Consider the following 43,179-nt stretch of genomic DNA (forward strand, 5'->3'; position numbering starts at 1 on the left):
CCCCCGCCTCCGCCGCCCCCGCCGCCTCCTCCGCCGCCGCCTCCGCCGGTTTGCGAAAAGGGTCCGTACATCGTGTTCTTCGACTTCGACAAGTCGAACATCACGCCGGAAGCAGCGACCATTCTGGACAACGCCGTGGCAGCCTATGGCAGCTGTGGTTCGGTCCCGGTCATGCTCGCAGGTCACGCCGACCGTTCGGGTGCAGCAACCTACAACGTCGGTCTGTCCCAGCGCCGCGCCGAATCCGTCAAGGCCTATCTGGTCTCGCGGAACATCCCGGCAAGCGCGATCAGCACCCAGGCTTTTGGCGAAACCAAGAACCGCGTGCAGACCGCCGATGGCGTTCGCGAACTGCAGAACCGTCGCGTGGAAATCACCTACGGTCCGGGTTCGGGCATGTAAGCCACTCGCCCGATCGCAAGATCAGGCAGCAAAAAATCGGGGTCGGTCTTCGGACCGGCCCCTTTTTTGTGCGCGCAGGCCGTGCGTTCCTGGTGTCTGCGTGCTGACCGCTTGTGGCGCCCGACCGAAAGGCTTATATCGAGCCCATGGACACCACAGCCACCGCCGACATCATCCTCACCCCCAGTGCGGCAAGCCGCGTTGCCGCGATCGCGGCCAAGCAAGGCAAGCCTGCGGTGCTGCGGCTTTCGGTTGAAGGCGGCGGCTGCTCAGGTTTCCAGTACCGCTTCGGGCTCGCCGATGCTCCCGAGGACGGCGATACGGTTGCACTGCGTGACGGCGTCGCATTGGTCGTTGACGAGATGAGCCTCGACCTGGTGCGCGGCAGTGCGGTCGATTTCGTTGAATCGCTCGGTGGATCGGCCTTCCAGGTCACCAATCCCAACGCGGCCTCCGGCTGCGGCTGCGGCTCCAGCTTCTCGATCTGACCCTCTAGCCTGACGGTACGGTCTGCTCGGACTGCCGCTGTTGCGGAACCTTTTGGCGCGCCTTCGCGTAACGTCATGACAAGCGTTACTGCCAGACCCGCGACAAGGACCACGCCATGCTGAGAGCCGCCCTGATTTTTGCCATCATCGCCCTTGTGCTGGGCGTCCTTGGGTTCGGCGGGCTTGCCGGCTTTGCCTGGGACCTTGCCAAAATCCTGTTCTGGATCGCTGTCGTGATCGCGGTCGCGCTGTTCGTCCTGGGTACCTTCGTCTACAAGAAGGTTACCTGAGCAGTCGCACGGCGGGCTGTCGTCAACGCGGCTGCAGCCCACAGCGCGTCTTCGCTTTTCCAAGTTCAACACCGGTGATATCCATGTCGCCACCCACCAAATGCGCCACTGGCCTCCGGCCGGTGGCGTTCCTCTGTTGTGAAAGACTGATTTAATGGAGCCTGCAGATCGTGACGGCCGGGATGGCGTGTGGGGAGCGGGCCGGGTCGCTGCCATAACGATGGTCGTCGTGGCCATTCTCGGGGTCGCCTGGCTGATCATCGAACTCGCCGGCTTCCTCATGATGGTGTTTGCGGCATTGGTGCTGGCCGCGGTGTTCTCGTCGATGGCGAGCCGGGTGTGCCGATATACCAAGATGAGCCGCGGGCCCGCGCTTGCCATTTCGGTGCTGCTGACGATCGGCGTGTTTGCCGGGGTCTTCACACTGTTCGGATCGCAGCTGACCAACGAGTTTGACACCATCCAGCAGAGCATTCCCCCTGCCATCGATCGCGTCGAGGCGCAGCTCGACCAGTTCGGCCTGGGCAATTCGACCCGCGACATGATCCGCCAGGGAACCGGAGACATCTCCAGCATGGCCGCGCGTCTGGGCGGATTTGCCATGACCGCGACCAATGGGATCGCGAACTTCGTACTCGTGCTCGTAGGCGCGATCTTCATCGCCAGCGATCCGATGGTGTACCGGCGTGGCCTGTTGCTGCTGATGCCCGCAAGGGCGGAAGGGCCGGTCGCCGACGCTCTGGATGATGCATCGCGCGGCCTGCGCGGCTGGATGGTCGGACAGGCGGTGTCGTCGCTGGTCGTGGCTGTCCTGACTGGCGTGGGGCTGTGGGTGCTGGGCGTTCCGGCTTCGGGCGGTCTCGGCGTGATCGCGGGCCTGCTCGACATCATTCCGATGGTCGGACCGATCATCGCCGGCGTGCCCGCCGTGCTGCTGGCGTTCACCGTCTCGCCGACGGCGGCGCTCTGGACGATCGGCCTGTTCCTGGTGGTCCAGCAGCTGCAGGGCAACTTCCTCCAGCCGATGATCCAGAAGCATGCAGTAGACGTTCCGCCCGCCGTACTGCTGTTTGCAGTGGTTGCCGCAGGGCTTATCTTCGGCTTTCTGGGCGTTCTGCTGTCCGCGCCGCTGACCGTTGTCGTCTATGTGATGGTCCAGCGCATCTATGTGAAGACGCTGCTCGGCAAGCCGATCAAGGTCGCCGGACACGACTGATCGCGGTCAACCCGCTCTGCGCGATCAGAGCGGGTTGCCGTCCTTGTCGCGGAAAACTTCGCGGCGCCCAACGTGGTTGGGCGCGCTAATAAAACCGTCCTCTTCCATCCGCTCGACCAGCCGCGCGGCGCTGTTGTAGCCGATACGCAACTGGCGCTGCAGCCAGCTGGTCGATGCCTTCTGGCTTTCGAACACGATCTGGCAAGCGCTGCGGTACATCTGTTCTTCGGGGGTGTCGTCGAGGCTCGCGCCATCGAGCGCGAAGCCGCCATCCTCGGGCTCTTCGGTCACCGCCTGGATGTAATCCGGCGCACCCTGCGAGCGCCAGTGATCGGCGACGCGGCGGACCTCTTCATCCGATACGAACGGACCATGGACGCGTTCGACCTGTTTGCCGCCCGACATGTACAGCATGTCGCCCTTGCCCAGCAGCTGTTCGGCCCCCTGTTCGCCCAGGATGGTGCGCGAATCGATCTTGCTGGTGACGTGGAAGCTGATCCGGGTGGGCAGGTTGGCCTTGATGACGCCGGTGATCACGTCGACCGAGGGTCGCTGGGTCGCCATGATCAGATGGATGCCCGCCGCACGCGCCTTCTGCGCCAGCCGCTGGATCAGGAACTCGACTTCCTTGCCCGCGGTCATCATCAGGTCGGCAAGCTCGTCGACGATCACCACGATCTGCGGCATCGGCTCGTAGTCGAGCTGCTTCTTCTCGTATTGCGGCTGGCCGCTGACGGGGTCCCAGCCGGTCTGAACTTCCTCGCCCAGCGGGATGCCCTTGGCCTTGGCGACGCGGATCTTGTCGTTGAAATTGACCAGGCTGCGGACCTTGAGCTCGCTCATCATCCGGTAGCGCTCTTCCATCTGCTCGACCGCCCATTTGAGCGCGCGGATCGCCTTTTGCGGTTCGGTCACCACCGGCGAAAGCAGATGCGGGATGCCGTCATAGATCGACAGCTCGAGCATCTTGGGATCGATCATGATCAGCCGCAGCGTCTCGGGGGTCATCCGGTAGAGCAGCGACAGGATCATCGCATTGAGCCCGACCGACTTGCCCGATCCGGTGGTGCCGGCGATCAGCAGATGCGGCATCGGTGCCAGATCGGCGATGACGGGATCGCCCGAGATGTTCTTGCCCAGGATCACCGGCAGCTGGCCTGTGTTCTCGGCAAAATGGCTGGAGCCGATCATCTCGTGCAGCACCACGGCATCGCGGTGCTGGTTGGGAAGCTCGATGCCCAGCTCCTTGCGGCACGGGATCGCCGCGACGCGCGCCGAGCGCGCGGACATGTTGCGCGCGATATCGTCGGCAAGCTGGATGACGCGGTTGGCCTTGATGCCCGGCGCAGGGAGCAGTTCGTAGCGGGTGACGACCGGGCCGGGGCGCACCGCAGTGATCTCGCCCTTGACGTTGAAGTCGCTGAGCACCGTCTCGAGCAGGCGGGCATTGCGTTCGAGCGCGATCTTGTCGAGTGCGGGGCCGGTGCTGGTCGGTGGCGGGTCGAGCAGGTCGACAGAGGGCAGGTCATAAGGTCCGAAAAAGTCGCCCTGCTTGCTCTTGGGGCCAAGCTGCGCCTTGGCGGGGCGCAGCGATGGCTCGGTGATCTCCGGCGGCGGGCGGTTGTCGGGCACGGCCTCCTTGCGCGGGGCGGCGAGCGCCGGACGCGGGGTTTCCGCGGCATCTTCGGCTGCGTCCTCGTCGCCTTCCTCGATCACCGGGCCGATCGGCTTGCGGAACAGCGCTTCGGGAACGCTCACCTTGATCGGCGGCATGCGCAGCAGCCCGCGCTCGAGACCCAGCGCCTTCCAGCCCAGCAAGGTGCCGGCAAGCGCCAGCAAGCCCGCGGTGCCATAGACCGCCCAGGCGACGCCTGCAGGCGGCAGCAATCCACCCAGAGCCTGAATCCCGCGCGCGCCGACCAGACCGGTCAGGCCGCCAGGCCCGGCGGGGAAATGCTGCGCGGCCTCTCCGAAGAACACCGCCGATGCGACCGCAAGCATCACGATGCTGACCAGCGTGGCCAGCACCGCGCGCCGCCAGTGGCCCAGCGGGCGGTTGATCCACATCCGATGCGCCTGGATGGCGGTGATTGGCAGGGCGAGCGCGCTGGCAGGGCCGGCGAGAAACAGCATGAAATCGGCGATCCAGGCGCCTGTCATCCCCATCCAGTTGTCCACCGGACCCCCGGCGGCGGTATTGAACGACGGATCGGTCTGGTGATAGGTGATCAGCGAGACCGCGACGAATGCGGTGAGCGCGAACAAGGTCAGCGACAGGATCAGACTGCCGCTGCGCAACAGGCTCTGACGCATCAGGTCGCGCCAATCGGGCGCGTTTCTGGTGGCGGCGCGGCTGGCCATATCCTGTTCAACTCCGGCAATATGGTAAATGTCGTGCATTTTGCGCAGAGGACGGACTCCGCGTCAAGCAAGGACTTGAGCCGGACTCCGGACGGCAAAGCCCCTGTTCAGAGCGGATGTTGCGCCCTACATTGGAGGCATGACCGATACCCACATTTCAGCGCAGCATAGCGACATCCTGATCATGGGCGCGGGGCCTGCTGGCCTTGCGCTTGCCCTGGCGCTGGTGCGCAGCGGCCTTTCCGTCAGGGTGATCGACCGGATCAGCCCGCAGACGCTGGCCGATCCGGGCTTTGACGGCCGGGCCTCGGCGCTCGCCAGCACCAGCTGGCAGATGCTGCAGAATCTCGGACTGGCCGATGGCCTGTGGCGCGATGCCTGCCCGATCGATCGCATCGCGGTGAGCGACGGTCTTCGCAAGGGCGGGCTCGATTTCGATGCGGGCGCAGAGGGCATGGGGGTGATGCTTCCCAACAGCCTGTTGCGCGGAGCGCTGTTCGAGGCCGCGAGCGCCGATGGCGATATCGATCTGGTGATGGGCGCAGACGTTGCGACCCGCGCGGTCGATGCGCATCGTGCGACGATCACGCTCGCCGATGGCCGGGCGTTTTCGGCATCGCTGCTGGTGGGGGCAGAGGGCCGGATGTCGCCGACGCGCGACATTGCCGGGATCACGCTGGGCCAGTGGTCCTATCGCCAGCGCGGCATCGTGACCGCGGTGACGCTGGAGAAATCGCACCAGAACACTGCGTTCGAGATCTTCTATCCCGATGGTCCGGTCGCGATCCTGCCGCTCAACGACGACGACGACGACGGCCGCGCGATGGCTTCGATCGTCTGGACGGTGCCCGAGGGCAAGGCTGATGCGTGGGTATCGCTGTCCGACCGCGCGTTCGGTGCAGCACTCACCAAGATGAGCGGTGGTTTTTTGGGCGAAATCACCCCCGTGACGCCGCGCAGCAGTTGGCCGCTGACCTTGTGCCAGGCCAGCGCCATGGTCGCGCCGCGCATCGCGCTGGTCGGCGACAGCGCGCACATCATCCATCCGATCGCGGGGCAGGGTCTGAACCTTGGGCTTCGGGACGTCGCGGCGCTGGCGCAGGTGCTGGGGGAGGGCGCGCGGCTGGGGCTCGATCCGGGCGATCTGGCGCAGCTCAAGCGCTACCAGGACTGGCGGATGCTCGACAACGCGATGATGGCGGGCGCCACCGATGTGCTCAACCGGCTCTATGGCCTGCCGGGCAGCGCGCCTTCGCTGGTGCGGCGTCTGGGCATGCAGATTGTCGGGCGCACCGGCCTGATCCGCCGGTTCATTATCGACGAAGCGCGGGGATCGAGCGGCGATCTGCCCGAACTGCTGATGGCGAGTGACTGAGGCGAGCGCAGGCACCGTCATTGTCGCTTTCGCGGGAATGCCGGGTCAGGACGCAACCACTTTGATGACCTTCAAGGCTTCAGCCCGCGCGCTATGAAGTCGTTCGCCGCGCTGGCGATCGCGTCGGGGGCGAGGTCCTCGCTCCAGATGCCGTAGCGCAGGCCGAGGAACACGTTCATCCCCATCACCGCCCAGGCGTGGAGCTCGCTAACATCGTCGCGCAGTTCGCCGGTCTCGGCGCCAGCCTTCAGCCTTGCCAGAATGCGCGACGCGGTGACCTGATAGTGCGCGCGGTAGCTGTCTGAATCGACGAATTCGGCCTCGTCGATGATCCGGTAGATTTCCTTGTGTTCGCGCGCGAATTCCAGAAAGCCCTTGAGCGCGGCGCGTTCGCGATCCAGCGCGCTCTTGGCCTCCTGCATCGCGGCGGCAGCGTGCACGCCGACCTGCGCCGACATGTCCTGCACCAGCGCGCGGAAGATTTCGTCCTTGGAATCGAAATAGGTGTAGAAACTGCCCAGTGCCGTGCCCGCGCGGCGGGTGATGCCGCTGATCGAGGCCTCGTGGAAACCGCGCTCGCCAAATTCGATCGCGGCTGCGTCGAGCAGCTTGCGCAGGGTCGCCCGGCCACGCGCAGTGCGGGGTGTCTTGCCCGGCCTTTCGGACGGGTCGCCCGCCTCATCCCCGATTGGGTCAGGTGCCTGTGCCGCCATAATCCACTCCCACCGCCGCACATGATGCACTGATGCAACACGTCTGGCCGATCTCTCCGGCTTTGTCTCCCCCAAACGGATAAGAGTTGAAAGCTGGTTCAACTTTCACTAATGAACATTCACGCCTTGCGCAAGGCCGGTCAACAGATGAACCGGCGCACCGCGGGACTTCAGGTTTGGATGATGGAGGGAATATTATGTCATCGTTTCGGTTCACCCGCTTTGCCGCCGCGCGCGCCTCGCTGACGCTGGGGGTTGCAGCAGCTGCGCTGACCGCGCTTCCCGCCATCGCCCAGGCGCAGGACACGCAGGAAGAGGCCGCCACGACCTCGGCCGATGGCTCCGTGATCGTCGTGACCGCGCGGCGCCGTGCGGAAAACCTGCAGGATGTGCCGATCGCGATCAGCGCCTTTTCCGCCGAGCGGCTGGAAAACCAGGGCGCGCTCGACATCACCGACATTTCGCAGATCACCCCCAACACCACGCTAGAAAACTCGCGCGGCACCAACTCGACCCTCACCGCGTTCATCCGCGGCGTGGGCCAGCAGGATCCGGTGCCCGGTTTCGAGGCGGGCGTCGGCATCTATCTCGATGATGTCTATCTCAACCGCCCGCAGGCTGCGGTGCTCGATATCTACGAGGTCGAGCGGATCGAGGTCCTGCGCGGACCGCAGGGCACGCTTTATGGTCGCAACACCATCGGCGGCGCGGTCAAGTACGTCACCAAGATGCTGCCGCAGGAGTTCAGCCTTAAGGTGCGCGGCACCTATGGCACCTATGACCAGGCCGATGGCGTGGTCACCGTGTCGGCTCCGATCGGCGATATCGTCCGCGTCGGCGGCACCTTCGCGCGGCTGTCGCGCGGCGGCTTTGGCGACAACCTCAACATCCGCGGGCTCGAGAACTACAACCGCGATGTCTATGCAGGCCGCGGCACGCTCGAAATCGGCGGCTACGGCGCGCCGATCATGATCCGCATTTCGGGCGACTATACCCGCGACAAGTCCGATCCGCGCAACGGCCACCGCCTTATCCCCGGCATCCGCAGCGGAACTCCGGTGCTGCGCGATGTCTACGACACCCGCGCCGGCCTCAACGCGCCCAAGCAGGACATCGAGGCTTACGGCCTGGCGATGAACATCTCCGCAGAACTGACCAACACGCTGACCTTCCGGTCGATCAGCGCCTGGCGCAAGGATGACAGCTTCACCCCGATCGATTTCGACGCGCTGCCCGCGATCGATGTTGATGTGCCTGCGCTGTATCGCAACGAGCAGATCAGCCAGGAATTCCAGCTGCTGTATGAAGGCAGCCGCCTCAAGGGCCTGGTCGGCTTCTATTATCTGGACGCCAAGGCTTCGACCGCGTTCGATGTGTTGCTGTTCACCACGGTCGCCAACCTCAACGCCTTCACCGCCGGCGACGTGCGCACCGATACCTGGTCGGTATTCGGCGATTTCACCTATGATTTCACCGATCAATTGTCGCTGTCCCTGGGCGGTCGCTACACCGTCGACAAGCGCAACTCGACCATCCTGCGCCAGACCAAGTTGGGCCGCTCTGCCGAGTTCGGCGGCACCCCGCTGGTGCTCGCCACCACCTCGAACTTCAACGGCCAGGCGCGCTTTACCGATTTCAACCCGCGCGCGTCGTTGAGCTTCAAGCCCAACAGCGATCATCTGCTGTTCGCCAGTTACTCGCAGGGCTTCAAGGGCGGCGGCTTCGATCCGCGCGGCCTTTCGACCGCCGCGCCCGACACCAACCGCGACGGTGTGCGCAGCCAGCAGGAAATCTTCGACTTCCTGAGCTTCGAGCCTGAGACGGTGGACAGCTATGAACTGGGCTGGAAGGGTAGCTTTGCCGACAATGCGATCAACATCGCGCTGACCGGCTTCTACGCCGACTATACCAATGTGCAGGTGCCCGGGTCCGCAGGCTTCGATTCGAACGGCGACGGCACCAACGACACCTTCATCGGTGTCACCACCAACGCCGGCAAGGCCGAGTTCAAGGGCCTGGAATTCGAGAGCAACGCCGTGTTCGCCCGCGACTTTGCCGGCGACGGTTCGTTCCTGAGCTTCAATGGCACGCTGGGTTACATCGATGGCGAATACAAGCGCTTCATTGATGCGCGCAACATCGACGTCGCCAATTTGCGCCGCATCCAGAACACCCCCAAATGGACCGCATCGGGCACCTTCACCGGCGCCTTTCCGGCCTTCTCGGGGATGATCACCGCGTCGACCACGGTCAGCTATCGCAGCAAGACCTTCCAGTTCGAAACGCCCAGCCCGTTCCTCGACCAGAAGGGCTATGCGCTTTGGGATGCCGCGCTGATCTGGCGCGATGATGCTGACCGGTTCAGCTTCGGCCTCAACGCCAAGAACATCCTGAACAAGCAGTACATCACCTCGGGCTACCAGTTCCTCGCGACCGCGCCCGACGGAACGCCGACGCGCAATGCGGCGGGCAATTTCATCCCGACGCTGGGCACCGAAGGCGTGGCGACGGCCTTCTACGGCAACCCGCGCCAGGTATTCGTCACCGGCACGGTCAAGTTCTGACCCGCTGACCCTTTGCAAGGGGGGTGGTGGTCGCAGGCGTCAGCTTGCGGCCACCAGCCTTTGGGTCATCGCCGCCTGCGGGGCGGCGATCAGCTCCACAATCGGCCCCGCCTCCACGATCCGCCCGGCATCGAGCACCAGCGCACGGTGGCAGAACTGCGCCGCCAGCGCGAGATCATGGGTGATCACCAGCATCGCGATGTGCTGCTCGCGCTGCAGCCGCTTGAGCAGCTTGACGATCTGCGCGCCCACCAGCGGGTCGAGCGCGCTCGTCGCCTCGTCCAGCACCAGCATCTGCGGCTCTGACACCAGCGCGCGGGCGATCGCGACCCGCTGCGCCTGCCCGCCCGAAAGCGCGGACGGCAGCCGATCGGCCAGCGCCGCCGCGAGGCCTGCACGCGCCAGCTTGGCGATCGCTCCTGCGACCGGCAGCGCCAGCGCGATCACCGGCATCATCCAGAATTGCGGCGCGCTAGTGAGGCTATCGCCCAGCCCGCCGACCGGCAGCCACCCCAGCCACAGCCCGAAGATCAGCGCGAGCAACGGCCCTGTCACAAAGCTGGGTAGCGCCGTGACGATGGTCGCCAACAGCATCAGTGCCTCATCCGCCCAGCCACCCGGCCGCAGCGCGGCGACCGTCCCGGCGGCCAACCCAAGCGCCAGCGCCAGCAGTATCGCCAGCCCGCCCAAGGTCAGCGACACCGGTAGGCTGTCGGCGATCAACTGGGTGACGGTGAAATCGCGATAGACCAGGCTCGGCCCGAAATCGCCGGCGAGCGTGCGGCGCAAGAACAGCGCGAACTGCTCGCCCATCGGCAGGTTCAGCCCATAAGCGGCCTCCAGCGCCGCGCGCGTCTCGGGCGCCAGCGGCCGCTCGCCATCGAACGGCCCCCCCGGCGCAAACCGCATCAGCGCGAACGACGCGATGAGGACCAGCAGCAAAGTGGGGATTGCGGTCAACAGCCGGCGAAGGATCAAGGCACGCATCGGGTGCGACAATGGCGGATCGGCTGCGTGGCGTCATGCGGAAAATGGGACAAACCGGGTGCGTGGAAGCGGCGTCAGCCTAACCGCAGCGTGTAGACAAGGTGCTGCAATCCGGTGGGGGTCGTCTGCGCAGAAATCAGGTCGAGCTGGATCGCCTCGGCAGCCGTGGACACCAGTCGCCGTCCGCAACCTGCCATCGCAGGAACGAGCACGAAATGCAGTTCGTCCATCAGTCGTGCATGGATCAGCGACTCGATCAGCGCGATGCCATGTACCCCGATGGTACCGCCATCGGTGGCCTTGAGGGAGGCGACCTCGGTTGCCACGTCGCCTGCCAGCAGCGACGAGCCCTGCCATTCGGTCGATGTCAGTGTGCCGGACACCACCAGCTTGGGCACCGTGTTGATGAAGCCCGAAAACGGCTGGATGTCGGAGGTCGGCCAGAACGCGAACCATTCCTCGTACATCTTTCGGCCCATCAGCACCAGGTCCTGCCCGGCGATCGACTGCGCGATCAGCGGCGAAAAGTCCTGATACAGCTCGGGCCGGACAAAAGTGTCGGGCGCCTCGACCACGCCGTCGAGCGAGATGAACAGAAAACAGGCCAGCTTCCGCATGGTGCACCTCGCTATTCCGGGCGCGATCATGACTCATGGGGCGGGGCACGTCATGCGGAAAGTCGGGAGGAGGTGCGCAGTGCCTATCCGCTCCCGCAAGCGGGAGGCGATAGGGCTGAAAAATTCCCCTTGAAGCTGACGCAGCGTCAAGTGGCATAAGCAGCTCATGGCTGATTCGCTCGACATTGCCGCCGTTACCCGGCTCACCGGTCTCACCGCCCGCGCGCTGCGTTTTTACGAGGCGCGGGGGTTGGTGGAGCCGTTGCGGACCGCGTCGGGGCGGCGGCATTATGATGCGGCGGCGCTGGAGCGGCTGAACCTGATCCTGTCGCTCAAGAAGGCGGGGCTGACGCTGGCGCAGATCCAGCGGCTGACCGCCAACCGGCGGATCGATCTTCACGGGCTGATCACCGCACAGCTCGACCATCTCGAGGCGCAGGCGCGGCGCATATCCGATGCGCAGGCACTTCTCGTTTCCGTCAAGTCACGCATCGATCGCGGCGAGCCCATCGATGCAGAGACCTTCTGCTCGCTGATCCGACACGAACAACAGGACACGACAACCATGTCACAAGACCAATGGAAGGCGGTGACCGACCGCTATTTCACCCCCGAAGAGCAGGCCGAATGGGCCGAGAAGATGGACGCAATGACGCCCGGTTTCGATAACGAGGCCTATGCCGCGCAATGGAAGGATCTGGGCGACGCAATCAAGGCCGCGCTGCCGATGGACCCTGCCAGCGAGGCCGCAGCGGGCTTTGTCGCGCGCTGGTTCGAATTGCTCAAGCCCTTCACCCAGGTCGCTAGCCCGGCGATGATGCAGGGCACGATGAAGATGTACGACGACATGCCCAACTGGCCGGTTCAGGCCGATCCCGGCTTCGATAGCGAGGTGTGGGCATTCATCAAGCTGGCGTCTGCGGCGCGGCTGGCGAAGGGGTAACAGAGGCCTCTCCCCTCCCGCGGGCGGGAGGGGAGAGGGTCACCCCCGCCGCCATCTCTTGTCCGCCAGCACCACCTTTGCCGCATTGTGCCCCGGCGCGCCGGTGACGCCGCCGCCGGGGTGCGTGCCCGATCCGCACATGTACAGCCCCTTCAATGGCCCGCGATAATCGGCATGGCCCAGCACCGGGCGCGCGGCCCAGAGCTGGTCGAGGCTCATCCGGCCATGGAAGATGTCGCCGCCGATCAGGCCGAAGGTGCGCTCCAGACCTTTGGGGCTGAGCACCTGCTTGCCCAGGATCGAAGCGCGAAAGCCAGGCGCGTGCGCCTCGACCGTATCGATGATCGTGTCCGCAGCCGCCGCTTCCTGCTCGGGCGTCCAGTCGAGCTTGGGGTCGAATTGCTGGCAGAACAGGCTCGCGACATGATGCCCCGCGGGCGCCAGACTGTCGTCGACGAGCGAGGGGATCAGCATCTCGACGATCGGTTCGCGCGACCAGCCGTGCACCTTGGCATCGCTGAACGCGCGGTCCATGTAATCGAGGCTGGGCGCGATGACGATGCCTGCGCGCAGATGCTCGCCCCAAGGGTTTTCGGCCCCGGGCAGACATGTGAAATCGGGCAGCCGGTCGAGCGCGACGTTCATCCGGAAGCTGCCCGATCCGCAAACGTAGCCATCGATCCGCCGCGCGAAGTCTTGCGGAAGTGCGGCGCGCGGCACCATCTTCCCATAGAGCAATTTTGGCCCGACATTGGCGATGATGCGTTGGCTCCGCAGTTCCTCGCCGCTTGCCAGCCGCACTCCGGTGGCGCGCCCGCCCTCGACCAGCACCTGATCGACCGGGCTGTTCAGGCTGATCTCGACGCCTTGCTCGGCGCAGGCCTCGGCCATCATCCGGGTAATGCTGCCCATCCCGCCGATGACATGCCCCCAGCTGCCCTTGTGGCCGTTGACCTCGCCGAACACGTGGTGGAGCAATACATAGGCAGAGCCCGGCGTGTCGGGGCTGGCATAGTTGCCGACAACCGCGTCGAAGCCGAACGCCGCCTGTACAGCCGCGCTCTCGAACCAGGGGGTGAGGAACTCGCGCGCGGACTTGGTGAACAGGTCGAGCACGTCACGCTGGACCTCGCGCGGCAGCCGGGAAAGCAGCCGCCCGGTGGTCAGCGCATCGACCAGCCAGGCGACGCCGCTGCCGACATTGGGCGGCGGACGCAGCGCAAGCTCGCGCAGCACATCGGCGACCCGCTCGAGCATCGCGTAATAGCCCGGTAGCGCCTCGGCGTCCTTGCGCGAGAAGCGCGCGAACGCGGCTTGCGTGCGCTCCAGCCCGCCGCCGAGGATCAGATGATCGCCCTGCGCAAGTGGCAGGAAGTTCGACACCGGGCGCTCGATGACGCGATACCCGCGTCCGACCAGACCCATGTCGGCGATGACCTTGGGCTGGAGCAGGCTCACCGTGTAGCTGGCCACCGAATTGCGGAATCCGGGGTGAAATTCCTCGGTCACCGCCGCGCCGCCGATCACATTGCGCGCTTCGACGATCCGCACGGACAGGCCTGCGCGCGCCAGATAGAAGGCGCAGGTCAGGCCGTTATGGCCACCGCCGATGATGATCGCGTCCGGTGATGCGTGCGCCCTGCCCATGCTGCTGGACTAGCCCAGCACCCCCGCCGCGCCAAGCCCGCACGGGTGCACCGGGGCGGGTGACGCTGTCACAAGAAATCGCTGGCGCGCACGCGCGGATATTGATAGCGGTTCGCAACACCAGACCATGCTTCTTGACCAGCTCCCCACCGGCCAGCGTGCGGAAATCTCCGCGATCGACTGGAGCGTCCTGCCTGCAGACGAAGGCAAGCGGCTGCGCGCGCTGGGCGTCGACGAAGGCGCGAGCGTCACCATCCGCCATCGCGGCATCTTCTTCGGGCGCGATCCGATCGCGCTCAGCATCGGCCGGATGACGGTGGCGATCCGCCGCGTCCATGCCCGCGCCATCACGCTGCGCGCGCCCGACGCCGCGCCAGAGACCATCGCATGACCGTGCATCAGCCGCTGATCGCGCTGGTCGGCAATCCCAATGCAGGCAAGAGCGCGCTGTTCAATGCGCTCACCGGCGCGCGGCAGAAGATCGCGAACTATCCCGGCGTCACCGTCGAGCGCAAATCGGGCCGCTTCACCTTTGCCGATGGCCGTCCGGGTGAGCTCATCGATCTTCCCGGCAGCTACAGCCTCGATCCGACCAGCCCCGACGAGGCGGTGACCCGCGATGTGGTGATGGGCCGCCAGACGGGCGAGCGCCGTCCCGAGGCGCTGATCATCGTGCTCGATTCGGCCAATCTCGACCAGCACTTGGTGTTCGCGCTGGAGCTGCTGGCTTTGGGCCTGCCCACGGTGGTGGCGCTGAACATGGTGGACCTTGCCGAACGCGACGGGCTGACGCTCGATGCCGCGCGGCTGGCTGCGGACCTCGGCGTGCCGGTGATCCCCACGGTCGCGGTGCGGCGCAGGGGGCTGGCAGAACTCGCCGCCGCGCTCGATGCCGTGATCCTCGCCAAGCAGGCGCCGCACGCGCCGCTGGGCGAGCCGGACATGCGCGCGCGGCGCAGGCGAGCCGAGCACATCGCCAACAGCGCCATCGTTTCGCAGACCGACAGCCGCCGCTGGACCGACCGCGCCGATGGCGTGCTGCTCCACCCCTTTGCGGGGCCGATCATCCTGTTTGCGCTGCTGTTCATCATCTTCCAGGCGGTGTTCAGCTGGGCAACGCCGTTCGCCGATGCGCTGGAGGCGGGTGCTGCGGCGCTGGGCGAACTCGCGACCGCGACAATCCCGGAAGGGTTCTTCCGCTCGATGGTGGTCGATGGTGTCATCGCGGGCGTCGGCTCGGTGGTCGTCTTCCTGCCGCAGATCATCATCCTGTTCTTCTTCATCCTGCTGATGGAGGCGACCGGATACATGGCGCGCGCCGCGTTCATCATGGACCGGATGATGGCGGGGGTCGGCCTGTCGGGACGCTCGTTCATTCCGCTGCTATCATCGTTCGCCTGCGCGATTCCGGGCATCATGGCGACGCGCAGCATCTCGGACGAGAAGGACCGGCTGACCACCATCCTGATCGCGCCGCTGATGACCTGCTCGGCGCGGCTGCCGGTCTATACCGTGATCATTGCCGCGTTCATCCCCTCCACCGCGATCGGACCGGGGATCGGGATGCAGGGGCTGGTGCTGTTCGGGCTCTATGTCTTCGGCATCATCGGCGCGATGGTGGTCGCTCTGGTGCTGCGCTCGACCGTCGCCAAGGGCGGGGCGAGCGGCTTCCTGATGGAAATGCCCAAATATCAGATGCCGCGGCTGCGCGATCTGGCATTGGGGCTGTGGCAGCGCGCGGCGCTGTTCCTGCGGCGGGCAGGCACGATCATCTTTGCGGTGACCATCGGCCTGTGGCTGCTGCTCACCTATCCGCAGGTGCCCGCAGGCAGCAGCATGAGCCAGTCCGAATATTCGGCTGCGGGACGGATTGCAGGCGTGCTCGAGCCGGTGGTCGCGCCGATCGGGTTCAGCCGCGACATCGCGCTGGCGCTGATCCCGGCGATGGCGGCGCGCGAGGTTGCGGTCTCGGCGCTGGCGACGACCTATGCGATCGACGCGCCCGACGAGGAAACCGCAGCGCTCGCGCTGGGCGAGCGGCTCGCGGGACGCTGGTCGTTGCCCACCGCGCTCGCGTTCCTCGCCTGGTTCGTGTTCGCGCCGCAGTGCATATCAACGATCGCGGTGACCAAGCGCGAGACCAATGGCTGGAAATGGCCGATGTTCATGCTGGCGTATCTGTTCGGCCTGGCATGGGTCGCGGCAGGGATTACCTTCTGGACCGCGACGGCTTTAGGGCTATAAACGCGACAACAGACCGGAGCGAATTTCTGCCCGGTCATCCACCACAGCACACAATATCCGGGGAAAGCATATGTCGGGCAGCGTCAACAAGGTCATTCTGATCGGCAATCTGGGTGCCGATCCGGAAGTCCGCAGCTTCCAGAACGGCGGCAAGGTCGCCAATCTGCGGCTGGCCACCACCGAAAACTGGAAGGACCGCAACACCGGCGAAAAGCAGGAGCGGACCGACTGGCACACCGTCGCGATCTTCGGCGAAGGCCTGGTCGGCGTCGCCGAACGCTTCCTGCGCAAGGGAAGCAAGATCTATGTCGAAGGCCAGCTGCGCACCCGCAAATGGGCCGACAAGGACGGCAACGACCGCTACACCACCGAAGTCGTGCTGCAGGGCCCTGGCGCTGTGATGACCATGCTCGACGGCAAGCCCGGCGGCGGCGGCGGCGGTGGCGGCATGGGTGGCGGCGGTGGTGATTACGGCGGCGGTGGCGGCGCTCGCAGCAGCGGCGGCGGCTCGTCGGGCGGTGGCTCGGGTGGGGCGCGCGGCTTCAACGATGGCGGTTCGTCGAGCGGCTGGGGCGGCGGCGGCTTTGACGACGATCTCAACGACGACGTGCCGTTCTGATCCTGCGGAAACAGGCGATGCAGTTCACCGTCTATCACAACCCGAAATGCGGCACCTCGCGCAACGTTCTGGCGGCCATCCATGAGGCGGGGCACGAGCCCGAGGTCATCGAATATCTCAAGACCCCGCCTTCGCGCGACACGCTGGAAAGCCTGATCGCGCGGGCGGGTGAGGGCGCGCGTGGCTTGCTGCGCGCCAAGGAGCCACTGGCCAAGGACCTGGGACTCGATGATGCCGGCGTTACCGACGCGCAGATTGTCGATGCGATGATGGCGCACCCGATCCTGATCAACCGCCCGATCGTGGTGACACCCGATGCGGTCAAGCTCTGCCGGCCCAGCGAGACGGTGGCCGAGCTGCTTTGAGCGCGAAAACCCCGGCGGGCTCAAGCCGCGCCGGGGTCAGGAGTGTTCGTTTGGGCGCCCGTCAGGTCAAATAATCGTGCAGCACGCGACCATAAGGCAGCGTCATGTCGGTCACCAGATGCAGGCCGCCGGTGTGTTCGAGCACCGGCAGGTCGGCGAGCGGGCAGTTGACCGAATCGATCAGCTCGACCCGCGCCCGCCCGGTCCACGCGCCTTTCACCACCACATCGGCAAAGGTGATGCCGACAAGCTGCGCGATTGCGGGCGATCCGTCGATGTCGGGGATCAGCTTGAGCGTCACCTGCGTGCGCTTGAGCAGCGCCTCGATTGCTGCCGGATCGGTCGGGCTGCCGTGCTTGTACACCATCGTCCCGCTGGCGACGGTCTGCCCGGCATAGGTCAGCACTCCGGTCAGCGTGTCGCCCACGGTATCCAGCTTGGCGATGCCGTACTTCATCGGATAGCCCCAGATCTCGCGACCGCCCGCGAGCGGCGGGCAGTTGTCGACGTACATCTGGGTGAGGAAGGTGCACCTCTCGCCGCCCAGCGCGCAGGGGATCGCCTGCGCCACCGCCGAATAGGCGCCGAAGCCCTCGCCATCGGGCAGGTCGAGCCATTGCACCGAGACGACATCGCCATCGGGTTCGAGTGGCTCGGGCAGCATCTGGCGGATCATCGCCGGATCGGTCCGGTAGTTGATGATCATGTACTGGCGTTCGAAGAACTTGTACGGGCCCACCGGATAGGTCGGGCTCTGCAGCGGCATGGAGCTGAGCTTCAGCACATCCTGCTTGTTCATGTCCTGTCCCCCCTCAGCCTGCGGCGTCTTTGATGTAATCGAACAGCACCCGGCCATGCGGCAGGGTGAGATCGCTGATGAAGTGCTTTCCGCCGACGATGCGCAGGATCGGCAGGTCCGCCACCGGCGCGTTGACATGCGGGATCAGCTGCAGCCGCGCTGGGCTGACCCAGCTGCCCTTCACCGTGACGTCCTCCAGATTATAGGCGACCAGCTGGCAGATCTTGGGGCTGCCATCGACATCGGGGATGATCTTGAGGTTGCACGATGTCTTGGTCATCGATTTGGCCTGCGCTTCGCAGCCGCCGGGGCTCTCCTGCCACTTGTACGCCATGGTCCCCATCGCGACGGTCTGCCCCGCATAGGATAATGTGCCGGTCAGCGTGTCCGACGCGACGATCAGCTTTGGGAGAGCGTATTTCTTGGGAAAGCCCCATATCTCGCGACCCGCGCTGATCGGCGGCTCGTCGTCGAGATACATCTGCGCAGTGTAGTTGATCGGCTCGCCCTGATAGGTGCAGGGGATGACGATCCCGCTTTCGGTATAATCGCCGAACCCCGAGCTGTCGGGCATGCGGATCCATTCGTAGAGCACCAGATTGTCGGCATTGGGCTCGAGCGGCTCGGGCACCGCGGCGCGCAGCAGCGCTGGATCGGTCTCGTAGGTGACGATCATGAATTCGCGGTTGATGAAGCGGTACGGGCCGAGCGGATAGCTGGGCGCTGCGGCGGGCATGGAAGGCAGTTTCAGGATGTCTTCAGGCGTCATGGTCAGGAACCCCCGTTTTTGACCAAAGGATCAGAGAAAAAAGGATTTGATGTCCGTCGACGATGTCACCCCGACATCGTCGAAATGATTGTCCAGCCACTGGGTGGCGCATTCGCGGCCGACATCGCGCAGCTTTTTCATGAAACCCCAGTCGGGGTTGAGCTTGCTGGTGACGCCCAGGCTTTCCATGAACACCTCGTCCTGGATCGAGTGGATCAGCATCCGGCGGTGCTTGTCGTCGTTGAGCTGGCCATCGTCGATCAGATGCGTGACGAAGGCGATCGCGCGCATCTCGCGCATCAGGCTGGAATTGAAGCTGATCTCGTTGATCCGGTTGAGGATGTCCTTGGCGGTCTTGGGGATTTCCTCGCGGTTGAGCGGGTTGATGTGGACGATCACGACATCGTTGGTCTCGCTGCCATAGATCAGCGGGAAGATTGCCGGATTGCCCATGTATCCGCCGTCCCAATAGGCCTCGCCATCGATCTCGATGGTCTGGAACATGAACGGGAGGCAGCCCGATGCCAGCACCTGATCGGGGCCGATCTCGTGGTTCTCGAACATGCGGACCTTGCCGGTGCGCACATTGGTGGCCGACAGGAAAAGCTTGATCGGGCAACCCTCGCGCAGCACGCCAAAATCGATGCTGGACTCCAGCACCTGGCGCAGCGGATTGAAGTTGAACGGGTTGAGCTCATAAGGCGACATCACCCGCGAGAGGATGTCCATCATCAGGAAGGCGGGGCTGAAATCGAGGCTGTGGTTGCCCATCGCCTTGTCGATCCACGAAGGCTGCAGCGGCCCCTTGGCGCCTTCGTCGCTGATTTTCTTCCAGAATTTCTCGAGCTCTTCGCGCGCCCCGTCGGCCCCGCCGATGGTAAGGCCATAGCCCAGCACCGTGGCGTTCATCGCGCCCGCGCTGGTCGCGCTCACCGCATCGAATTTCAGCCGGCCATCCTCGAGCAGCCGGTCGAGCACGCCCCAGGCAAAGGCCCCGTGCGCACCGCCGCCCTGCAACGCCAGATTGACCGGCTTGCTGTTAGCGGCTGCAACATATTTGACATTTTCGGATTTCGCATCCGCAGCATTGGCCGCAGACGACGGGCTAGCCTTGGCCATCGCATTTCCCCCAGAAACTGATGCGAAACCCGTCTTTTTCCGTTGGAACGTAGGGGTAACTCACGTTAGACGAGTCGGCAAGAGTGATTCGCTGCACCTGCGAACAAAGCTCCGGGCCGCGTTGTGCAACTGCTCTGAAGGGGATTTGAAATGCTTAAGGGACTGAATGCCATCGTCACCGGCTCGACCAGCGGAATCGGGCTGGGCATTGCCAATGTTCTGGCGTCCAAGGGCGCCAATCTGGTCATCACCGGCTTTGGCGATGCAGATGCGATCGAAAAGGAACGCGCAGGTCTGGCCGCCAAATACGGCGTCGAGGTCGTCTACAGCAATGCCGACATGTCCAAGCCCGATGATGTCAAGGCGATGGTCGACTTGTGCGTCGAAAAGCTCGGCTCGGTCGACATCCTCGTCAACAACGCCGGCATCCAGCACACCGACGCGGTCGAGGACTTCCCGGCGGACAAGTGGCATCAAGTGATCGCGATCAACCTGTCGGGTATCTTCTTCGCCATCCAGGCAGCGTTGCCGCACATGAAGGCAAAGGGCTTCGGCAGGATCATCAACATCGGATCGGTCCACGGCCTGATCGCCAGCAAGCACAAGGCGGCGTACGTCGCCGCCAAGCACGGCGTGGTCGGCCTGAGCAAGGTCGTTGCGCTCGAGAACGCCGGCACCGGTATCACGTCGAACACCATCTGTCCCGGCTGGGTCCACACGCCTTTGGTGCAGAAGCAGATCGAGGCGATGGCCGCCGATCAGGGCATCAGCGTGGAAGCCGCAACCGAAAAGCTGCTGATCGAAAAGCAGCCCAGCAAGCAGTTCGCCACCCCCGAACAGATGGGCGAACTCGCCGCGTTCCTCTCGAGCGAGGCAGCAGCGCAAATCACCGGCACCGCGATCCCCGTGGATGGCGGCTGGACCGCGCAGTAACATGCGATGACGGCGGCGGGGCCCGGGGGCTCCGCTGCTGTTACCCCACCGGTGCCCGTCTGCGGTAGCTCAGTGCCTCTGCGACATGCACCCGGCCCACTGTCTGTGCGCCGCTCAGATCCGCGATCGTGCGGGCGACCCTCAAAACTCGTGTATAGCCGCGCGCAGATAGACGCATCGCCTCTGCCGCTCTTGCCAGCAGCTGCCTTGCCGGCTCATCCGGCGTGGCGAAGCGTTCCAGCGCTTCTCCGTCGATCTCGGCGTTGGTGCGGGCCTTGATGTCGGCGTAGCGCGCGGTCTGGAGGGCGCGGGCGGCGGCGACTCTGGCGGCGACCTCGGCCGAGCCTTCGGCGGGCGGGGGCAGGGTCAGGTCGGCGGCGGTGACGGCCTCGACCTCGACATGCAGGTCGATACGGTCGAGCAGCGGGCCGGATACCTTGGCCTGATAGTCCGCCGCGCATCTGGGCGCGCGCGAGCAGCCGAGCGCGGGGTCGCCCAGATGCCCGCAGCGGCACGGGTTCATCGCCGCGATCATCTGCACCCGCGCCGGAAAGGTCACATGCGCATTGGCGCGCGCAACGCTGACCTCGCCGGTCTCGAGCGGCTGGCGCAAGGAATCGAGCACGGTCCGCTGGAATTCGGGCAGCTCGTCGAGGAACAATACGCCCAGATGCGCCATGCTCACCTCGCCCGGACGCACTTTCAATCCGCCGCCGACGAGCGCGGCCATCGAGGCGCTGTGATGGGGGCTGCGGAACGGGCGCGCGCGGCTGATCCGGCCGTCGGTGAGCGTGCCCGCGACGCTCGCCACCATCGAAACCTCGAGCGCCTCCTCCGGCGTCAGCGGCGGCAATATGCCGGGCAGGCACGATGCCATCAGCGACTTGCCCGCGCCCGGCGGCCCGGTCATCACCATGTTGTGCCCCCCGGCGGCCGCGATCTCGAGCGCACGCTTGGCGGTCTCCTGCCCCTTGACCTGTTTGAGGTCCGGCCCCGCCGCGGGCTCTTCGGCGATTCCGGGCCGGGGCGGGCTCAATCGTCCATTGCCCTTCAGATGGTTGAGCAAAGTGAGCAGATCGGGTGCGGCAATGACATCGATGCCGCCGGCCCAGGCAGCCTCCGCGCCCTGCGCAGCCGGGCAGATCAGCCCTCTTCCGGTCGCTGACGCATGCAAGGCTGCGAGCAGCACGCCGGGCGAGGCGGCGATCCGCCCGTCGAGCGCGAGTTCGCCCACCGCGACATATTCGCTCGCCAGTTCGGCATCGATGATCCCCATCGCCGCGAGCAGCGCCAGCGCGATCGGCAGGTCGTAATGCGAACCTTCCTTGGGAAGATCAGCCGGCGAGAGGTTGACGGTGATGCGCTTGGGCGGAAGCGACAGACCCAGCGAGGCGATCGCGGCGCGCACCCGTTCGCGGCTTTCGCCTACCGCCTTGTCGGGCAGGCCGACCACAGCGATGCCCTTTTGCACGCCGGGCGAAATCTGCACCTGCGCCTCGACGCTGCGCGCCTCGAGCCCCAGATACGCAACGGTCTGGACGATGGCGACCATCCCTGCCCCCTGTTTGTTCCGCGCAGAGACTGACGCGTCCGCCGCGATGAGTCGAGGGCAATTCGCGAGTTTGCGTCATTCTGGAGGCAATTGCACCCGCTCGGGCAGAGGAAACAGCGTGCAGAAGCGCGCGATCAATGCGGGGTCGCCCTGCGCGGTCAGCAGCCCCTGCTCAGCCAGCGCCTCCAGCGGCACCCCGCCATAGACCGCGCCGGCCAGCGCATGGGGTGTTCCGGCAAAGACGATGTCGCACCCCTCGGGCTCGCCGCGCGCAATCGCGATGCCGCGCGCGGTCAGGTGCCCGACATAGGCCATGTCGCCGAAGACGAAGCCGATGCGCAGGTCGAGATCGCCGACGCGGGCACTGTCCAGCATCGTGCGGAACGAGAGCATGATCGACACCCCGCTGATCGGCAGCGTCGGATCGTGCCAGGGCGATCGCGCCGCCCAGCGGCCCAGCATCTGGACCAGCGGCTCGGCCTCATAGCCCCAGGGGGTCAGTTCATAGACCTGTGCGGAGGCCGGCGGCGGCAGGCGGCGGCGGGCGACCAGCAATTTGGCTTCAAGCCCCTCGAGCCGCTGGGTCAGCACATTGGCGCTGATCCCGGGCAGGTCTGCGCGCAGTTCGCTGAACCGCCGCGGGCCGAGCATCAGTTCGCGCATCACCAGCAGAGCCCAGCGTTCTCCAATCAATTCAAGCCCATGCGCGGTCCCACAGGCATCGTCGTACAGCCGTTTGGCCAAAAAATGCTCCTTCGAAGTTATAAATAATAACTAAACAGTTGCTTTTGATAACATGGCTGGCGACACTCGGCAACAACAGGTCCGAGTCGCACAGCAAGCGGCGGGCTGCGAGAGGATGAACCGATGAGCAAGATTGCACCGTGTCTGTGGTTCGATGGAGTGTCTGAGCTTGCGGCGCGGCACTATGTGGCGGTGGTGCCGGACAGCCGCATCGACCGGATCGTGCATGCACCGGCGGACAATCCCTCGACCGCCGAGGGAGCGGTGCTGCTGGTCGAGTTCACCTTGGCGGGGCAGGGCTTTGTCGCGCTCAACGGTGGCCCCGGCAACCCGCACACCGACGCAATTTCGTTCCAGATCTATACCGACGACCAGACTGAAACAGACCGCATCTGGGCAGCCATGATCGCAGACGGCGGGGCGGAGATCGCCTGCAGTTGGTGCCGCGACCGCTGGGGCGTGCGCTGGCAGATCGTGCCCAGGCGGATGATGCAGCTGCTGGCCGATCCTGACCCCGGCCGGGCCGCACGCGCGTTCGCAGCGATGTCGGCGATGGTCAAGATCGACATCGCTGCGATCGAAGCGGCGGCCGAAGGACGGGAGGCCTGATCGTGGCTGTCGATCCGCAAGCCAGCCTGGTGATCACCGCGTTCGACTGGGTGCCCGATTTCGCGCGCGGTTTCGTCCGCGATCTGCGCCCCCGCTGGGCGTGCGAGGAGATCGGCCTCGCTTATGCCGAACGGCTGATCAGCGCGGTCAAACGGCCCGCCGAGCATTTTCGTGACCAGCCATGGGGGCAGGTGCCGGTGATCGACGACGCAGGCATCCGGCTGTTCGAATCGGGTGCGATCCTGCTGCATCTGGGAGAGAGACACCCCGATCTGCTGCCGGTCGATCCGCAGCTGCGCGCCGATACCCTGTCCTGGCTGTTTGCGGCGTTCAACAGCGTAGAGCCGATGATGTTCGAGCTCGGCACCGTCACCCTGTTCGCCGCAGGCGAGCCATGGGCCGAGCTGCGCCGACCATCGCTGATGGCGTTTATCGGCGGTCGGCTCGACAGGCTGGCCACCGCTCTGGGGGACCGAGAATGGCTGACGGGCCAGTTCAGTATCGCCGATATCGCGATGGTGACGGTGCTGCGCGAGGCGCAGGATACCGACCTGCTGACCGAACGTCAGGTGCTCGCCGCCTATCTGGCGCGCGCCACAGCGCGCCCAGCCTTTGGCCGCGCGCTCGCGGCGCAATTGGCCGCCTTCGGCGACGGACCCACATCGCCAACACAGCACGGAGAGACCCCATGACCTATATCGATGGCTTTGTGATCGCTTGCCCCACCGCTAACCGCGATGCGTTCATCGCGCACGCGCGCATGGGCGATGCGGTGTTTATCGAGCTGGGCGCACTGCGCGTGGTCGAATGCTGGGGCGACGATGTTCCAGACGGTCACACCACCGACTTCCGCCGTGCGGTAAAGGCCGAGAGCGACGAGAGCGTGCTGTTCAGCTGGATCGAATGGCCCGACAAGGCGACGCGCGACGCTGCCATGGCGCGGATGACCGAGATGATGACCGATCCCGCCAAGGCCGACCCGCGCATGGATCCGGCCAAGAACCCGATGCCGTTCGATGGGAAGCGCCTGATCTTCGGCGGTTTCGTCCCCGTCGTCGACATGACCGCCTGAAGGAGCCCAGCCATGACCAATCCGCATGGAGAGTTCGTCTGGTACGAGCTGATGACCCCCGACATCGAGGGGGCGAGCGCCTTTTACGGCGCGCTTCTGGGGTGGACCTTCGCACCATCGAGCCAGCCCGATATGGACTACCGCGTCTTTTCCGCCGGCAGCGAGCAGATTGGCGGCTTTCTGGCGCTGACGCCCGCAATGCAGCAGGGCGGAGCGCAGCCCGGCTGGCTCGGTTACATCGCGGTCGACGACATCGATGCGGCGATCGGCGCGATCACGGCAACGGGCGGCGCGTTGCACATGGGCCCGCAGGACATTCCCGGCACCGGGCGCTTCGCGCTGGTCGCCGATCCTCAGGGCGTCGTGTTCTACATCATGCAGGACACATCGGGCCAAACCAGCCAGGCCTTCGCCGCTGACATGCCGCGCATCGGCCATTGCGCGTGGAACGAGCTCGCCACCACCGATCAGGCGGGCGCGATGGCGTTCTACACGCAGACCTTTGGCTGGGTGAAGGACGGCGAGATCGATATGGGCCCAATGGGGTCGTATGAATTCATCCGCCACGGCAGCGTCATCGGCGCGATGATGACCAAGCCGCCCGAAATGCCTGTCGCCTGCTGGTCCTGTTACTTCCGCGTCGCCGATATCGACGCTGCTGCGGCGACCGCCAGCGCGAAAGGAGGGCAGGTGCTTTTCGGCCCATCGGAAGTGCCCGGCGGCGATTTCATCATCACCGGGATCGATCCGCAAGGTGCGCCCTTCTCGCTCGTGGGGCAGCGCAACCAGGCACCCGAAGCGTGACCATCGAGCTTTTTGCGCACCCGTTCTCGTCCTACTGCCAGAAAGTGCTGGTGGCCCTTTACGAGAACGCGACGCCATTCACCTTGCGGATGCTCGGCCCGGTCCATCCCGACAATAGTGCTGCGCTGGCTGCGCTCTGGCCGCTGGGCAAGTTCCCGTTGCTGCGCGAGGGCGATCGCGTCGTGATGGAAGCGAGCACGATCATCGAATATCTCGGCATCGCCCACCCCGGCACCACCCCGCTGATCCCCGCCGATCCGGCTGCGGCGCTGCAGGTGCGGATGATGGACCGCATCTTCGACAATTATGTCATGACCCCGCAGCAGAAGGTTGTCTCCGATGCGATGCGCGCTGCCGATGCCCGCGATCCTGCCGGGCTGGCCGATGCCAGGGCGATGCTCGATGAAATATATCGCTGGCTCGACGCCAGAATGCAGGACCGGGTCTGGGCTGCCGGTGATGCCTTTACCCTTGCCGATTGCGGCGCGGCGCCGGCCCTGTCCTATGCTTACTGGTCGCACCCGATCCCCGCCGGGCTGCAGGCGCTGCATGCCTATCGGGCGCGGCTGCTGGCGCGGCCCTCGTTTGCCCGCGCGGTGGACGAAGCGCGGCCATATCGACCGCTGTTTCCGCTCGGTGCGCCCGAGCGCGACTGAGCCTTTCTGCTGGAGAAACCCGTTCATGACCGATGCTCACGCCCTCAGCGTTACCCGTTTCATCGCCGTGCCGCCCGCAACAGTGTGGGACATCATCACGCAGAGGCTGGAAGAGTGGTGGTGCCCGGTTCCCTGGCGAACCGAGGTCGTCGAATATGACTGGCGATCGGGCGGCCGCATGGCGACGATCATGCACGGCCCGGATGGCGAGCGGCATGAAAGCGAAGGGGTGTTTCTGGAGGTTGTTCCGCAGGTGCGATTCGTTTTCACCGATGCCTTCCGCGCAGGATGGGTGCCGCAGGAGGCCTTCATGGTCGGCACCATCGCGATTGCCCCCGAAGGCGAGGGCACCCGCTATACCGCCAGCGCGCAGCACTGGACGCGGGAAGCAATGGAGCGTCACCGCGACATGGGGTTCGAGCCAGGCTGGTCGGCGGTCGCGGACCAGCTTGCGGCGCTTGCGGAAGCATCGGTCTAGACCTCGCGGTGAGAGGAGGCCATGATGCCCGTCAACCGGGTCACTTCCGGTCCACTTGCGCGATACGGGTGATTCGCGCTGCGCGAATCGCACGTAGCGCTTGCCCTGTGGCGATTGATGCCGTGATATGGGCCCTGCAATACGGTTACAAATGCCGTTAATTGCGGAATTCCGCGCCCCGGGCTTGCGGGGAAGCGCCTGAAAAGAGCGATGAAATTGGTCCAAATTGCGCTCAACGCATGTTGCATTTGCTAACATCCTGTGGAATACGGCGATTGCTAGCAGCACGTCTGAAGGGACTATTTATGAAACTTGCAAAGACCGCACTGGCTGCGCTTGCTCTGACCACGATGGTCGGCGCTCCGGTTCTGGCACAGGCTGCGACTTCCGCAGCCCGCGTCAGCGCTTCGAGCGAAGAGAGCGACGCAGAGGGCAGCACCGGCATCATCATTGGTGTCGTGGCCGCTGCCGCCGTGATCGGCGGCATCATCATCATCGCTGATGATGATGAGCCCAACAGCCCCTGAGCCCTTCTTCGGAAGAGATCAGGTACTGATTCGGAAAAGGGCGACCAGCAATGGTCGCCCTTTTTTGTTGCGCTCCGGTTGATTGCGGGCCGATCCGGGCTGATATGGGTCGGGACTCACTTCCTCGCTCACTCTCAGCTGCGGAGCCCAGCCCATGACCAATTTCCCTGCCGACTATACCCCGCCTGCCGTGTGGACCTGGGACAAGGACAATGGCGGCGCCTTTGCCAACATCAACCGGCCGATCGCGGGCGCGACTCACGACAAGAAGCTGCCGGTCGGCAAGCATCCGCTGCAGCTCTATTCGATGGCGACGCCCAACGGCGTCAAGGTCACGGTGATGCTCGAGGAGCTGCTCGCAGCGGGCCATTCGGGCGCGGAATATGATGCGTGGATGATCGATATCCGCAGCGGCGACCAGTTCGGCAGCGATTTCGTCGCGATCAACCCCAACAGCAAGATCCCCGCGCTGATGGACCACAGCGCGCCCGAACCCGTCCGGCTGTTCGAATCGGGATCGATCCTGCTGTATCTTGCGGAAAAGTTCGGTGCGTTGCTGCCCACCGACCCGGCCAGGCGGACCGAGGCGCTGAACTGGCTGTTCTGGCAGATGGGCAGCGCGCCGTATCTCGGCGGCGGCTTCGGCCATTTCTATGCCTATGCGCCGATCAAGATCGAATATTGCATCGATCGCTTCACCATGGAGACCAAGCGCCAGCTCGACGTGCTCAACCGGCATCTGGCGGATAACGAGTATCTGGCGGGCAGCGAGTATTCGATCGCGGATATCGCCATCTGGCCCTGGTATGGCGGCGTGGCGAGCGGCGCGGTGTACAACGCGGCCGAGTTCCTGCAGGCGCAGGACTATCCGCATCTGCTGCGCTGGGCCGACCGGATCGGCGAGCGGCCCGCGGTGAAGCGCGGCAAGATCGTCAACCGGACATGGGGCGATGATCTGAGCGAGCAGCTGCGTGAACGGCACGATGCCAGCGACTTCGAACTGCGGACGCAGGACAAGCTTGCTCCCGCCGAAACTGACTGAATTCGCTTACAGGAGATCCGCCGCCAGCAGAAACGCGCCTGCCAGCCCCGATGTCGGGGCCAGGGCAGGGCGGCGGATCACCTCGGCTGCCGGCAGCGCAAAATAGCCGCCGTCGCTGGCATGCGCAGCGGCCACCACGCGCTCGAACAGCCCGGGCGTTGCCATCACTCCGCCGCCCAGCACGATAGCATCGGGCGCGAGCGCGGCGCGCAGCGTGTTGCACATCTCGGCGAGGTAGCCCGCGATGATGCCGTGCGCGGCATGATCGGGTGGAAGGTGCGACAGGGTCTCGCCCCAGCGCGCCAGAATCGCAGGGCCGCTCGCCAGCCCTTCCAGGCAGTCGCCGTGGAACGGGCATATCCCGTCAAACCCATGGTCGTTAGCATTGCGCCGCGGGCGCATATGGCCAAGCTCGGGATGGCCCGCTCCGCCGACGATCCGCCCATCGGCGATCACACCGCCGCCGATTCCGGTGCCGATGGTGACATAGACGCTGACCCCGGTATCGCGCGCTGCGCCCAGTCGTGCTTCGGCCAGCGCGGCGGCGTTGACATCGGTATCGAATGCGATCGGAACGTCAGTGGCGCGCGCTACGGTTCCGGCAAGGTCGAACCCGCTCCAGCCCGGCTTGGGCGTGGCGAGGATATGGCCCCATTGCGGCGAGCGGCAATCGCGCTCCAGCGGCCCGAACGAGCCGATGCCGATCGCGGCCAGGCCTGCATGCCGTTCGAAAAAGGCGTTGGTTTCGGCAAGCGTGGTCTCAGGATCGCGTGTCGCGATCTGCAGTTGGTCGATCACAGCATCGGGCCCATGGCCTACGCCGAGCACGAACTTGGTGCCGCCGGCCTCGATCGCGCCCAGCAGCGGCCGGTCAGCGGGCATGCAACTGGTCCATGGCGAAGCTTTCGACGATCCGGCTGGTGTCGCCGCCGAGCGCGATGCGCACCATAGGCGCAGGCGTCGCGCCAAAGGTCTCGGCGGCGACAAAGGCGTTTTCTGCCGGGTTGCGGCCCTTCAGGCCCCAGTGATCGACAAAGCTGCACACCAGCAGTTCGGCGCTGGCGAACCAGCTGAACGCCTGCATGGGCTCGGCATCGGGGTTCGCGATCACCAGCCCGGTGCCGTTGAGCGGGCGCCAGGGGCCGCAAAGCTGCTCTGCCACCATGCCGTAAAAGCCGGTGGGGCCGCTGGGGCCATCGGGAGCGAACACGCTGCGCTGGGTGGACCAGAAGACATAATACAGCCCCTGATGCGCGACGATCTGGGCGCGTTCAAGCTCGTTGTTCAGCGTGTCGGCGTGCATGATCGGGGGCAGAAGCTGCCAGCCGCCCTCGGCATCCTGCCGTGCCAGCCCGATCGCACCGTTATATGCGGCGCTCGATGTCGCAAGCGTCGCGGTGAAAACGATGTAGCGCGCACCATCGGCCGGATCGATGAAGAAGGCAGGGTCACGGAAGGCCTTGACCGTGCCGGGGGCGCCGTCGTGCCGGTCGGCGACCAGATACATCGCGCCATCGGCGGCGAAGATCTCGCGTACCGGGGTCCATCCGGTGATGCGGCCATCGCTTTGCAGCGTGCCGGTCGTTTCGACCAGCCGCTGCTGATAGCCGCCGGGGCGTTTCGCCAGGCCTGCCGCGGTGAAGTACAGCGTGACCCGGTCGCCCTCGAGCACGGCAGAGCCCGACCATTCGCGCTCGTGATCGCCAAGCCCCGGCGGTAGCAGGTCGCCCAGATCATGCCAGCCCGCTGAGTCCAGGTGGAGCAGCCGGATTTTCGCCTCGAAATGGCGCAGCGCTGGATCGCTCCGGTCGGGTGCAGCCAGCACCATCCACACAGTGCCGCCGTTGACCTGCGCCATCGACCCGTCTGCCTGCTGCAGCGGCCACATGTCCCACAGCAGCAGGTCGGGCAGGATCCGCGCCGCCTCGGCCTCGCCGATCAACCCTAGCGCGGGCAGGGGCTGATCGGCGATGGCGGTGACATGCGCGGCGGTCCAGGCGGTCGTCATCCGTTGAGTCAGAAGTCGTAACGCAGCGTGGCGGAGATGGTGCGGCCGTTGATCGAACGCGCGCGGACGAAGCCGTTGGCCGGGATCGCACCTTCCTCGGCCTCGGTGAAGCCGCGCGTGTCGAACAGGTTGTTGGCGTTGATCGACAGCTGCACCCGCTCGATCGGGCGCACCGCGACGAACGCGTTCACCTGGGTGAAGCCCGGCAGCACCAGCAGGTTGTTGTCCTGTGCGAAGCTGTCGGTGGTGCCCACCAGATTGGCGCCGAGCGAGAACATATCCTGTTCGTACTGGCCGCTCAGCTGATAGATGAAATCGGCCTGGCGACGCGGGGTGTTGCCTTCGTTGGCGGGGTTGATGCGGTCGCGGTTGATCTCGGCATCGGTATAGGTGCCGCTGGCGCTCATCGTGAAGCCACCGGTGCGGTACGATGCCTCGACCTCAAGACCCTTGGCCTTGAACACGCGGTCGAAGGTCTGGCGGGTGGTTGCCTCGAAGTTGGTTTCCTCGGTTTCGGCGTAGAAAGCCGTGGCATAGACCGCGAGCCCGCCCGCACGGTACTTGATCCCGGCTTCGGCCTGCTTGACGAAGTCGACCGCGATCCCTTCGTTGCGGATATCGCCGGTGACGAAGTTGACGTTGTCGTTGTTGAACAGCAGACGGTCGGCGTTGGCACGGCCGCCCTTGCTGTAGCGCGCGAACGCCGCCAGATCGTCGGAGAAGCGATAGTTCGCGCCGAACGAATAGCTGAAATAGTCATAGCTGTAATCGACCAGCGCGGGCGCGCCGAGCGGGATGGTCGATGTCTGCGCCTCGGCAGCGCTGATCACGCCGTTGCGGTTGAAATCGAACGCGGTCGTGCCGACGCGGCCACCGCCCAGGTCCGCGCCGAAGGTGCGGCCCGAAGCATCGCCGAAGTCATAGCGGATGCTGCCATCGAGGGTCAGCCGGTCGAATTCGAGCGAGAGCGAGGCGAACGGCGCGTTGGTATCATATTGCAGATCATAGCTGCGCCGGCAGCATCCGCCGAAGAAGCTCGCGCCATAGGCCACCGTGCCGCGGTCGGACAGCCGGGTGCCAGCGGCGTTGACCACATCGATCAGCGCCGCATCGCCGCCACCGCGCACCTCGAGCAGATGCGAGGTCCACAGCCAGTCGGTGTTGATGTCCTGGCGCGACTTGTAGAAGCCTGCGGTCAGCGTGGCGGTGCCGCCGCCCAGATCGAAATCGCCGGTCACGCGCAGATCGTTGGTGATGTTGTCGAGGCTGTTGAGCCGGGTGTTGAACAGCACCACGCTGGCGACCAGCGAGCCGCCGGGCACGTTCTGCCCTGCCTGCGTTCCGTTGGCGAACACCAGCCGCGCGCCCGCGCCGCCAAGGGCAGCCGCGGTGTTGGCGGCGGTATCGAACGATCCGGGGAAGGGCGAGGTGAAGCCGCCCGAGACATCGGAGAAGCGGAAGCGGTTGGTGACCTTCCAGCCATAGGCAATCTCGAACTCGCCTTCAAAGCCGAATGCCTTGACCAGGGGGCGCTGGCCGTTGGTGATGTCGTACCGGCGCGGCTGGTTGTTGCCGTCGAGCGTCAGCGCCGACTGGAAGAAGCGCGAGTGCAGGCTGTCCGAGCTGATGTCGAAGCCGGGGACGTTGGAATAATTGGGGTTGCCGTTGGTTCCGGTCACCCGCACCGGATTGGGCAGATAGCCGACGGCGCGGTCGTCCAGATACTTGGCGTAGACGCGGATATAGCCGCCGGTGAACTCCTTGGTGATGTTGGCCTTGATCTGGCCGCCGCGGTTGCCGTCATAGCCGATGTCGCGCGGGCCTTCGCCCTGGCGCACAAAGCCGCCCATGTGGAAATACAGGTCTTGGCCGAGGCTGCCGCCATAATCGAAATCGAAGCGCTTCTCGTCATAGTCGAGGCCCAGCGTCGCCTGGATGGTGCCGCCATTCTGGTCCTTGCCGGTTTTGGAGATCATGTTGATCACGCCGCCGGGCGAGTTGGAGGCGAAGGTCGAGGCGCTGCCGCCGCGGATCGCCTCGACGCGGGCGATGTTGAGATCGGCGCGCAGGAAGATGTCCGAGTTGCCGAAGGTGATGTCGCCAAATTCGAGGATCGGCAGGCCGTCCTCCTGCAGCTGCAGGAACTTGGCGCCGCCCGATGCGATCGGCAGGCCGCGCACCGCGATGTTGGCATTGCCTTCGCCGCCCGATGCTTCCGAGCGGATGCCCGGGATGTTGCGGAAGATTTCCGCCGCGCTGCGCGGTGCAGTCGTGGCGATCTGTTCAGCGCTGAGCGAGCTCACCGAGATCGAGCTGTCGAGCACATTGGCGCCGCGCGCCACCGCAGTGACGACGATCACGTCACCCGAATCGGCATCATCGGCTGACGAAGCGTCCTGGGCAAAGGCTGTGGGGGTGATTGCAGTGGCGGTGGCAACGGCCAGTGCCGCATAGGCGCTGCGAACGCGCAGGGCTTTCAAAATCGACATGATACCTCTCCTGAACTGGCCGGTACTCCGGCTGCAGCTATCTATGCTATGCACACCTGCAATCGTTTGCAACAGTTAGTTGCAAACGATTGCAAAAAAGCTTGCCAAAGTGCCAGCGCGCCTATTAGCATAACGCCCAAGGCGCAAGGCAAAGACGCCCCCAGGATCGAGGACCACGTCATGACCAGCGCCGTGCAAGCACCATCCGCCAGCCATGACGCTGCACCCTTCCGGGCGCCTCGGCTGTCGCTGCCGCGGATCGTCGAGATGAACCTCGGCTTTTTCGGGCTGCAGTTCAGCTTCGGCCTGCAACAGGCCAACATGACGCCGATCTACACCTTTCTGGGCGCTGACGAGGCGACCATGCCGCTGCTGTGGCTGGCAGGACCGATGACCGGGCTGCTGATCCAGCCGATCGTCGGCGCGCTGTCCGATCGCACCAATTCCAGGCTGGGGCGGCGCACGCCGTATTTTCTGATCGGTGCGGTGATCTGTTCGCTGTGCCTGTTCCTGATGCCCTATTCGAGCGCATTGTGGATGGCCGCGAGCCTGCTGTGGCTGCTCGATGCGGGCAACAATATCACCATGGAGCCCTATCGCGCCTATATCGCCGACCGGCTCGAACCGGGGCAGCGGCCCGCGGGCTTTCTGATCCAGAGCGCGTTTACGGGCCTTGCGCAGTGCCTGTCCTATGCCACCCCCAGCCTGCTGGTCGGGTTCGGCATCAGCCAGAACCTGGTCGACATCAACGGCATTCCGGTGATCGTCCGGATCGCCTTCGTGTTCGGCGCGATCCTGTCGATTTCCACCATCGTCTGGTCAGTAGTGCGCGTGCCCGAACTCAAGCTGACCGAGGCGGAACTGGCCGAGATGGCCGCCAAGCCGATGAGGGCGGGCGCCGCGCTGGCAGAGATCCGCGATGCGTTTATCGCCATGCCCCGGCCGATGCGCCAGCTGGCCTGGGCGATGCTGTGCCAATGGTATGCGATGTTCGTTTACTGGCAATTCATCTCGCTCTCGGTGTCGCGCACGCTGTTTCCGGGGGGCGAGCGCGGAACGGCCGGCGCGAATGCGGATTTCATCTCCGCCTCGCTCACCGCGCAGCAGATGGGCGTGGCCTATAACGCCGTCGCCTTTATCGGCGCGCTGGCGCTGATCCCTGTGGTCCGGCGGCTGGGCGCCAAGCCGGTGCACGCCGCGTGCCTGGTCGCGTCGGGAATCGCGATGATGTCATTGCCGATGCTCGACAGCCGCGCCGCGATGTTCGTGCCGATGATCGGCATCGGCCTGGGCTGGGCCGGGATGATGGGCAACACCTATGTGATGCTGGCCGATTGCATCCCGCCCGAGCGGACCGGCGTGTACATGGGCATCTTCAACATGTTCATCGTGGTGCCGATGCTGATCGAGACGATGACCATGCCGCTGATCTATGCGCCGCTGCTGGGGTCCGATCCGCGCAACGCCATCCTGCTGGCGGGCGTGCTGATGCTGTGCGGCGCGGTCGCGACGCTGCGGGTGCGCACCGCGGCCTGATCGCGAGCGCTTTAGCTGGGCACGGGCTGGTGCGGCAGCTGCCAGTCGATCGGGTTGCGCCCGGCTGCTTCCAGAAACGCGTTGGCCTTGCCGAAATGACCGCAGCCCAGAAAGCCGCGATGCGCCGAAAGAGGCGAGGGGTGCGGGGCTTTCAGCACCAGATGCCGCGCATCGACATTCGCCGCCTTTTTCTGCGCATGGCTGCCCCACAGCAGGAACACCACCGGCTGCTGCTGCGCATTGACGCGCGCGATCACCGCATCGGTGAAGCGCTCCCAGCCGCGTCCCTGATGCGAGCCTGCCTCGCCCATTTCCACCGTCAGCACCGCGTTGAGCAACAGCACGCCCTGGCGCGCCCAGGGCTCCAGAAACCCGTGCGCGGGGGGCATGATCGCAAGGTCACGCTCCAGCTCCTTGTAGATGTTGATCAAAGAAGGCGGCGGCCGCACCCCTGGCTGGACGCTGAAGCATAGCCCATGCGCCTGTCCGGGGCCGTGATACGGATCCTGCCCCAGAATGACCACGCGAACGCTGTCAGGCGGGGTCAGGTCGAGCGCGCGAAACCACTGGCTGCCCGGCGGAAAGATCCTGGCGCCTGCCGCCTTGCGCTCTAGCAGGAAGGCTTTCAGCTCGGCCATATAGGGCGCGGCAAATTCGTCGGCCAGCGCGTCACGCCAGGCGGGATGGATCTGCGGAGCTACGGGGGCAGGGGTGGTCATGGGGTGCCTGATGCCCGCCCCGGCCACGCCCGGTCAAGCCGCTGCATGGATTTTGACCCGGCGCGATGATAACCTTGGCCAAAGCAATACGAGTCGCGTCACCACACCATATGAGGGGGTCATGACCATGCCGCTGTCCAGTGCCAAGCCCGTCACCTTCATCAACACCGCCAGCCGCGCGGCGAGCGAGCCTTTCTATCGTGATGTCCTTGGCCTGCCATTTGTGGCGGACGATGGCTTTGCCGCGGTGTTCGATCTGCCGGGCGCGGTGCTACGCGTTACCGAGTTGCAGGATTATCAGCCCGCAACCCATCCCGCTTTGGGGTGGATGGTGGATGACATCGCTGCGACCATGCAGGCGCTGATTGAGCGCGGTGTGACCCCGACGATCTACGAAGGCTTCGGTCAGGATGCGCTGGGCATCTGGACCGCGCCCGACGGCGTCGCCAAGGTCGCCTGGTTCAACGACCCGGACGGCAATGTGCTGAGCCTCACCCAATGCTGAGGCGGCAGCGCTAGAGCGATCCCACCAGATGCCCGCCATCGACGGTGAGGATGCTGCCGGTCATGAATCGGCTGGCGTCAGACACCAGAAGCAGCAGCGGGCCATCGAGATCCGGCAGCTCGCCGTAACGCCGCATCGCGATACGCTTGCGCAGGGGTTCACCCGCTTCGCCAGCCAGCTGGTCGCGGTTGATGTCGGTGAGGAAATAGCCCGGCGCGATCGCGTTGACGCGGATGTTGAAGCGCGCGAGCTCCATCGCCAGCTGCCGCGTCATGTGCAGCACGCCCGCCTTGGACATCGCATAGGGTCCTGTGCCCGCTGCGGTCTGGAAGCCGGTGATCGATGCGGTGTTGATGATGTTGCCGCCGCCTGAATCGCGCATCACCTTCGCGGCTTCCGTGGCGACGTTCCACGCGCCTTTCAGGTTGGTGTCCATCACGAAGTCGTAATCGGCCTCGGTCTGGTCGAGCGCGCGCTTGGTCACCGCGACGCCCGCGTTGTTGATGCAGGTGGTGATCGCGCCTGCCGCTGCGATCCCTTCGCGCACCGAGCCAAGATCGGCGACATCCATCCGCACCGCGCTCGCGCTGCCGCCAGCTTCGGTGATCTCGGCAACCAAAGCCTCGAGCGCCTCGAGCCTGCGCGCGGCAACGACGACATGCGCGCCGCACCGGGCGAGCACGCGGGCGAAATGCGCGCCAAAGCCCTCGCTCGATGCGCCGGTGACCAGGATGCGCTGGCAGGAGAGATCTGCGGTCAGGGTCATGCGGTGGCTCCCTCATTGGCATGTTTGTGATCGCGCTTGATCTTCTTGGCGAGCGACCATTTGTGCACTTCGGTCGGGCCGTCATAGATGCGGAAGGCGCGGATCTCGCGGAAAACCTGCTCGACGATGGTATCGCCGCTGACGCCCTTGCCGCCCATCACCTGCACGCAGCGATCGGCCACGCGCATCAGCGCTTCGGACACCGCGACCTTGGTCATCGAGCTTTCAACGGTGCCGAGCTCGCCGGTATCGAGCACGCCCGCGCACCAGGCGATCATCAGTTCGGCCTGTTTGAGATCGATGAGGTTCTCCGCCAGCATGAAGCCGACGCCCTCGTGATCGACCAGCGGCTTGCCGAAGGCGTGGCGGCGGCAGGCATAATCGCTGGCGATTTCATGCGCGCGCGCACAGGCGCCATACCAGCGCATGCAGTGCGAGAGGCGGGCAGGGGAGAGGCGCACCTGCGCATATTTGAAGCCTTCGCCACTCTGGCCCAGCATCTGGTCGGAGGAGACGCGCAGGTTTTCGATCGCGATCACCGCGTGGCCACCGGGCATCGAACTGTCGATGGTGTCGAGCACGCGCTCTATGCGGATCGCAGGATCGGGCAGATCGACGAGGAACATGCACGCGCCGTCCTCGGACTTCGCCATGACGATGCCGACCTTGGCGCCTTCGGCTCCGGTGATGAACGCCTTGCGCCCGTTGATCACCCAGTGGTTGCCGTCGAGCTTCGCAGTGGTCTGCATCATCGACGGGTCGGAGCCTGCGCCGCCTTCGTCCGCTGGTTCGGTCATGAAGAATGCCGAGCGCGATTCGCCCGAGACGAGCTGGTTCAGGAACCGCGCCTTCTGCTCGTCGCTCGCCATCTTGCCGAGCAGGTACATGTTGCCCTCGTCGGGCGCGGCGGTGTTGCAGGCGACCGGGCCCAATGGCGAGAGCCCCGATTTCTGCAGCACGATCGCGGTCTGCGCCTGGGTGAGGTGACGCCCATCGGGCAGGATGTGCGGCGTCATCACCCCAGCGTCGCGCGCGAGGCCACGCATCTCGAGCACCAGCTCCTCTGACGGACCATGCGCCCCGCACCTGGGATCGTGTTCATACGGCGCGATCACTTCGCGGACGAACCGCTCGACCTTCGCGGCAATGGCATCGACTTCGGCGGCGGACAGATGGGACATGGATTTGGCTCCCGGTTGCATGGCGTGTGCCTGAACCGGGTAATGAAGCCGGCGGTTTAATCAACTGGTTAAATTGCCATCGGCGCGCGTGGGCAGCGTGCATCGACCGGAATTCCAGCCGGTCGGCCCGCTTTCATCGCCGCCTGATCATGGGCATCTGCGGTGCCACCCGGGCTGAGAGCTGCGCCGCCTCGTTTGCGGCGACGCCCGAAAGCGTGAGTGCCTTGGTCAGCGCGTCTTCCGGGGCGGTTTCGATATCCGGCGCAATGCCGGCGCCTTCCCAGTCCTTTCCGGTTTCGGGATCATAGGTGCGGCCTACCGGAATGAACGCGGTGAAACCGCCGCCCAGATCCTGGTCGCCGCCGAAGTGGTTCGCCCCGGCGGTGGCCTGGCCTATGATCGTGGCCCGCTTGGTCTGCTTGAGCGCGAGCACGAAATGCTCTGCGGCCGAAGCGCTGAACCCCGATGTCAGAACAAACACCTGTGTCTGGGCCAGCCGCTGGTCGGGGCCTGGAATGACCCAATGTTCGCGCGTGACGAATGCAGGGTCGCCCGAAACGGTGCGCAACGAAGCGACGCCCGCAATCGGTGAGCCACCGGCCTCATCGACGGACTTGCGGGTCGCCATCGTCACGAGGTGCGTCGGCTTTGCAAAGAGCCATGGGAAGACGGCATCCATCTCGTCCAGCCCGCCGCCGTGGTGCATCCGCAGATCGAAGATGATGGCCTTGGCGTCGGCATGTGTTGCCATGAAAGCCCGTGCGGCCTCGGTCGCCTCGTCGCCGCCAGGGAAGCCGTTGAAACGGACGAAGGCGATACCGGGTGCGATCCAGCCGGCGTGTTCGATCGCCGGCGGTCGCGGCATGCGCATCATCACCGGTTGGCCGGTGGTCTGGCCGGTGGTCTGGCCGGTTGGCGCAGAACCTGCAGCATCGGGCGCGCGCCTGATCACAATCTGCGGGCCACCGCCTATTCCCTCGAACATCACGCGCAAATGGCCGTCTTCGGCTACGCTCTGCAGGTCATCGGACAAGCGCTTGGCAAGCTCTGCACCTGCAAGCGCATCATAGGCCCCGCGATCCGCATTGGCGCGGAGCGTTTCGGCATAGCGGGCGGCCTGTTCGGGATAGACGAAATCCGATTCCAGCCGCTTTGCCAGATCCCGCGCCAGCGCGCGTTGATCGACATCGGCGACGGCGGCCTGCGAGGGTGCCCCTGCGGGCTGGGCGGCGAGGCCCTGCGCGCAGGCAGCGACAGTCATGACGACGGCAAGCAAAGATCGCATTCTGGTGCTCCGTATATTACGATTCGTAATATGTTGACATAACCGGCCTGTGTGGTCAAGAAGGTGCAGGAGAATGCGGATGGGAATTTTGACCAACCTGGAAGGCGCAGCGCTGGCGGAAATCGCCAGCCGTGGGTCGGCCACCTCATATGCAATCGCGCAGGTCTTCGCCCGCTCGCCTTCGGAATACTGGTCGGGGTCGGCCGGCGCGGTCTATCCGCTGATCAAGCGGCTGGCGGCGCGCGGTCTGCTCGAGCCGAGCGCGGCAGCGGCGGGCAAGCGCCAGCGGCTCGATTACCAGATCACCCCGGCGGGGCGAGTTGCGCTGGAAGAATGGCTGCTCGATGCACAAAGTGCCGCCGGCATGGGGTTCGATCCGTTGCGCACCCGCCTGGGCCATCTGCACCTCGTATCACCAGAACAGCGCCGCGAGTTTCTGGACCAGGTCAGGATACTGTCCGCGGAATTCGCGCAACGGCCTGCCTTCGAAGGCGAGCCGGTGATGGTCCAGATTCACCAGTCATGGCTGAAGGCCAGGGCAATGTGGCTCGCGATGCTGGACTTCGTCGTCAGATAGCCCTGCGATTTCCCGACCGCTGTTGGTGCCTGCCACTGGCAGAAAAAACAAAAAACCCCGCCGCGCGATAAGCGCAGGCGGGGTTCCATGTCTCTCGTCCCGGCCCTTGCAGGCCGAGCGCCCGATCAATCGTGGTGCGCGACCAGATTGACGGCGGAGTGCTTGCCGCGACGGTCGACTTCAAGGTCGAACTCGAGGCGGTCGCCCTGGTTGAGGCCGTTCATGCCGGCGCGTTCGACCGCGCTGATGTGAACGAACGCATCGGGCTGGCCGTCGTCGCGGGTGATGAAGCCGAAGCCCTTCATGGAGTTGAAGAACTTGACGGTTCCGGTCGCACGCTCGCCAGTGAGTTCCCGGCGGGGCGCTTCGCCGCGCGGTGCACGCTCGCCGCGGTCACCGCCGCTATCGGATACGGGGATCAGTTCGCCATCGACCTTTAGGTCGCTGGCAGACACCTTGCCGCCGCGATCGACCAATGTGAATTCCAGGCCCTGGCCTTCGGCGAGGTTGGAAAGACCCGCACGTTCCACCGCGCTGATGTGGACGAACACGTCTTCGCCGCCATCGTCACGCTGGATGAAGCCGAAGCCCTTTTGCGCGTTGAAGAATTTGACCTTGCCCTTGGCTTCGCCGACCACCTGGGTGGGCATGCCGCCAAAGCCGCCGCTGCGCGGAGCGCCGCCGCCGGCACCTCCGCCCGGACCGCGCGGGGCACCGAAGCCGCCGCCACCTGCAGGAGCGCCATATCCGCCGCCGCCACCGCCGCCGCCGAAGCGGTCACGATCACCATATGCAGGCGGAGGCGAAAATGCGTCGAAATCATCCTCGCCAAATCTGTCGCGTTTGTCCCGGCCCCTGCCGCGCCGACCCCTGTCAAAACTCATGCCGAATTATTCACTTTCAATGTCGTCCTGGATCATGTGCTCAAGAACAAGGCGGACGTGAACCCTGTCGCTCAACTGATGGAACTCTTCGTGCGGACCCTTTCAGCATGGATCAATCCGCCACAAATACGCACCAAAAACCTTAGCTTACCTTAGCTTACCTTAACCTTCATCAGCATCCGCCAGCGACCTTTCGACAATCGAACTGACATCAACCAATCAAAAACCTGTGGATAGCACACAGATGTTGCGTGACACACGGCAAAACATGCGCGGCAATCGCGTACTTCCAAGGTGATTCTCTTAACGCAAATCCGGCGGCATGGCGAATAATAAATGGGGCTGGCCAAGGCGTTGCCGCGCAATTGCGGCGGTCCGGCAGGCAGTGGCGACCAGCGACCGCACAGGCGGTGCGACGAACGGCGGCAAAATTCGCGCGCGCCAGCGTTTGCGGGCCTTGCCATGCCTCTGGCGCTGCGGCAATTGGGGCCGATGGATAGCATCATTCCGCTGTTGAGCGACCCCGCAGCATGGGCTGCACTTGTCACCCTTGTGATCCTGGAGGTCGTGCTTGGCATCGACAACCTGATCTTCATCTCGATCCTCTCGAACAAGCTGCCCGAGCATCAGCGGCAGCTTGCGCGGCGGATCGGCATCGGCCTTGCGCTGATCATGCGGCTCGCGCTGCTGTCGATGATCGCGTTCATCGTGTCGCTGACCACGCCGGTGTTCGACCTCGGCATTTCGGGTCCGCTGGGCGAATATGGCGAGCCGACCTTCGAGACGCAGTTCTCGTGGCGCGACCTGATCCTGATTGCAGGCGGTCTCTTCCTGGTGTGGAAGGCGACCAAGGAAATCCACCACAGCGTCGATGACGACCCTTCGGGCGAGGCGCTGGACAAGAAGGGCAAGGCCGCGCTCGGCTTTGGCGCGGCCATCGTCCAGATCATCGCGCTCGACATGGTGTTCTCGATCGATTCGATCCTGACCGCAGTCGGCATGACCGACCATGTTCCGATCATGATGGCCGCGGTGATCATCACCGTTCTCGTCATGCTGGTCGCTGCCGATCCGCTGGCCAATTTCATCAATCGCAACCCCACGGTGGTGATGCTGGCGCTGGGCTTCCTGCTGATGATCGGCTCTGTGCTGATCGCCGATGGCTTCGGCGTCCATGTGCCTAAGGGATATATCTATGCCGCGATGGCTTTTTCTGCGATGGTCGAATCCCTCAACATCTGGGCCCGCAACGGGCGCGAGAAACGACGCGGCATTTCGCCGGCAGCTACCAACGGCGAGAGTGCATGACCGTATATTTCCATGAAAGCGATCTGCCTGCCGATGTGCTGGCCCCCGGCCCTGTGGCGGTGGATACCGAAACCATGGGCCTGGTGACGCCGCGCGACCGGTTGTGCCTGGTGCAGATCTCCGATGGCAGAGGCGACGAGCATCTGGTGCGCTTCATGCCCGGCAGCGATTATGCCGCGCCAAATCTTCGCGCCGTGCTCGCCGATCCCGAGCGGCTCAAGCTCTATCATTTTGCCCGGTTCGATCTGGCGGCGATCCAGCATTATCTGGGCGTGATGGCAGCGCCGGTGTTCTGCACCAAAATCGCATCGCGGCTGATCCGTACCTATACTGACCGGCATGGCCTGAAGGAACTGGTGCGCGAGGTGCTGGGCAAGGAGCTCAGCAAGGTGCAGCAGTCGAGCGACTGGGGCGCGCCCGAGATCAACGATGCGCAGCGCGATTATGCGGCCAGCGACGTGCGCTTCCTGCATGCGCTGCACACCGCGATGGACGCACGGCTGGTGCGCGAGGGACGCCGCGAGATCGCGCAGGCCTGTTTCGATTTCCTGCCCGCGCGCGCGCAGCTCGATCTGGCGGGCTGGCCGGAAATTGATATTTTCGCGCACGCTTAATATATCGCGGGGCAACACCCCCTCCGACCGCGTAACCGGCGCGACACCGAAAGGCCCCTAAGGCGACATGACCGAACGCGCTGATATCATGCGCAGCCGCCGCCAGCTGTTTGCGACCCCCGGCAGCAGCCATGACCGGATGGTGCGGTTGCTGGGCATCATCCTGCCCTCGGCGATCGGCGTGCTGGTGGCGTTCCTGGCGCTTGCGCCGCTGCTGCGCAACACAGAGGTCAGCTTCCTGCTCGACAAGAACCAGGTCGATATCGCGCGCGAACGCATGCGGGTGACGCAGGCGCTGTATCGCGGGCAGGACAGCGAAGGACGGCCCTTTTCGCTGCAGGCGGGCTCCGCGGTGCAGAAGACCTCGCGCAATCCGGTGGTGGAGATGAGCGATCTGGCCGCGCGCATCCTGCTGACCGAAGGCCCGGGCGTGCTCGAGGCCGGGCAGGGGACCTACAACATGGACAGCGAACAGGTGTCGATCATCGGCCCGGTGCAGTTCAGCTCCGCCAATGGCTATCGCATGGTCACCCGCGATGTGGACATCGATCTGCCCAAGCGCAGCATGGTCAGCCGCGGCGAGGTGACGGGTCGCTTGCCCGCTGGCACTTTCCGCGCCGACCGGCTAAAGGCCGATCTTGCCAATCGCACGGTCACGCTCGAAGGCCGCGCACGGCTGCGGATGACTCAGGGCGGATTGCCCCGGTGACGAACCAAAATCGAGTGACGAGCGGAGATACGGGATTGACCAAGCGGTTTTCAGCCAGGGTTTCGATGCTGGCCCGTCGCCGGTTGCCAGGTGCGGCTGCCGGTGCGTTTTGCCTCGCCGCGCTGGCGCTGGTGCCCGGCAGCGTCACTGCGCAGTCGCTGATGAACCACAACAGCAACGCGCCGGTCGATTATGCTGCCGATCGCATCGAACTGCAGGACCGCGCCAATCGCGTGCTGCTGTCGGGCAATGTCGATATCACCCAGGCAGGTCTTCGCCTGCAGGCGGCGCGGATGACCGTGGCCTATCGCAACGCGGGCAGCATCGAGATCGAGCGGATCGACGCCAATGGCGGCGTGGTTGTCACCAAGGGCGAAGAACGCGCCAGCGGCAATGTCGGCATCTATGATTTCAACAAACGGATCATCACGCTGATCGGCAATGTCGCGCTCCGCCAGGGCGGCAACACGCTCAACGGCGGGCGGATGGTAATCGACCTGACCACCGGCCGCTCGACTGTTGACGGCCGCTCGGCCGGCGGCGCTCCGGGCCAGACGGGCTCTGCAGGCGGCCGCGTCTCGGGCACGTTCTCGGTGCCCAAACGGGATTGATCGTAAATCCTCCCACAGCTTGCTGGGGGAGGGGGACCGCCCGCGCAGCGGG

45 protein-coding genes are annotated in these 43,179 nt (G+C 65.0%); 27 read left to right on the plus strand and 18 right to left on the minus strand.

What is annotated here, in order from left to right:
• From IP68_RS12865 to IP68_RS12875, 4 genes are all read left to right on the plus strand, one after another.
• Positions 1–402, plus strand: a 402-nt coding sequence (locus tag IP68_RS12865) for an OmpA family protein (protein ID WP_156318136.1), incomplete at its 5' end; no start/stop codon positions are given.
• 146 nt (positions 403–548) lie between these two features.
• Positions 549–890, plus strand: a complete 342-nt coding sequence (erpA, locus tag IP68_RS12870) for an iron-sulfur cluster insertion protein ErpA (RefSeq protein WP_054135408.1) — start codon at positions 549–551, stop codon at positions 888–890.
• A gap of 116 nt (positions 891–1,006) precedes the next feature.
• Entirely contained in the window at positions 1,007–1,180 is a 174-nt protein-coding gene (locus tag IP68_RS19785; protein WP_069051341.1) for a DUF1328 domain-containing protein, read from the plus strand.
• A gap of 154 nt (positions 1,181–1,334) precedes the next feature.
• A complete protein-coding gene (locus IP68_RS12875) occupies positions 1,335–2,396 on the plus strand; it encodes an AI-2E family transporter (protein WP_054135409.1) in 1,062 nt (353 codons plus the stop codon).
• Positions 2,397–2,420: 24 nt separating this feature from the next.
• Here the strand turns inward: IP68_RS12875 and IP68_RS12880 are convergent, their stop codons facing one another.
• The gene (locus tag IP68_RS12880; protein WP_054135410.1) at positions 2,421–4,757 is read right to left on the minus strand and encodes a DNA translocase FtsK; all 2,337 of its coding nucleotides are present in this window, start codon (positions 4,755–4,757) and stop codon (positions 2,421–2,423) included.
• A 139-nt stretch (positions 4,758–4,896) separates the two neighbouring features.
• On the opposite strand from IP68_RS12880, the gene IP68_RS12885 reads away from it, so the two are divergent.
• Positions 4,897–6,132: an FAD-dependent monooxygenase gene (locus IP68_RS12885; RefSeq protein ID WP_054135411.1), complete on the plus strand. Its 1,236-nt coding sequence runs from the start codon at positions 4,897–4,899 to the stop codon at positions 6,130–6,132.
• A 71-nt stretch (positions 6,133–6,203) separates the two neighbouring features.
• On the opposite strand, the gene IP68_RS12890 is transcribed toward IP68_RS12885, so the two are convergent.
• Positions 6,204–6,845, minus strand: a complete 642-nt coding sequence (locus IP68_RS12890; protein ID WP_171900270.1) for a TetR/AcrR family transcriptional regulator — start codon at positions 6,843–6,845, stop codon at positions 6,204–6,206.
• A 197-nt stretch (positions 6,846–7,042) separates the two neighbouring features.
• On the opposite strand from IP68_RS12890, the gene IP68_RS12895 reads away from it, so the two are divergent.
• Positions 7,043–9,409, plus strand: a complete 2,367-nt coding sequence (locus IP68_RS12895; RefSeq protein ID WP_054135412.1) for a TonB-dependent receptor — start codon at positions 7,043–7,045, stop codon at positions 9,407–9,409.
• A 39-nt stretch (positions 9,410–9,448) separates the two neighbouring features.
• On the opposite strand, the gene IP68_RS20635 is transcribed toward IP68_RS12895, so the two are convergent.
• Both IP68_RS20635 and IP68_RS12905 read right to left on the minus strand, forming a co-directional pair.
• A complete protein-coding gene (locus IP68_RS20635) occupies positions 9,449–10,369 on the minus strand; it encodes an ATP-binding cassette domain-containing protein (protein WP_231683974.1) in 921 nt (306 codons plus the stop codon).
• Positions 10,370–10,470: 101 nt separating this feature from the next.
• Positions 10,471–11,013 (minus strand): dihydrofolate reductase family protein, encoded by a 543-nt coding sequence (locus IP68_RS12905; protein WP_054135413.1) that lies wholly within the window; start codon positions 11,011–11,013, stop codon positions 10,471–10,473.
• Between the two features lie 166 nt (positions 11,014–11,179).
• On the opposite strand from IP68_RS12905, the gene IP68_RS12910 reads away from it, so the two are divergent.
• Positions 11,180–11,956 (plus strand): MerR family transcriptional regulator, encoded by a 777-nt coding sequence (locus IP68_RS12910; protein WP_054135414.1) that lies wholly within the window; start codon positions 11,180–11,182, stop codon positions 11,954–11,956.
• A 39-nt stretch (positions 11,957–11,995) separates the two neighbouring features.
• On the opposite strand, the gene IP68_RS12915 is transcribed toward IP68_RS12910, so the two are convergent.
• Positions 11,996–13,603 (minus strand): NAD(P)/FAD-dependent oxidoreductase, encoded by a 1,608-nt coding sequence (locus tag IP68_RS12915; protein ID WP_054135415.1) that lies wholly within the window; start codon positions 13,601–13,603, stop codon positions 11,996–11,998.
• A gap of 127 nt (positions 13,604–13,730) precedes the next feature.
• Between IP68_RS12915 and IP68_RS12920 the strand changes: the two genes are divergently transcribed.
• The 4 genes from IP68_RS12920 to arsC all read left to right on the plus strand — a co-directional run bounded on the left by IP68_RS12920 (position 13,731) and on the right by arsC (position 16,831).
• Complete coding sequence (locus IP68_RS12920; protein WP_054135416.1) at positions 13,731–13,994, plus strand: FeoA family protein; 264 nt, start codon at positions 13,731–13,733, stop codon at positions 13,992–13,994.
• Positions 13,991–15,847: a ferrous iron transporter B gene (locus tag IP68_RS12925; RefSeq protein ID WP_054135417.1), complete on the plus strand. Its 1,857-nt coding sequence runs from the start codon at positions 13,991–13,993 to the stop codon at positions 15,845–15,847. Before IP68_RS12920 ends, IP68_RS12925 begins: the two co-directional genes overlap by 4 nt.
• A gap of 70 nt (positions 15,848–15,917) precedes the next feature.
• Positions 15,918–16,466, plus strand: a complete 549-nt coding sequence (gene ssb / locus IP68_RS12930; protein WP_054135418.1) for a single-stranded DNA-binding protein — start codon at positions 15,918–15,920, stop codon at positions 16,464–16,466.
• 17 nt (positions 16,467–16,483) lie between these two features.
• A complete protein-coding gene (gene arsC / locus IP68_RS12935) occupies positions 16,484–16,831 on the plus strand; it encodes an arsenate reductase (glutaredoxin) (RefSeq protein ID WP_054135419.1) in 348 nt (115 codons plus the stop codon).
• A 61-nt stretch (positions 16,832–16,892) separates the two neighbouring features.
• Here arsC and IP68_RS12940 read toward each other — a convergent pair whose 3' ends face one another.
• From IP68_RS12940 to IP68_RS12950, 3 genes are read right to left on the minus strand one after another with little or no spacing between them, the layout of a single operon-like run.
• Positions 16,893–17,630, minus strand: a complete 738-nt coding sequence (locus IP68_RS12940; RefSeq protein WP_054135420.1) for an acetoacetate decarboxylase — start codon at positions 17,628–17,630, stop codon at positions 16,893–16,895.
• A 13-nt stretch (positions 17,631–17,643) separates the two neighbouring features.
• Positions 17,644–18,399 carry an acetoacetate decarboxylase gene (locus IP68_RS12945; protein WP_054135421.1) on the minus strand — a complete coding sequence of 252 codons (756 nt, stop codon included), beginning with the start codon at positions 18,397–18,399 and terminating at the stop codon, positions 17,644–17,646.
• A gap of 30 nt (positions 18,400–18,429) precedes the next feature.
• Positions 18,430–19,518 (minus strand): patatin-like phospholipase family protein, encoded by a 1,089-nt coding sequence (locus IP68_RS12950; RefSeq protein WP_082382350.1) that lies wholly within the window; start codon positions 19,516–19,518, stop codon positions 18,430–18,432.
• A 150-nt stretch (positions 19,519–19,668) separates the two neighbouring features.
• Here IP68_RS12950 and IP68_RS12955 point away from each other — a divergent pair, with 150 nt between their 5' ends.
• A complete protein-coding gene (locus IP68_RS12955) occupies positions 19,669–20,451 on the plus strand; it encodes a 3-hydroxybutyrate dehydrogenase (RefSeq protein WP_054135422.1) in 783 nt (260 codons plus the stop codon).
• 40 nt (positions 20,452–20,491) lie between these two features.
• On the opposite strand, the gene IP68_RS12960 is transcribed toward IP68_RS12955, so the two are convergent.
• Together IP68_RS12960 and IP68_RS12965 are read right to left on the minus strand one after the other, a co-directional pair.
• The gene (locus IP68_RS12960; protein ID WP_054135423.1) at positions 20,492–22,003 is read right to left on the minus strand and encodes a YifB family Mg chelatase-like AAA ATPase; all 1,512 of its coding nucleotides are present in this window, start codon (positions 22,001–22,003) and stop codon (positions 20,492–20,494) included.
• Positions 22,004–22,078: 75 nt separating this feature from the next.
• The gene (locus IP68_RS12965; RefSeq protein WP_231683976.1) at positions 22,079–22,747 is read right to left on the minus strand and encodes a winged helix-turn-helix transcriptional regulator; all 669 of its coding nucleotides are present in this window, start codon (positions 22,745–22,747) and stop codon (positions 22,079–22,081) included.
• Between the two features lie 123 nt (positions 22,748–22,870).
• On the opposite strand from IP68_RS12965, the gene IP68_RS12970 reads away from it, so the two are divergent.
• From IP68_RS12970 to yghU, 8 genes are all read left to right on the plus strand, one after another.
• The gene (locus IP68_RS12970; RefSeq protein WP_054135425.1) at positions 22,871–23,356 is read left to right on the plus strand and encodes a VOC family protein; all 486 of its coding nucleotides are present in this window, start codon (positions 22,871–22,873) and stop codon (positions 23,354–23,356) included.
• Between the two features lie 2 nt (positions 23,357–23,358).
• Entirely contained in the window at positions 23,359–24,048 is a 690-nt protein-coding gene (locus tag IP68_RS12975) for a glutathione S-transferase family protein (RefSeq protein ID WP_054135426.1), read from the plus strand.
• Positions 24,045–24,428 carry a DUF1428 domain-containing protein gene (locus IP68_RS12980; protein WP_054135427.1) on the plus strand — a complete coding sequence of 128 codons (384 nt, stop codon included), beginning with the start codon at positions 24,045–24,047 and terminating at the stop codon, positions 24,426–24,428. The genes IP68_RS12975 and IP68_RS12980 overlap by 4 nt, the downstream gene beginning before the upstream one ends.
• Before the next feature lie 12 nt (positions 24,429–24,440).
• Positions 24,441–25,232: a VOC family protein gene (locus tag IP68_RS12985; RefSeq protein WP_054135428.1), complete on the plus strand. Its 792-nt coding sequence runs from the start codon at positions 24,441–24,443 to the stop codon at positions 25,230–25,232.
• A complete protein-coding gene (locus IP68_RS12990) occupies positions 25,229–25,888 on the plus strand; it encodes a glutathione S-transferase family protein (RefSeq protein WP_054135429.1) in 660 nt (219 codons plus the stop codon). The genes IP68_RS12985 and IP68_RS12990 overlap by 4 nt, the downstream gene beginning before the upstream one ends.
• 25 nt (positions 25,889–25,913) lie before the next feature.
• Positions 25,914–26,366: an SRPBCC domain-containing protein gene (locus tag IP68_RS12995; protein WP_054135430.1), complete on the plus strand. Its 453-nt coding sequence runs from the start codon at positions 25,914–25,916 to the stop codon at positions 26,364–26,366.
• A gap of 305 nt (positions 26,367–26,671) precedes the next feature.
• Positions 26,672–26,893, plus strand: a complete 222-nt coding sequence (locus IP68_RS13000; protein WP_054135431.1) for a hypothetical protein — start codon at positions 26,672–26,674, stop codon at positions 26,891–26,893.
• A 154-nt stretch (positions 26,894–27,047) separates the two neighbouring features.
• Positions 27,048–27,935: a glutathione-dependent disulfide-bond oxidoreductase gene (yghU, locus tag IP68_RS13005; protein WP_054135432.1), complete on the plus strand. Its 888-nt coding sequence runs from the start codon at positions 27,048–27,050 to the stop codon at positions 27,933–27,935.
• A gap of 6 nt (positions 27,936–27,941) precedes the next feature.
• Here yghU and IP68_RS13010 read toward each other — a convergent pair whose 3' ends face one another.
• The 3 genes from IP68_RS13010 to IP68_RS13020 are packed head-to-tail and all read right to left on the minus strand — an operon-like array spanning position 27,942 to position 32,432.
• Positions 27,942–28,817, minus strand: coding sequence for an ROK family protein (locus IP68_RS13010; RefSeq protein WP_054135433.1), 876 nt, complete (start codon positions 28,815–28,817; stop codon positions 27,942–27,944).
• Positions 28,807–29,943: a glycoside hydrolase family 68 protein gene (locus IP68_RS13015; RefSeq protein WP_054135434.1), complete on the minus strand. Its 1,137-nt coding sequence runs from the start codon at positions 29,941–29,943 to the stop codon at positions 28,807–28,809. Before IP68_RS13015 ends, IP68_RS13010 begins: the two co-directional genes overlap by 11 nt.
• A gap of 8 nt (positions 29,944–29,951) precedes the next feature.
• On the minus strand, positions 29,952–32,432 hold the full coding sequence (locus IP68_RS13020) for a TonB-dependent siderophore receptor (RefSeq protein ID WP_054135435.1): 2,481 nt from the start codon (positions 32,430–32,432) through the stop codon (positions 29,952–29,954).
• A gap of 180 nt (positions 32,433–32,612) precedes the next feature.
• On the opposite strand from IP68_RS13020, the gene IP68_RS13025 reads away from it, so the two are divergent.
• Complete coding sequence (locus IP68_RS13025) at positions 32,613–33,968, plus strand: MFS transporter (protein ID WP_054135436.1); 1,356 nt, start codon at positions 32,613–32,615, stop codon at positions 33,966–33,968.
• Between the two features lie 11 nt (positions 33,969–33,979).
• Here the strand turns inward: IP68_RS13025 and ung are convergent, their stop codons facing one another.
• Positions 33,980–34,687, minus strand: a complete 708-nt coding sequence (gene ung / locus IP68_RS13030) for a uracil-DNA glycosylase (RefSeq protein ID WP_082382351.1) — start codon at positions 34,685–34,687, stop codon at positions 33,980–33,982.
• 121 nt (positions 34,688–34,808) lie between these two features.
• Between ung and IP68_RS13035 the strand changes: the two genes are divergently transcribed.
• On the plus strand, positions 34,809–35,192 hold the full coding sequence (locus IP68_RS13035) for a VOC family protein (protein WP_054135438.1): 384 nt from the start codon (positions 34,809–34,811) through the stop codon (positions 35,190–35,192).
• 10 nt (positions 35,193–35,202) lie between these two features.
• Here the strand turns inward: IP68_RS13035 and IP68_RS13040 are convergent, their stop codons facing one another.
• The 3 genes from IP68_RS13040 to IP68_RS13050 form a co-directional block, all read right to left on the minus strand.
• Entirely contained in the window at positions 35,203–35,958 is a 756-nt protein-coding gene (locus tag IP68_RS13040; protein WP_054135439.1) for an SDR family NAD(P)-dependent oxidoreductase, read from the minus strand.
• Complete coding sequence (locus IP68_RS13045; protein ID WP_156318138.1) at positions 35,955–37,139, minus strand: acyl-CoA dehydrogenase family protein; 1,185 nt, start codon at positions 37,137–37,139, stop codon at positions 35,955–35,957. Before IP68_RS13045 ends, IP68_RS13040 begins: the two co-directional genes overlap by 4 nt.
• 133 nt (positions 37,140–37,272) lie before the next feature.
• Positions 37,273–38,424 carry a S41 family peptidase gene (locus IP68_RS13050; RefSeq protein ID WP_082382352.1) on the minus strand — a complete coding sequence of 384 codons (1,152 nt, stop codon included), beginning with the start codon at positions 38,422–38,424 and terminating at the stop codon, positions 37,273–37,275.
• A 79-nt stretch (positions 38,425–38,503) separates the two neighbouring features.
• Between IP68_RS13050 and IP68_RS13055 the strand changes: the two genes are divergently transcribed.
• A complete protein-coding gene (locus IP68_RS13055) occupies positions 38,504–39,001 on the plus strand; it encodes a PadR family transcriptional regulator (protein WP_054135441.1) in 498 nt (165 codons plus the stop codon).
• A 125-nt stretch (positions 39,002–39,126) separates the two neighbouring features.
• Here IP68_RS13055 and IP68_RS20755 read toward each other — a convergent pair whose 3' ends face one another.
• Complete coding sequence (locus IP68_RS20755) at positions 39,127–39,885, minus strand: cold-shock protein (protein ID WP_054135442.1); 759 nt, start codon at positions 39,883–39,885, stop codon at positions 39,127–39,129.
• A 492-nt stretch (positions 39,886–40,377) separates the two neighbouring features.
• Between IP68_RS20755 and IP68_RS13065 the strand changes: the two genes are divergently transcribed.
• From IP68_RS13065 to IP68_RS13080, 4 genes are all read left to right on the plus strand, one after another.
• Positions 40,378–41,193 (plus strand): TerC family protein, encoded by an 816-nt coding sequence (locus IP68_RS13065; RefSeq protein WP_054135449.1) that lies wholly within the window; start codon positions 40,378–40,380, stop codon positions 41,191–41,193.
• Positions 41,190–41,807 carry a ribonuclease D gene (locus IP68_RS13070; protein ID WP_054135443.1) on the plus strand — a complete coding sequence of 206 codons (618 nt, stop codon included), beginning with the start codon at positions 41,190–41,192 and terminating at the stop codon, positions 41,805–41,807. Before IP68_RS13065 ends, IP68_RS13070 begins: the two co-directional genes overlap by 4 nt.
• A 67-nt stretch (positions 41,808–41,874) precedes the next feature.
• On the plus strand, positions 41,875–42,516 hold the full coding sequence (gene lptC / locus IP68_RS13075) for an LPS export ABC transporter periplasmic protein LptC (RefSeq protein ID WP_054135444.1): 642 nt from the start codon (positions 41,875–41,877) through the stop codon (positions 42,514–42,516).
• A gap of 65 nt (positions 42,517–42,581) precedes the next feature.
• Positions 42,582–43,127 carry an LptA/OstA family protein gene (locus IP68_RS13080; RefSeq protein WP_054135445.1) on the plus strand — a complete coding sequence of 182 codons (546 nt, stop codon included), beginning with the start codon at positions 42,582–42,584 and terminating at the stop codon, positions 43,125–43,127.
• The last annotated feature ends 52 nt before the right edge of the window (positions 43,128–43,179 follow it).

It is taken from the genome of Blastomonas sp. AAP25, assembly GCF_001295965.1.
Classification (GTDB): Bacteria; Pseudomonadota; Alphaproteobacteria; order Sphingomonadales; family Sphingomonadaceae; genus Blastomonas; species Blastomonas fulva.

Excerpts from the sequence above, each read along its gene's own strand:
- arsC (WP_054135419.1), top strand. The coding sequence starts at position 16,484 with ATGCAGTTCACCGTCTATCACAACCCGAAATGCGGCACCTCGCGCAAC.
- IP68_RS12970 (WP_054135425.1), top strand. The coding sequence starts at position 22,871 with ATGAGCAAGATTGCACCGTGTCTGTGGTTCGATGGAGTGTCTGAGCTT.
- IP68_RS12920 (WP_054135416.1), top strand. The coding sequence starts at position 13,731 with ATGCTTCTTGACCAGCTCCCCACCGGCCAGCGTGCGGAAATCTCCGCG.
- IP68_RS12960 (WP_054135423.1), bottom strand. The coding sequence starts at position 22,003 with ATGGTCGCCATCGTCCAGACCGTTGCGTATCTGGGGCTCGAGGCGCGC.
- IP68_RS13035 (WP_054135438.1), top strand. The coding sequence starts at position 34,809 with ATGACCATGCCGCTGTCCAGTGCCAAGCCCGTCACCTTCATCAACACC.
- IP68_RS12910 (WP_054135414.1), top strand. The coding sequence starts at position 11,180 with ATGGCTGATTCGCTCGACATTGCCGCCGTTACCCGGCTCACCGGTCTC.
- ung (WP_082382351.1), bottom strand. The coding sequence starts at position 34,687 with ATGACCACCCCTGCCCCCGTAGCTCCGCAGATCCATCCCGCCTGGCGT.
- IP68_RS12980 (WP_054135427.1), top strand. The coding sequence starts at position 24,045 with ATGACCTATATCGATGGCTTTGTGATCGCTTGCCCCACCGCTAACCGC.
- IP68_RS12955 (WP_054135422.1), top strand. The coding sequence starts at position 19,669 with ATGCTTAAGGGACTGAATGCCATCGTCACCGGCTCGACCAGCGGAATC.
- IP68_RS13025 (WP_054135436.1), top strand. The coding sequence starts at position 32,613 with ATGACCAGCGCCGTGCAAGCACCATCCGCCAGCCATGACGCTGCACCC.
- IP68_RS12885 (WP_054135411.1), top strand. The coding sequence starts at position 4,897 with ATGACCGATACCCACATTTCAGCGCAGCATAGCGACATCCTGATCATG.
- IP68_RS20755 (WP_054135442.1), bottom strand. The coding sequence starts at position 39,885 with ATGAGTTTTGACAGGGGTCGGCGCGGCAGGGGCCGGGACAAACGCGAC.
- IP68_RS12890 (WP_171900270.1), bottom strand. The coding sequence starts at position 6,845 with ATGGCGGCACAGGCACCTGACCCAATCGGGGATGAGGCGGGCGACCCG.
- IP68_RS13080 (WP_054135445.1), top strand. The coding sequence starts at position 42,582 with ATGCTGGCCCGTCGCCGGTTGCCAGGTGCGGCTGCCGGTGCGTTTTGC.
- IP68_RS13055 (WP_054135441.1), top strand. The coding sequence starts at position 38,504 with ATGGGAATTTTGACCAACCTGGAAGGCGCAGCGCTGGCGGAAATCGCC.
- IP68_RS12905 (WP_054135413.1), bottom strand. The coding sequence starts at position 11,013 with ATGCGGAAGCTGGCCTGTTTTCTGTTCATCTCGCTCGACGGCGTGGTC.
- IP68_RS13010 (WP_054135433.1), bottom strand. The coding sequence starts at position 28,817 with ATGCCCGCTGACCGGCCGCTGCTGGGCGCGATCGAGGCCGGCGGCACC.
- IP68_RS13050 (WP_082382352.1), bottom strand. The coding sequence starts at position 38,424 with ATGCGATCTTTGCTTGCCGTCGTCATGACTGTCGCTGCCTGCGCGCAG.
- IP68_RS13070 (WP_054135443.1), top strand. The coding sequence starts at position 41,190 with ATGACCGTATATTTCCATGAAAGCGATCTGCCTGCCGATGTGCTGGCC.
- IP68_RS12945 (WP_054135421.1), bottom strand. The coding sequence starts at position 18,399 with ATGACGCCTGAAGACATCCTGAAACTGCCTTCCATGCCCGCCGCAGCG.
- IP68_RS13040 (WP_054135439.1), bottom strand. The coding sequence starts at position 35,958 with ATGACCCTGACCGCAGATCTCTCCTGCCAGCGCATCCTGGTCACCGGC.
- IP68_RS12880 (WP_054135410.1), bottom strand. The coding sequence starts at position 4,757 with ATGGCCAGCCGCGCCGCCACCAGAAACGCGCCCGATTGGCGCGACCTG.
- yghU (WP_054135432.1), top strand. The coding sequence starts at position 27,048 with ATGACCAATTTCCCTGCCGACTATACCCCGCCTGCCGTGTGGACCTGG.
- ssb (WP_054135418.1), top strand. The coding sequence starts at position 15,918 with ATGTCGGGCAGCGTCAACAAGGTCATTCTGATCGGCAATCTGGGTGCC.
- IP68_RS12995 (WP_054135430.1), top strand. The coding sequence starts at position 25,914 with ATGACCGATGCTCACGCCCTCAGCGTTACCCGTTTCATCGCCGTGCCG.
- lptC (WP_054135444.1), top strand. The coding sequence starts at position 41,875 with ATGACCGAACGCGCTGATATCATGCGCAGCCGCCGCCAGCTGTTTGCG.
- IP68_RS12950 (WP_082382350.1), bottom strand. The coding sequence starts at position 19,518 with ATGGCCAAGGCTAGCCCGTCGTCTGCGGCCAATGCTGCGGATGCGAAA.
- IP68_RS12875 (WP_054135409.1), top strand. The coding sequence starts at position 1,335 with ATGGAGCCTGCAGATCGTGACGGCCGGGATGGCGTGTGGGGAGCGGGC.
- IP68_RS13045 (WP_156318138.1), bottom strand. The coding sequence starts at position 37,139 with ATGTCCCATCTGTCCGCCGCCGAAGTCGATGCCATTGCCGCGAAGGTC.
- IP68_RS12925 (WP_054135417.1), top strand. The coding sequence starts at position 13,991 with ATGACCGTGCATCAGCCGCTGATCGCGCTGGTCGGCAATCCCAATGCA.
- IP68_RS12985 (WP_054135428.1), top strand. The coding sequence starts at position 24,441 with ATGACCAATCCGCATGGAGAGTTCGTCTGGTACGAGCTGATGACCCCC.
- IP68_RS12940 (WP_054135420.1), bottom strand. The coding sequence starts at position 17,630 with ATGAACAAGCAGGATGTGCTGAAGCTCAGCTCCATGCCGCTGCAGAGC.
- IP68_RS12895 (WP_054135412.1), top strand. The coding sequence starts at position 7,043 with ATGTCATCGTTTCGGTTCACCCGCTTTGCCGCCGCGCGCGCCTCGCTG.
- IP68_RS13000 (WP_054135431.1), top strand. The coding sequence starts at position 26,672 with ATGAAACTTGCAAAGACCGCACTGGCTGCGCTTGCTCTGACCACGATG.
- IP68_RS13015 (WP_054135434.1), bottom strand. The coding sequence starts at position 29,943 with ATGACGACCGCCTGGACCGCCGCGCATGTCACCGCCATCGCCGATCAG.
- IP68_RS13020 (WP_054135435.1), bottom strand. The coding sequence starts at position 32,432 with ATGTCGATTTTGAAAGCCCTGCGCGTTCGCAGCGCCTATGCGGCACTG.
- IP68_RS19785 (WP_069051341.1), top strand. The coding sequence starts at position 1,007 with ATGCTGAGAGCCGCCCTGATTTTTGCCATCATCGCCCTTGTGCTGGGC.
- IP68_RS12915 (WP_054135415.1), bottom strand. The coding sequence starts at position 13,603 with ATGGGCAGGGCGCACGCATCACCGGACGCGATCATCATCGGCGGTGGC.
- IP68_RS13065 (WP_054135449.1), top strand. The coding sequence starts at position 40,378 with ATGGATAGCATCATTCCGCTGTTGAGCGACCCCGCAGCATGGGCTGCA.
- erpA (WP_054135408.1), top strand. The coding sequence starts at position 549 with ATGGACACCACAGCCACCGCCGACATCATCCTCACCCCCAGTGCGGCA.